This window comes from Scytonema hankhaensis NUACC26 (genome assembly GCF_045865695.1).
Classification (GTDB): domain Bacteria; phylum Cyanobacteriota; class Cyanobacteriia; order Cyanobacteriales; family Nostocaceae; genus Scytonema.
Genome location: NZ_BAACAP010000225.1, coordinates 57,672 through 101,854, shown reverse-complemented (window position 1 = coordinate 101,854; position 44,183 = coordinate 57,672). Strand labels below are relative to the sequence as shown.

Genomic DNA, 44,183 nt, shown 5'->3' with positions numbered 1-44,183 from the left:
ACTAAATTTCTCTTCTTTCCCCCCTTTACAAGGGGAGGGAACTAAATTTCTCTTCTTTCCCCCCTTTACAAGGGGAGGGAACTAAATTTCTCTTCTTTCCCCCCTTTACAAGGGGAGGGAACTAAATTTCTCTTCTTTCCCCCCTTTACAAGGGGAGACTAAGGGGGGTAATAATGTGATTCAAATGACAGCCAACTACTTTTCAAACATCCTCTTAGGGACTTCCAAATAAAAAAATATTCAACTTTCTCTTGTGGTACGGGCTTCTAGCCCGCACCACATTCTGGGGTCATTTATTTCTTGGAAGTCCCCCAATAAAGTAGGGTTGGTAATGCCCACCCTACGCCTGATTTAATTTCTCACTGCATAGGGAATTTTCACTATGGATTTACAAGCAGTACTTTTAGATATCGATGGTACTCTCGTTTTAAGCAATGATGCTCATGCCCAAGCTTGGGTTGATGTATTTAAAGAATTTGGATACGACGTGCCATTTGAGCAGGTTCGACCACTGATAGGAATGGGAGGCGATCGAATCATACCCAAAATGGTGCCGGGACTTACAAAAGACGAAGGAGAAGGAAAAGCGATCGCTTCCAGACGTAAGGAGATATTTATAAACGACTATGTGCATACACTAAAACCTGCCCCTGGATCGAGGGAATTGATAATACGTATGAAAGATGCTGGATTGCGACTTATTGTTGCTACCTCAGCTTCAAATGAAGAACTTTCAGCGTTGCTCAAAGTAGCCCGAGTAGACGATTTGCTGGATGAAGCAACAACATCTAACGATGCTGAAACTTCTAAACCCTCACCAGATATTGTGGAAGCAGCACTGGACAAACTGAATATGAGACCGAATAGAGTCTTGATGCTTGGTGATGCACCCTACGATATTCAATCTGCAAATGCAGTAGGAGTGGGTCTCGTCGCAGTACGTTGCGGTGGTTTTGATGATGCTTCCCTAAAGGATGCTCTGGCAATTTACAACGATCCATCTGATTTGTTAGCTCATTACGACAATTCGCCTTTTGGAAAATCTTCTTTTGTCAATAAATAACGGAAGTGCAAACAATAATAGCTGCATATTATTTTTACCCCACCCTAACCCTCCCCGATGTATTGGGGAGGGAACTAGATTTCTCTTATTTCCCCCCTTTATAAGGGGGGATCAAGGGGGGTAAGGAGAGATACCACAGATGGTAGAGTTTTTTCTATGCATCTTCATCTGAAAACGGTATTAAAAAGGGGGACTTTTAGAGTATTTTCCCCCCCTTTTGAAGGGGGGCTAGGGAGGATCTTGATATAATGGTAGACTTTACAAACATCCTCTAAATAGCGGGCAGGATGCCCGCACTACAAGAAATTTGTAGGATGCCCGCACTACAAGAAATTTGTAGGATGCCCGCACTACAAGAAATTTGTAGGATGCCCGCACCACAAAAAATTTTGGCAGATTTTATATTTGGAAGTTCCTAACTTAAAGGTTGTGGACTAGTAGCAGGCAAAAATTCATTCTTGATAACTTTTAGAGCAGCTTCTGCTATGACTTGATGAGCCAGCGTTGTTGGATGAATGCCATCCCAAAACAAATACTTGTTTGGATTATCGCAAATAGCAAGATTATTGGAACAAGCATTCATCACATTCGTTAAACCAAAACGGGTAGGATGTTTCGTAGCTTCTTGATATAAAGAATAAACATCAAGAATCGCGATTTGAGTATCAGAACCTAATTCCTGTTTAAGTTCCTCAACAGACTTCGCTAAAATCTGATTGTGAGCGGTTGTAAACGAAGTGAGGGTATTAGAATTTGCACTGGTGCGTGTTGCAGGAACTTTTCCTAAATCTGGTAAATTGACAACCAGGATTTTTTTAGCACCCATCTTTAAGAGAGACGCGATCGCTTTCAATATATTACTAACAGTCAATGTAGGATTGGCACCACCATACAAATAATCATTTGCACCAGCCCATAGAACGTAAAGAGCATTTGGATTGACCTCTTGATGCACTTTTGTAAAAGCTTGAACTTGTGCTAACAAACCTGGGATCCCGTTAACGCTGCCATTTCCTGTAGTTGCGCCTCCATAAGCAAAGTTGGAATTTTGTTCTGGAGTTATTGCTAGTTTGGAAGAAAGATATTCAATCCAGACGGAACCATTAGAATAACGTCCTTCAAAGTAAGGAGGATTAGGGGGATAAATTTTTCCCGATGCATGATATACATTACCAACATCTGAAAGGCTATCGCCAAACACGTATAGTCTATTAATTTGATGAGAAACCTGTATCATATTAGAGCTTTGTATTGAATCAGAAAGTGCTACTACGATAATTGAAGAAAAAAGAGCAAGTACTGCTGCAATAAATAGTCGTCTCACTGAAAAAAACCTTTCAACTCAAAGCCCTCCTCCCTACCAAGGAAGAGAGCTTTTACTACGCGCATATGTCAAATTTTATTTTTTGTTTTGCCAATCGGGCATTGTTGATTGAGTTACTTTCTCAATGTAACAAATTATTTTATCAGTAGAGTGTGAAAAACCGAATCGTAGACAAATGATTATTCGCGTACAGGACGCTCCGCAGTCGCCAGACCCCCCTTCGAGTATGGTGCAAGGTACACGCTGCGCTTCGGTCGTATCTCCTATGTCCTGCAAAGCACACGCTACGCGAACGGACACGCTTCGCGAACGGCGATAGCCGTGGTGTCATATCAGGCATAGGCTATGCCCGCAAGGGCTATACGCCAGGGGCGCGGCGGAGGGAAACCCAGAGCAGCGCCCCTGTCTCACCGCACGGCGCTGCTCTGGGTCTCACAAGATGGATAATTTATTTCTTGGAAATCACTTTCAAAAGGAAGGTTTCACCAGTTGCTGTTCTTTTCGACTTTTAACAACCCGTGCTGGCACGCCCACAGCTACTGAGTAAGGGGGAATATCTTTAGTAACTACGGCTCCTGCACCGATAACACTGCCTTCACCAATAGTGACTCCATCCAATACAGTTACTGCATGACCCAACCAACAATCATCTCCAATGATAATTCCCTGACGAGTGACGCCTTGCTCAGAAATGTTTTGTGTAGGATCGTTAAAAACGTGATTGTTAGCAAATATTCCCGTGTGTGCTGCAATTAAGCACTTTTTACCAATTTTGATGTTGCCAGGACCTGCTAAACAAACATAAGGACCAATATATGTACTTTCATCAATGTAGATAGAAGTGTCACTCATTGCCCTAATGTCAACACCGTTCTCAAGGCTAACTCTATCTTTAAGAATAAATTTGTTATTTGGATGCCCCGATGCATTTATGCGAACACCTTGTAAAATAAGCACTCCACTTCCTAGTTGTATTACAGCCGTATTTACAAACGTAACTCCAGGCTGGATATTAACAGATTTACCCATATGAGCAAAAATGGGGCTGTACAGTAAATTACGTAAATTGCCTCCGATGAAGTTTGTAGGGATATTGCCTAACAAGTTAGTTAAAACACTTTGCAGTAAGCGATTCCAAATAAGTGAGGATGGATTGTAATTCATAATGAACAAATACGGTATACAAAGACACAGCTAAAATCACAATTGGACAAGGTTACAACTTTCTGCCTTCTACTCTCTAGCTTCTAGCCTGTTGCAGAAGTTGCTTTGTTGCTCGGTACTTGATAACCCGTGCTGGTACGCCTACAGCTACGGAGTCAGGAGGAATATCTTCTGTCACAACGGCTCCAGCACCAATCACACTTCCTTTACCAATGGTGACTCCATCCAATACAGTCACTGCATGCCCGATCCAACAATCATCCTCGATCGCAATTCCCTTACGAGAGATGCCATGATATTTAATTGGTTCTATGGGATCTGAAAATTTATGGTTATTAGCATAGATTCCTGTATTTGCGGCTATCAAACATCGCTTACCAATTGTGATATTTCCGGGTCCCGCAATGCAAACTCCAGGACCGAGAAAAGTTTTTTGTCCAATATGTATAACTGTATCTTCCAAGCAACCGATATTGACATTACGCTCGATCGCAACTCCGTCTGCTAAAAAAAGTTTATTATTCTGGTGTTTTCCACCATCAAGACAAACACCTTTAAAAATATGCACTCCATTACCTATTTCAATTGCAGAAGCACCAATAAATTCTACCCCTTCTTGAATATATACTGAAGAACCTACGCGGGAAAAAATTGAACGGTAGAAGAGATTTCGCCATTTCGATCCCAAGGTAATCGATGGTAACTCTCCAAGTAAGGTCGTAATAAAAACTTCTTTTACACGCTGTAATTTTGGAAGAGATAGATTATGACTCATAATGAACAACCCTTTGTAATCTTTTAAAGGACTAGAAAATATTTAGACGGCAAATACACTAAATCCCTCAAGAGGATACACAATAGGAGTTCTAAACTTCACAAGTAAGGTTAATTTGCTTTTAAGGTAATTCCCCTAAAACCACCAATCATGACTTATCCGCCTTGAGGGAATTTCCAGCTATGTAACATCGACTTTTAATAGGAATACAAAAACACCAAACGATTTTACCAAAGCTACACTTTGCATAAGTGAGTTGGGGAAAATCTAAAATTCTTTATTTTGATGAAAATGCAATCCTTGTCGAACTCTTAGCAGTTTTATCCCATTCCTGTAACGCTAAGGCGGAGTATCTCCAACTTCTGCCATTATATTGAAGTCAACCATTGGTGCAAACAAATAGGCACTTCCCCGATTGCTATAACGGCTTAATTGCAGCCAGTTTTCAGAGTACGCCACTGTTACCATGTTGCACGCAAATGATTGACTTACTATTTAGTCTACTTTATCAATAGAGACCGACTATCTATATAGTAGACAAAACACACAAAATCGGCAAGACATAACGTCTGCCGAAAGACATAGATTTATATTTGGGTAATGACCAATAGAATTTACCCCCCTTAGAAAGCCAATCCATTGGGGAGGGTTAGGGTGGGTTAAATTGGACTGTGTGGCTCAACCTAGCGAAGTAAATTCAACACCTGTATTACACCTCAATTTTCTGACGGCGGGACAATTGGTACTCCTTTCTCCAGCTTTGAGGTGGGGTTCCATGATGTTGACGGAATTGTCGGGAAAAATGGCATGCGTTTTGATAACCAAGAGCAGATGCTATTTGTTCAATGGTTTGGTCTGTCTCTTGCAGTAAAGAACGTGCTGCAGCCATCCGGCGTTTGACAATCCAACCGTTTACGGTTTCTCCAGTGATTTTTGCTACCCTATTTGTTAAGTAAGCTGAAGAATAACCCACGGCTTCAGCAACATCGCATAGAGTAATTCCGCGATCGAAATTAGCTTCTATATATTCAAAAACCTCTTTAAGTTGAGGAACTGAGGGAAAAATTGATGTAGGCGATTGTGACGAACCGCCATCGACAGCTGGCTGTGAAAGCTTTTCGTAGCACGCAGCATACCAGTACTGCATGAGTTTTGCTTGCTTTTCTAATCTGGTAGTAATGGCTTTTAATAATTGGTTAACTGTACAAGGCTTGGTAATGTAATCATCAGCGCCTAGTTCCATGCCTTTACGGAGAGACGCTTTGGTATCGCTACCAGTCAAAAAGATGAAGGGAACAATGGATGTAACTGGATCTTGTCGCAACGCAGCCAAGACACTAAAGCCATCCATATCTGGCATCATAATATCGCAAATCACCAGGTCGGGTAAATTCTCCTGTGCTTTTTGAATACCAATACTGCCATTTTCAGCATCTATTGTCTCAAAACCTTCAGCTTGAAGACCGTCCAAGAAGATACGGCGAGTCATTGCATCATCTTCAACAATCAAAATCTTTTTTGACATTTCCTGCATCATGTTTAATTACCACAATATTTGGTAGCCTATGGTTACTGAATTCAAAAGCCAAGTTACGGGAAACACACATACTAAGGAATGATTTCTTGTTTAGATGTGCTGTTGACAGCGTTGGTTTGCTGACAAATAAGTTATGGCACTACTTGTAAGCATCATCTCTGATATACGTTGTTGGTAATTTGACAGTGAAAGTTGTACCAACTCCAACAACACTTTTTACAGAAATTTCACCAGTATGTAAGTCAACAAGAGTTTTGACAATCGAAAGACCCAATCCCGTTCCAGGTATATTATCAACATTGCTTCCTCGATAAAAAGGCTCGAATATTTGTTGCCGATCTACATCTGGAATTCCAATACCAAGGTCTTCGATCTGAAACACGGCTTCTTGACTTTGACAATGAAGTTTAAAGCTCACGGTACTTCCGGGAGACGAATATTTAATAGCATTTGAGAGTAAGTTATTTAAAATATGCTGTAACAGCTTTGGGTCTAAGTGGACGCTATAACACTTACCGTGGCTCACAAAGTTGATTGACTTTTGATTACCACTAGCTAACTCCATTTGTGCAACTATATCAACACAAAACCTATCTAAGTCGATCTCTCTAGACTCGCGCACCAACTTTCCTGATTCTGCTTGCCTGTAGAGTAAGATCTCATCAAGTAGTTCGCCAAGTTGTTGAACAGCGCCTTGAATGATATCTAGATACGAACGGTTTTTTTCTTCCGTCCAATGATGAAGATGCCGTTTGAGTAAATCGGTAGAGAAAGAAACAACGTTCAAAGGGGTACGGAATTCATGACTGAGTATAGAGACAAAGCGTTCTCTAAGTTCGCTGAATCGTTTTGTCTGCTCGAGAGCTTGACGCACTTCTGATTCAGCTTGTTTATAATCGGTGATATCAATTGCTGTCACTAATTTGACTGGCTTACTCGAAAAATCAAGTACTCCATTAAGTAATCCTACAGTACAAGCCAACCACCGATAAGAGCCATTCTTAGCGATAATTTCCATTTCTTGATATTCACTACAGGTAGATCCATCCTGTTTGCGAACTTGTCTGAGTTTTTTGTCTTTAATCAGTCTTTTAATATCAAAATTATTGAGTAATTCCTCTTTTGAATAGCCAGTGAGAATTTCTGTTGCTGGATTTACATAACAAATACGTTCGTTATGAATTAGAAAAATACTAGCTTCTGTTACTTCCGCTAAAGCCCGAAATCGGCTTTCATTTAACTTGAGCGCTTCCTCAGTTCGCTTGAATTCAGTAACATCCCAGATGCTCCAAACTCTACCAATGATTTGGTTTCTCAAGCGTTGTGGTTTGGAGTAGTGGGCAAATATCCTACCATCTTTGAGTTCTACTAAATCGTAGCTTTCTAGCTCCGAGCGGCTTAGCTTGTCCCAAACGACGGTACGAAAAAATTTTACATCCTTAACTTTACTCTCAAAAAAGGCTTTCGCTCGATCGCAGTCCATGGAAAGATGAATTGACGATGGAACGCCCCACATTTCTAGCAATTTTTGGTTATAGCAAAGAATGTTTCCTTCACGACTTAACGCAAGTATACCTATAGCAGTTGATTCTAAGGTGGAACAAGCCAGAGACAGAGAATATCCCAACTCCGTTTCTGTGTTTTGATAGTCCATCGCTTCAGGCTGCAACTCCCGTTGTACCTCAGAAGCTTTGTTTGCGTATTGCCTTATACTTAACTCTACTAGTTCTTCAGTGCGATCGCAAGCCACTGCACAACCTAATTCTTTGCCTTGGGTTTCTACATAATTTAGCGTGACTCGTACTAGGAATATTTTCCCTGCTTTCGTCCGATATCGAGATTTAAAGGTGAGGGAAGTTTGTTGCTTCAATGCCGACCATTGCTCCGACCATTTTTGCAACTCAAAATCCAAGTCAATATTCTGCAGTTTCATTGAGAGCATTTCCTCGCGGGAATACCCCATCATTTGACAAAAAGCAGTATTGACATAGATAATTTGCGCCTTTACATCAATGCAAAAAGTTGCATCTACAACTCTATTGATTAGATTTTGTATAATTTGCAACTCTTCTTCTGGTTTTAGCACCGACTGAGAATTAGATTCAGATAACATAACGTAATGGTCGCTAAAGTAAACCGCCCCTCCAGTTTTCTCGCAGCAATCATCTCTTTGCGCGATCTACAGGTTGCCATGTAAACTTCCTAACTTTCCGGGGTCGTTTCACCCGCAAAATTAACCTATCAAACTTTTTAACAAACTCAATATAACTTTACAAAATCTTTAAATATAGAAAAAAACAGTATTTATACTTGGTCTCTGATGCTTTGCCAACGTAGCTACTCAATGCAATTGAACCAACAGCAAGCTGTGAGAAACTACCTCAAAGAGGTAGAAATTACGGTTAACAACTCCATCCAAGGTTTCCTAGCATATCTTTGCGTAAAAGCAACAGGCAGTATTTCCCGGTGTTTGTGGAAAAATATCCATATTTGCTTCTCATGCTAGCATGGCTAGTCTTGTGCAAGCTACAAAAACTGTAAATTTACCGATAGTTAATCAACAATTATTCCTACGAAAAATTTCTAGATGTGAGATCGACTTCCTTTACTTAACTCTTCCATGAATTCAACTACAAAATTATTTACAGAATCATCCACCTGTAGAAATAGAACGAACTTCCACCGTGTATTATGTATTTTTCGGCATCTATCATTTGGTATAGCTTTTGTAAACATTATATGTAATATTGGTAACACTAACTTGATTTGTAGGTATGAGCTACGAATAGCAGTGTTATGACATCTATCATTAGAAGAATAATCTATAATATTAAATTTTTATTAAAAATATATTGTTTTGACTTTTTTGTTTGCTCTGCCTACCTCATTCTCTTTATTATTCTTTTTATGTAACTTAATATCTCAAAAAAATTAGCATGAATTTTTTTGAGTGTGAAAGCTAAAATTTATTTTGCTTTGTCATCCACCGTTAGGTAGAGACGCAAGTAGGTAGGGCTAAAGCCCACCCTACATATATGTCAAAAATCGAATAGAAATCCGGTAATTTTTTTGAGTGTGAAAGCTAAAATTTAGTTTGCTCTGTCATCCACCGTTAGGTAGAGACGTAAGTTAAATAGGGTAGAGAAAACTGTTGAAACACCCGATTCTAGGCGTTAAAATACGCACGATCGCAGAGCAAAAAAATTGATAACCCGATCAAAAGATTCTTCATTGCCGCAAGGTCTTGAGCTTCTGTAGTCTTGTTTCCATAAGCACCGCCTTGATTGTTTACCTTGAACGTAAAGATTTATTTACTATCAAGAAAACGGTAACAAATCGTGCTCGCTATTCGCCTAACTGGGTGAATCGTTTGAAAGAAAAAGCAGACTTTGGCATGACACATACTTGAGGCTGCGAGTGAAAGCGCAGTCTAAGCAAGCTAACTGGCACCCTCTCCATGATTCAGGGAGTACGTAGAAGAAATGAGCCAAAATTATACACAAACAACCTCTAGTAACGGCACTCAGCCATACGAGGTATATGACCCGAATTGTAGCAAGTCTGAAACCAGAGAACTTGCACTAGAGCTATCTAAAACCATTACGATTGTGGAACAATCACAACGATCGCTAACGGTAGCAGATGCGATCGCCAGAATGATGGAAGCATTAGGAATTACCCATGCTTATGGAGTAGCTGGAGGTGCAATGGCAACTCTTTGGGGTTCCTTATCCAACAGCCTTCTTCAAGTCTTAAACGTCCGTCACGAATCAGGTGCTGCTTTTGCAGCAACGGAAGCTTACTTTGCCACAGGTCGTCCGGCTGTAGTCTTCACAACAGCAGGACCGGGTATTACTAATTCCCTGACTGGCTTGTTTGCTGCCCGTGGTGAAGGAGCAAAAGTTATTTTACTCTCAGCTTGCACCTCAGCACCACAGCGTGGAAAATGGGCAATTCAAGAAACCAGTAACGAAACATTACCCACCGAGGGAATTTTTACATCCGGAACGTTGTTCAACTATGCAACGACAGTAGAAAACGCTGCACAACTTCCACAGATTTTCCGCAAATTGGCTTTGGGTTTGTCGCAACCAGGAGGTTTCGTCGCTCATTTGAGCATCCCCACTGCCGTACAAACATCTCCACTCGATGAGATACCAACCTATCAAGGAGTTTACCCGTCTAAACTAACACCTAGTAAAGAAACTATTTTGAGAGCAATAGACCTGTTATCAGAAGGACCCTTTGCGATTTGGTTAGGTTTCGGTGCTCGTCACGCTGCAGAAGAAGTTCGTCAACTTGCTGAAATCACAGGGGCTGCAGTTATGTGCTCTCCTCGTGGCAAAGGTATTTTAAGCGAAGATCATCCCCAATTTGTAGGTGTTACAGGTTTAGGCGGTCATGGTTCTGTGTTTACCTATATGCAACAGCAGACGCCTTTCCGCACTCTTGTGTTAGGCTCGCGTCTGAGCGAACCAACCTCTTTCTGGAATCAAGCATTGGTTCCTCCTGGAGGTTTTATACACGTAGACATCGATCCTACAGTTCCTGGCGTAGCCTACTCAAAGGCTGAAACCTTTGCTATCCAGTCTGATATTAAAACTTTCTTACAAGCACTCTTACAACACGAACACCTTATAGCTAGTGCGGGTATAGGAGCTTTTCAATTACCACGTCCCGAAACACAAGTACTCGAGCCAAGCACCGACTCTCCAGTGAGACCAGAAGCGCTGATGCAAGCAATTCAAAAAGTCATCGTCGAGGGTAGCGATGCGGTCGTTTTGGCTGAGTGCGGTAACTCCTTCACCTGGGCTACCCACTTCTTGCGATTTGGTCAACCCAATCGTTACCGTGTCAGCACTGGAGTTGGAGCGATGGGTCACGCTGTGACCGGAGTTATCGGAGCGGCTCTTACAACTAACACCAAGTCTGTAGCTATTGTAGGTGATGGTGCAATGCTAATGAATAATGAAATTAGCACTGCTGTAAAATATCAAATTCCTGCCGTATGGATTGTCCTCAATGATGCCCGATACAATATGTGCCATCAAGGCATGGCAATGCTAGGGCTGACAGGAGCAGATCCATTGATGCCAGAGACAGATTTTGTAACAGTGGCTCGCGGGATGGGTGCAGAAGGAATTCGTGTCAACCAAGAATCAGATCTTGAAACTGCACTAGAGAAAGCAATGGCTTTCCCCGGTCCATTCGTTATTGATGTAATTATCGACCCAGATCGACGCGCACCCTCCAAAGGACGTAACGCTGGTCTAGCAGCACAAGGCGTTAAATCAACCCCTGTTGAAAAGACAGCAGTTTCATTTCCAAATGTTTCATTTCCAAATGTTTAATGGCGACTGGGGAATGGGGACTAGGGACTGGGAACAAAGAATTCCCAATCCCCAATCCCTAAGCCCCGATCCCCATTCCCTAGTCGTGAGGAGACTTAATGTGAACTTATTTGATACAGTGACGGAGATGGGGCACGAACAAGTGCTCTTTTGTAACGGCAAAGACCCAGAAATCAAAGCAATTATTGCTATTCACGATACGAGTTTGGGACCTGCAATGGGCGCGACAAGACTGTTGCCCTACCCCAATGAAGAAGCTGCACTGAAAGATGCTTTACGTTTAAGCCGTGGTATGACTTACAAAGCGGCTTGTGCTGGTATTCCAGTTGGTGGTGGTAAAGCAGTTATTATTGCTAATCCTGAAAACAAGACAGAAGATTTATTTAGAGCTTACGGAAGGTTTGTTGAAAGGCTCAACGGACGTTTTATCACGGGACAAGATGTGAATCTGACTCCCAATGATGTCAGAACAATTAGCAGAGAAACTAGATACGTGGTAGGAGTAGAAGAAAGGTCCGGCGGACCGGCTCCTGTAACAGCGTGGGGAGTTTTTCTAGGATTGAAAGCTGCAGTTGAGTTCCGTTTACAAACAAATGACTTAAAAGGGCTGAAAGTTGCAGTTCAAGGTTTGGGAAATGTAGGTAGCAAACTTTGCCATCACTTGCACGAGCATGGAGCACAACTATTTGTGACTGATATCAGTAAAGAAAAAACTGAGGAACTCAAGCGTCTTTATGGTGCAACAATTGTAGAGCCAGACGCAATTTACTCCTTAGATGTAGATGTGTTATCTCCTTGTGCTTTAGGAGGAATTCTTAACAGCGAAACGATTCCTCAAATTAAAGCATCGGTTATTGCAGGTGCTGCTAATAACCAGCTGGGATTGGAGCAAATCCACGGTCCGATGCTATCAGCAAAAGGAATTCTTTATGCTCCAGATTATGTGATTAATGCCGGGGGGCTAATCAACGTTTATAACGAAATGATTGGCTATGACGAAGATAGAGCATTCCAACAAGTGCGTAATATTTACGACACGCTGTTAGAAATTTTTGAGAGAGCGAAAAAGCAGGACATCACAACTAATGATGCATCCAAGCAATTAGCAGATGACAGAATCAACCGTGCAAGACATATCAAAGCTATGGCTGTGGTGTAAAGGAGACACAAATGGTTACTGAAAGAAATACATTTGCAACGTCTGCATATATTGCGACAACGCCAGAAACTGCTTATGAGTACCTCTGTAGTCTAAAAAACTTGGACGAGTGGACTCTCTACAGCCGGATGCAAGAGCAAATTGATGAAGATACTTGGGCTGGAACTGCATCTGGATACCAAAAAAAGCTCTACTATCACGTTAAGAAATTAGACCACCCGTATTTTCATGGTATTGAATGGCATTGCGGGTTGGAGTATCAGAAATACTATCAGGTTTACCCCGTCTTACTATTTTCTCCCGATTACATCGAGCCGGGAACTGATGAGAAAGGTGTCTACTTGCATTGGATTAGCTTCGTCGATCCAAAACGGCGATCGCCATTAATCATGGAGGGAATTCACACGGTACATACTTCCGAGTGCCGTTCTCTCAAAGGTAACTTAGAGCGCAAAACTGGTCTTACCTCTGCCGCTCAAGGACGCTATTATATCGACACCGATACTATTTATGTTAACGCCCCTATAGAAATGGGAATTGAGTTCTTATCAGACCTCAAGAACATGGATGATTGGGCACACTTGTTGCATTTAGATGGTGAGATTGTTGGTTCTTCAGGCGAGTTTCGCGATGAGTACAACCAAAAAGTAAAAGTAACCCAGCGACTGCAACCTGTCAGCAAATGGTATTTGCTAGAGCATGAATTTTATTATCCAGACTACGGATTTTCTCAACGCTCTCCCGTGTTGTTGATTCCAACTTCCTATGCTTTTGGCGATCCTAATGCTCCAGGTTTTATCCAACACCGGATTACATTTTGGAAAGTAGGCGAGCAACTACCTCACGGTAAACTCCAAATTGAAGATTTTGGCTCTGAAAGTTTAAATATTAAACGTCTTTTGGAAGCTAAAGCAGGTAATTTGGATACTTTGGCTCAAGGTTTGAGTTATATGCCAAATAGTCAGTGACCACCTGACCAGTGACCAGCGATCGGTGACCACCTGACCAGTGACCACCTGACCAGTAGCCACTGACAAATCACTACTAACCATTTACAACAAAGATGAAACTCAAGCACATCATCACAACACTTTTTTCTTTTTGCGTTGTCAGTCTTGGTGGAGTAAAAACAGTAGAAGCTGCATCGTTTACAGTCGTTGCTGATGGTCTTGACAACGTACAAGGTTTAGGCATCGGTCCTGACGGTAGTGTTTATGCTGTGGAAGCCGGGAAAGGCGGAAGCGGTCCTTGTGTTCCACCTCCAAGCGGTCAAGGTGACAATCTGTGTTACGGAGCGACTGGTGCAGTTACAAGAGTTAAGGATGGGAAGCAAGAGCGAGTTCTTACAGGGCTTCCTTCCATCAGCGTATCTAGTGGCGCTCAAGCGGCTGGACCTCGCAATATACTATTTGATTCAACTGGAAAACCATATGTTGTTACGGGTTTGGGTGCTAATCCAAGCTTTCGTAATGATATATTGGGTGATATCGATCTGGGAAAAATTATTGCTCCTGACTTTAATACAAATACTTGGACTAGCGTTTCTGATATAGCTAGTTATGAATTAGCTAACAATCCAGATGGAGAAAATGTAAGTAGCAGCCCGATATCTTTCTTGCTCGATGGTAATAATTTTGTGGTTGTGGATTCGAGTGCAAATGACTTATTGAGTGTTGGCACTGATGGCAGTAATTTGAGAGCGATCGCAGCGATCCCCAAACAAACCATCGTGAATCCTGTTTTCCCACCATCTAACACTCCATCAGTTGAACCATCGGAAGTTCCAGATTCTTCAGAACCACCACCAGTCGTCGAGTTTTCCACTCAAGCAGTTCCTACAGGTATTGCTAAAGGTCCAGATGGGGCATACTATATAAGTATATTTACTGGCTTTCCTTTTCCAAAAGAAGGTGCTAAAATATACAAAATAGGAGATGATGGACAACCTACAGTTTATGCAGAAGGTTTTACACAACTGCGCGATCTAGCATTTGATACTGAGGGCAATTTATATGCTTTGCAGTATGCTAATGAACCATCTTGGACAGGGAATTTAAATGGTTCTGTTATAAAAGTAACACCCGATGGTACTCGTACTACTCTTATCAGTGGTAACGGAGTCGAAGGACCCAGTGGTCTAGCGATCGGTTCCGATGGTGCTGTCTATATAGCAAATCGAAGCGGTGTTCCGGGAAAAGGACAAGTTTTAAGAGTTAACAGCTCAAAATCTGTTCCTGAACCCACATCTACTTTAAGCATTTTAGGATTCGGTGCTTTAAGCATTTATAAGTTACGCAAAGGTAAGCGAAAAGCACTAAAAGTTCCAACTTAACCAAACTAGCTATCAGTTACTAATTACCAATTACTAGTTCTCACTGGTTACTGGTCACTGGTCACTGGTCACTGGTCACTGTAAAACGTTCCACAAACTACTAACAATAGAGTTCAGCAGATATGAAATTCAAGTCTTTTACCCTTGCATTATTTACGTTTTGTGCTGCTGCCGCTAGCGGAATGAATGCCGCACAAGCTGTAACTTTTAAGACAGTGGCTTCCGGTTATGATAACGTCAATCATGCGACTTTCGGTCCCGATGGTTATCTTTACATATCAGAAGGTGGTGTAGGAGGCGATGGCGATGGTGGAAAAAGATGTACGCCATCCCCAAGTACTCAATACGTTCCTATTTGTACTGGTGATACCGGTGCGATTACCAAACTTGATGTGACCACTGGTCAATCAGAGCGTATTATTAGTAACCTTCCTTCTCTAGCACAACAACCATTACAAGACCAAGGTGCTGGTCCAGCAGATATTCAATTTTATAAAGGCAAGGCTTATCTCGTATATGGTATGGCTGGCGATCCCAGAAATCGCGACAGCGTTTTAGACTCTCCTACTCTCGCACAGTTTTACGAAATAGACCTGAAAACAGGTGAGAAGAAGAGCCTTGCCGATTTTGCGAAGTACGAGACCGAATTCAATCCTGATGGTACGGACTTAATTGTTAACCCATACAGCTTAGCAATCAAAGATGATTATGCATACATCACTGATGGGGGTGCAAACGTCATATACAAAGTGGGATTGAATGGCGAAGGTATTGTAAAAGTTAATGCATTCCCCAGACAAAACGTACCTGTTGACGAGCTTAAATTCCCTAAACCTGAAGATTTGGGTCTAGGACCAGAGCAATCTATTGCTTTCCAACCAACAGAGCAATCAGTACCCACGGGTATTAAAGTCGGTCCAGATGGATCTCTCTATGCAACTGAATACACTTTCTTCCCTTATCCAGAAGGTAAGTCGAGAGTTTGGAAAATCAGTGATGATTTGGAGCAATTTACAACTGTTGCTGAGGGCTTTACACAACTCACAGACCTAGCTTTCGATAAACAAGGCTCTTTATATTTGTTGCAACACTACAATACTCCAGAATGGGAAGCCCTGGCACCGAATGGAGATAAGAGTGGTTCTATCATTAAAGTTGCGGCTGATGGAACTCGCGAAACTGTATATAGCGGTCCAGAACTTGGTGCAGCTAGCGTTTTAGATTTTGGTCCTGACGGTAAATTATACGCAGTATCTGGTAGCCGATTTGCGAAACAAGGAACAGTTCTCGCCTTCGATCTTGAAGAAGGTGAAGATGGAGCGAAGAAAGTACCCGAACCTGCGGCTGTAGTTGGTCTAGTAGCAGTTGCTGGATTTGCAGGTAAAATGCTCAAGCGCAAGCGCCAAGAAGAGTTACTCGCTAAGGTAGAAACTCTCTAATCCTTATATCTTGGCAAATTTCCAAGAATGACTGAGAAAAAAGCTGCTGCCTAAAAAGTTCGCTAGAAAGGCAGCAACTCAAACCCAAAGTTCCCAGACTAGAGCGGGGAACATAAACCCAAAACAAGTATAACTCATAACACTGAGAAGTCATCATGGGATTAGTAAAGAATTTATCAATTACCTTAGTCAGTGCTAGCGTTATGGTAACGGCAGCAGCAGCCCAAGCTATGGCTGTTACCTTAACATACGACAAGACTATTAGCAGTCCCGGCTTAGCCCCCGGACAACTCTTTGTACCTCAAGGTATAGGAGTACAAGACTCGACTAACCAGGTGTTTGTCAGTAATGGTCGCGGTCTCAACCCAGACGGTTCTTTCAACCCAAACGTCGGTAACCGAGTTGACGTATTTGACCAAGAAGGTAATTATCTCAAAGCAATTGGTACAGGTCGCCAAGGACGTGGAGAAGGATTTGACGAACCTGCAGACCTAAAATTTGACCCCACAACTGGTAACCTACACGTAGGTGATGTTTTCAACAGTGAAATCGATGTATACAATCCTAACACTGGTGAATACGTCAGATCCTATGGTTCCTTTGGCGGACCCGTACAAGGTAGACTGTTCTTTGGACCTGGTGGTATGTCTTTTGATAAAAAAGGCAACGTCTGGATTACCGATTTCAGTGCTGACGTAGTTAAGGTATACAATGCCAACAGCGGCGAACTCGTTAAAACTGTTGGTAGCAATGGTAGCGAGTTGGGGCAGTACCTTGGACCCGCAGGTATAACCGTTTCTCCAAATACTGGAAGAATCTATGTAGGCGATCAATACAACGGTCGCATCCAAGTTTTAGATTCAGAAGGTAACGCTTTGTTTGCTTTTGGTTCTCGTGGTTCTGAACCCGGACAACTCAGAGAGCCAATTGGTGTAGAAGTTGACGAGTACGAGAATATTTACGTAGCTGATTCTCAAAACAGCCGCGTCCAAGTATTTGATAAGGACGGTAAATTCCTGACTGCATTTGGCGAACCTGCTCGTAACGCTGACGGTGAAATCGTACCACCTCCCGACCAAAGCGGTCCTCCTTTTGGTAATCCTCTCGTCGCCGAACCTGGTGTCTTCAACTGGACTGCTGGTTTACACTACGACAGAGGCAAACTGTATGTAGGGGACTTCTTCCAAGGTCGCGTCCAAGTGTTAAATGTAGACAATAAACCTGCCGGTGCTAAAGTACCCGAACCCGCATCAGTATTAGGTTTAGGATTGCTTGGCTTTGGCGCTGTTGTCTCCAAACTGCGGAAAAATCACCAGAAAAATTCATCCGCGAGTGTAGAGGGATAAATTTAGCTAAGTCTCTCGTAAAGTTTGTCATGAGAACTAAAGCGAAATTTCTCTCTTACTAACAAACAAAAACAACACGTAGGGTGGGCATTGCCCACCACTTAGATACTTAGTGGTGGGTATTGCCCACCCTACTAGTTTCTGAGAGAAATGGCATCAACAAAAATGTTTTTATACTATGGCTTCCACAATTTCTTTAGAAAAAGTTAATGTTAATATAACCGACTTACTGTATGAGTGGCTCAAACAGTGCCTAACTCAAGAAAGTCTTGACTGGTTAAATACTAAAAAAGCGCAAATAGAAAATAGTGCTAATGCGCGAGTGTTTTTCACTACTTTTAGTGCTGTACCTCGCTACACGGGCAAAAGTGACTTAAATTTATCCTCACAAGAGTTAGAAACTGCTTGTGCAATAAGGAAAAATTGGGTTCCTTCTCATTGGAGTGTAGACCAAGCAGCCCGCACACTTTTAGTGCTGTCTTTACCTCAAAGCGACTCAGACAAGTACTTGCAAACCTTAGAGCAATTATTTGCAGCTGCTGATGTGGGAGAACTAGTTGCTCTTTACCAAGCTTTACCACTGCTACCTTATCCAGAAAAGCTTCGCGCCCGTGCTGCAGAAGGAGTTCGCAGCAACATGACAGCAGTATTTAATGCCGTTGCTTTGCGAAATCCCTATCCATCAGAATATCTCGATGACATTGCTTGGAATCAAATAGTTCTCAAAGCTTTGTTTGTCGGTAGCCCCCTACATTTAATCCAAGATCTCGATCGCCGTGCAAATCCAGAACTCGCCAGAATGCTTGTTGACTACGCCAACGAACGCAAGGCTGCCAATCGCACGGTATCGCCGGAAATTTGGCCTTTGATATCAGTGACCAGTGACCAGTGACCAGTGACCAGTGACCAGTGGTCAATCCCCATTGCCCCTTATCCCCAGAGGGGGCCCCGAGTTCCCCAATCCCCAATCGCCATATGTTTATAGATCCTCACATTCACATGAGTTCCCGCACGACCGACGATTACCAGATGATGCGTCAAGCTGGAATTGTGGCAGTTATTGAGCCAGCATTTTGGTTTGGACAACCCCGGACTAGTGTTGGTTCTTATCAAGATTACTTTAGCAGCTTGGTTGGATGGGAACGATTTCGTGCAGCACAGTTTGGTATAAGACATTACTGTACAATTGGCTTGAATTCTAAAGAAGCTAACAACGAACCCCTCGCAGAGCAAGTTATGGAGTTGTTACCTCTGTATGCTTGTAAAGAAGGTGTCGTTGCTATTGGTGAAATTGGCTACGATGATATGACTCCTGCAGAGGACAAATACTTCCGCTTGCAGTTGGATCTGGCAAAAGAATTAGATATGTTGGTGATGATTCATACACCTCATCGCGATAAAAAAGCAGGAACCAGTCGTAGTATGGATGTTTGCTTAGAGCATGGGTTGAAACCATCACAAGTAGTTGTGGATCACAACAACGAAGAAACCGTACAAGAAGTTTTAGATCGCGGTTTTTGGGCTGCTTTTACAATTTACCCAAACACCAAAATGGGTAACGCTCGCATGGTAGAAATTGTTCGTCAATACGGATGCGATCGCATTATTGTAGACAGCAGTGCTGATTGGGGAGTGAGCGATCCGCTAGCAGTACCCAAAACAGCCCAACTGATGCTTGATAGAGGAATTCCAGAAGCACACGTGCGAGCCGTTTGTTATGAAAACGCACTTCTTGCTTACAGCCAAAGCGGTCAGATGAAAGAATCAGACTGGCTGAATCCATCACCTATAGATCAACGCCAATTATTTAATGGGAACTCCGTACTACGGGGACAAAAACCTGTTGTAGAAACTCCCGTTCGCGAATATGCACTGATTGAGTAATATGAACACAGCAATAACAACACCACGATCGCGGGCATATTTTCAGTTGATGAGACCTGCCAACATTGTCACTGCATGGGCAGATATTCTAGCAGGATTAGCAGCATCAGGGAGTATTGCTCTTGCAAACCAAGCTGTCATTGAGGGGTCAACGCCAGATAATTTAATATCATCAATAGCATGGCTGTTACTATCAACGACTGGTTTATACGGTGGCGGTGTTATCTTTAATGATGTATTCGATGCCGAAATAGACGCTATAGAACGACCTGAAAGACCTATCCCTAGTGGAAGGGTATCTCGAAAAGAAGCAGTTTCTATAGGAAGCTTGTTTTTATGTGTAGGTATTTTAGCAGCGTTGCAAGTGAGTTGGCTCAGTGCAGCATTAGCTTGTAGTATTGCTGCTGCTGCTCTTTTGTATGATGCTTGGGGAAAGCACCATCCCGTTTTTGGTCCTTTTAACATGGGGCTTTGTCGCGGTTGTAACTTACTGCTTGGACTGAGTGCAATCTCATCTGCGATCGCTGAATACTGGCTGCTTGCTTTAATTCCCATTGTTTACATTGCTGCTATCACAACCTTAAGCCGAGGTGAAGTACACGGAGGGAAAGCCAGTACTGGTATTATTGCGCTACTACTTATTAGCACGGTTATTGCTGGGCTACTAGGTTTGAGTTTGTTAAATAATTATCACCTGCTTGCGGCACTACCATTCGTTATATTGCTAGCAGTGCGAGTCTTGCTACCTTTCATAAAAGCTGTTAGCAAACCAAGCCCAGAAAACATTCGTATAGCTGTACGAGCGGGTATTTTATCATTAATTGTATTAGACGCTACAGTAGCATCTGGCTTCGCGGGCTTGCCATACGGGTTCATCGTCCTGTTATTACTACCCGTTTCGATAGCACTGTCAAAAATCTTTGCCGTTACTTGATACCAATTGGTTACTGTATTGTTGGGTTTCGTTCCTCAACCCAACCTACAGTTTGGTCACTGGTCACTGTTTACTGTTTACTGGTCACTGTTAAATGAGAATTCTGATTTACTCCTACAACTATCATCCAGAACCAATTGGTATTGCTCCTCTCATGACTGAACTAGCAGAAGGACTAGTAAAGCAAGGACACCAAGTGAGAGTGATAACAGGAATGCCAAACTATCCGCAACGCGAAATATACGAGGAGTATAAAGGCAAGTGGTTTGTCACAGAATTTAAAAATGGCGTTACTATCCAGAGAAGTTATTTGCGAATTAAAGCTAAGCCCAACCTAATAGATAGACTGTTACTAGAGTTGAGTTTTGTATTTACGAGCTTGCCACAAGCCGTTAACGGATGGCAACCAGATGTCATTCTTTTAACAGTACCACCATTATTGATATCACTTCCTGCTATTTTGTTGGGTTGGATATATAACTGCCCAGTCATTCTAAACGTACAAGATATTTTACCAGAAGCCGCTATACGTGTTGGATTAATAAAAAATAAATTGATGATTCGCGCCTTAACAGCTCTGGAAAAATTTGCTTACCATCACAGTCATAGTATTAGTGTTATTGCAGATGGGTTTAGAGAAAATTTGATAAACAAAGGAGTTCCATCACAAAAAATTTTTTGCATACCCAATTGGGTAAATGTTAATTTTATCCGTCCCTTGCCAAAGCAAAGAAACGTTTTTCGAGCAGCCCATCAATTAGACGATAAATTTGTTGTGCTGTACTCGGGTAATATCGCTCTCACTCAAGGTTTAGAGACAGTTATAGAGGCAGCAGTTTCCTTACGCCACATTCCAGAAATTGTCTTTGTTATTGCAGGTGAATCAAGAGCGTTGCAAAGATTAAGGAAATACTGCCAAAGTTGCGGGGCGGATAATGTTTTACTCATACCGCTTGTAGCAAGAGAAAAACTTTCTGAATTGTTAGCAGCAGCAGATTTAGGATTGGTTGTGCAAAAACGCAATGTTATTTCCTTCAATATGCCTTCCAAAATTCCATTGCTACTAGCTTCTGGTCGTCCGATTGTGGCGTCGGTTCCTGCATCTGGAACAGCAGCACGTGCTGTTAGAAAAAGTGGTGGTGGCATAGTTGTTACTCCTGAATCACCATACGCTATGGCATCTACAGTGTTAGAACTCTATAAACATCCAGAAAAAGTAGCAAAACTTGGTAAGCAAGGAAGGCAGTTTGCTGTTGAGCATTATTCTTTTGAGCAAGCACTAGCGACTTATGAAGCACTTTTTGCTGAAGTTGTTACCAGTTCAACATCTACATCACCTTCTTTGGACGTCCTACCAAAACTAACTTCTAGTAATTAGTTAGTAGGGTGGGCAATGCCCACCCTACTAACTACTAACCTCTCTTACAAATTATGATTCCAGAAAAGTTCAAACAAACAAGCCAAAATGTAAGCAATTTCTCACGAGATCGCCTATCGAATTCAGAAACATCAAAAGTTTCCGATCTTGAAGAACAAATTGCATATGCAATCTCTTTACTTGCCGAAGCTGGGGTTCCCGAATCATTTTGGACAAGTATAGTGCAAAGTTGTTACGCTAAGCGATCGCAAAATCTTTCCACTTCTATTAATAATGTCGCCCCTCAAAAAATTACCATAATTGGAGGGCGTGGCAGGATGGGAAGATTTTTTACGCATCAATTTGCGATCGCAGGTCACATAGTCAGTGTTTTGGAAAACGAAGATTGGGAGCGAGCGGATGAACTACTTGGTTCAGCAGATCTGGTTATGGTTAGCGTTCCTATTGAATGCACAACAGAAGCGATCGAACGAGCCGCCCAATATCTTACACCAACTACCGCACTATGTGATATTACGAGTCTAAAAGTCAAGCCGGTCCAAGCAATGCTAGACCACCATAGCGGTCCAGTGATGGGATTGCACCCCATGTTTGGTCCCAATGTCAAGTCTTTTGCCGATCACAAAGTTGTCGTATGTCCGGGTCGAGATGAAGAATCATTTCAATGGCTATTGGAACTCGTGCAAGACAGAGGAGGCGAAGTTATTGTTAGCACGCCTGAAGAACACGATCTCATGATGGTCATTATTCAAGCAACCCGTCACTTTTCCAGATTTAGCTTTGGAGTTTTCTTAGCGCAAGAGAAAGTAGACATAGAACGTAGCTTGTTAATGTCTAGCCCTAGCTACCGCCAAGAGATTGAAATCATCAAAAGATTGTTTACCCAAAATCCAAACTTGTGTGTAGACATTATGTTGGCAACTCCAGAAAGATGTCAAGCAATAGCTCGATTGGCTGATACATATAATCGCATAGCGATGCTATTAGCGCGAAAAGATCGAGAGGGATTAATTAAAGAATTTGAGACTAACCAAAGCTTTTTTACTCAAGAAACAACTTCTTCCAATCAAACCAATTTTTCTTCTAAAAAACATCGAGAAAATACATCTTTTTTAAAACTAGGAACAAAAAATATCCCAAGACCGTTGACAATTGACGGTTAATTGTTACACAATTTAGTAACACAAGCTATGCTAATCGATATCTTTCACGATACAGTATGTCCCTGGTGCCGAATTGGTAACAAGCATCTGTTTGATGCCTTAGCACAAAGACAAGAAAAAGCGGTTAAGATTCGGTGGCATCCATTCCTTCTGGATTCAAAAATTCCTACTAGAGGATACGATTTTAAAACCTACTTACAACAAAGGAAAGGTATCGATTCCCAAAGGCTTCAGCAGCTTTTTGAGTTTACAACGCAAGCAGGAGAAGCTTCAGGAGTCAAGCTCAATTTTGATAAGATTCGTTTGGCAGTCAATACTATCATTTCTCACCAACTCATTACTTTAGCACCGGATAGTATCAAAAACGATGTAGTAGAAGCAATTTACAAAGCTTATTTTGAAGATGGCTTAAATACTGGAAATCTTGATGTCATTGTTGCCATAGGTACAGCAGTAGGTATGGATTCCACAAAGTTACGGCATCAATTAAGCTCCTATGCTGGATTTGATACAGTTCTAACAGAATCCACATTTGCTCGTCTCAATGGCATTATTAGTATTCCACTATACATCATTAACGCTCGAGTTAGGGTAGACGGTTCCCACTCAGTAGAGGTGTTCCATCAAGCTCTAGATCGTGCGGCGCTTATCGAAATATCGGCAAAAATATGGTAACGCAAATCAGGCAGAAAACGGCAGTAGACAATTTACCAGCAATCCAACAAAGTGTGACTGTAACTTTCCACTATGCAGTGCATTTTACCACTGGATTGTTTGACATCAAAAACCCTTTGTTAGCGCAAACGATCGCATCCGATGGAGAAGCAGGTCCCAAAAAAGTATTGGTCGTGGTGGACTCAGGATTCTTGCAATCCCGCCCCATGCTAGCCAAACAATTGGCACTTTATTGCGATTTCTATAGTGATGCGTTCGCACTTGTTGCAGACCCAATAATTATTCCAGGTGGGGAAGAAGCAAAAAACCATCCTAAGTTGTTAGAACAAATCCATACTGCAATTGATGCAGTCGGGCTTTGTCGTCACTCCTACTTATTAGGGATTGGTGGTGGCGCTGCACTAGATTTAATCGGATATGCAGCCGCAACAGCACATCGAGGAGTTCGTCTGATTCGCGTTCCCACAACCGTACTCGCGCAAAATGATTCCGGTGTAGGGGTGAAGAATGGAATCAACGCCTTTGGGAAGAAGAACTTTCTTGGAACTTTTGCACCACCTTATGCAGTTTTAAATGATGTTTCTTTTTTGAGGACGCTAGACGATCGCGATTGGCGTTCTGGCATTGCAGAAGCTGTTAAAGTAGCACTCATCAAAGATGCTCAGTTCTTTGACTACATCCGCATGCAAGCAAATGCACTTGCTTGTCGCAATATGAAAGCCATGCAAAATGTCATTTACCAATGCGCTCAATTGCATATGAATCATATTGCAAGAGGTGGAGATCCTTTTGAAATGGGTTCATCTCGTCCTCTAGATTTTGGTCATTGGGCAGCACATAAACTAGAGCAGCTAACAGACTACAGCTTACGTCATGGAGAAGCAGTTGCGATCGGTATTGCTTTAGACAGCACTTATTCCTATCTTTTAGGATTGCTCTCTCGCTTGGAATGGCAGCAGATACTCAATACACTTGTAACACTGGGCTTTAACCTATACATACCAGAACTATCCAAAAATATGGAGCAACCAGAACACCCTGACTGTTTGTTCCGAGGACTAACCGAATTTCGAGAACACTTGGGCGGCGAACTGACAATTACACTTCTACAACGCATCGGTAAAGGTATTGAAGTCCACGAAGTAGACTTATCTTTATACCGACAAGCAATTTGGTTGCTGAGCGAGTTTTATAACTCCACATTACCAACCTCCGGCTGGGTTAGGGATTAGACGTTAAGGCGCATAAATGGAAATTCTAACGTTTCTGACCCCACCCTAACCCTCCCCTTGTAAAGGGGAGGGAACCGGAAATTCAATTTCCCCCCTTTCCAAGGGGGGATTAAGGGGGGTAAATCTACTTAAGTTAACAGAGGGTAAAAATTATGAAAATATCTACAAATAACAACTGTCATTTAACATACTGTACAAATATTCATCCAGGTGAAGAGTGGAATAAAGTCTTTAATAACCTAAAGCAGTACATACCATCTTTAAAAGCACAGCTAGTGAGTTCAAATCCTCGGCTTCTTGAAGCAGTGAGGAATGTGGATGGGCTGCAAAATCCATTTGGAATTGGATTGCGATTGGCGGATGTAGCAGCTAAGGAATTACTACAAGGAAACAATTTAACAGAATTTCAATCGTGGTTAAGCGATCGCAACCTATACGTATTTACCTTAAATGGCTTTCCATTTGGTGGATTTCATTGGCAAGTTGTTAAAGACCAAGTGTACGCACCCGATTGGTCAAAACAAGAGCGATTAGATTATACTATCAGACTAGTACACATACTCGCACAACTTTTACCTCCAGGAGTAGAAGGAAGTATTTCGACATTACCGCTATCCTACAAACCTTGGTTTAAAGACAATCAACTTTTTCAAACTTCTGTCACAAGTAGTGCGACTCTTCTTATAGCAGAATTAGTGGCAGAAATGGTAAAAATTAAACAAGAAACAGGAAAAAATATTCATTTAGATTTAGAACCAGAACCAGATGGACTGTTAGAAAATGCTGCTGAGGTAGTTGATTATTTCCAAACCTACTTATTACCTATTGGTGGAGATTATTTAGTCAAGCATTTAGGAATTTCTTTTGAAGCCGCAAAGCTTCATTTATTAAATCACGTCCGGGTTTGTTACGACACCTGTCATTTTGCCGTAGAGTATGAAGACCCCAAGACAGTCTTTGAGAAATTTCAATCAGCAGGAATTCAAGTTGGTAAAATCCAAATTAGTGCTGCACTACAAGTGACAATTCCTACAGATATTGAGCAGCGCCGTCTCATCAAAGAAAAATTATTGCCTTTTGCTGAATCTACATACTTACACCAAGTTATTGCAAGAGAGAGCCACGGTAAACTGCATCGCTATCGCGATTTAGAACAAGCTTTACCAGATTTAGAAAGTACGACAGCTTCTGAGTGGCGCATTCATTTTCACGTTCCAATTTTTATTAAAAATTACCAGCTATTTCAATCCACACAAGATGACATAACAACGGTATTAGAGTTGCTACAAGACGATCGTGCTTGCGACCATCTCGAAATAGAAACATACACTTGGGAAGTTTTGCCAAAGGAAATGAAATTGGATTTACTATTATCGCTTCAAAGGGAGTATGAATGGGTTTTGTCGAAGATGGCGGCAAATAGTAGCAATATATTGGTAGGTAGCTGTTAAGTTGTTCTTATCTATAACCCTTCTTTTTATTAGACGAGGGAGCAAGAATTTACAGCAATTTTCAAGTAAATAGACCACATTGTAGGGGCGCAAGGCATTGCGCCCCTACGGCATACTGTGGTTCAAATAGATGAAAAATGCTATTTATAAATTAGCTACAGCCTTGACACGCTTTATAATAGGCTTGGCAACCATTTGCATACCTTCTGATGGAACTAAAGTAAGACCGCGACGTACAGGACGTGCGGGACGCTTGTTAGCTGATGATAGCTGAAACTGCGATAAAACTGTCGCTAATACCAATTTCATTTCATACAAAGCAAATGCCATACCAATACAACGATGTGTACCACCACCAAATGGCAAATACTCATATGGAGAAAATTGTCTCTCTAAAAAGCGTTCGGGTTTGAATTGCTTGGATTGTGGATAAACTTCTTCTCGATGATGTGCTAGGTAAACGCTGGGGAAGATAATTGTTCCTACTGGCAAATTGTAACCCATAATTTCAATGGGCGATCGCACAATGCGAGGAGAAGCAGTAATTGCGACGGGATAAATCCGCAAAGTTTCTTGACAAACGGCTGTTAAATAGGGCAATTTAGCGATCGCACCTGAATCAAGATTGTCACCAAGGCTATCTAATTCCCTCTGCAATTTTTCACGGACTTCTGGTAAACGGTCAATCCAGTAAAAAGCCCATGTTAATGCTGCAGCCGTCGTTTCATGACCAGCGACTAACAGTGTCATTAACTCATCGCGTAACTCCTCATCTGTCATTGTTTCGCCATTGACATCACGCGCACACATCATCAAACTGAGGACATCTTCCCGATTTGGGTTAGATTCTGTTCTTCGTTCTCGAATTAGCCTATAGATCGTGTCATCAATTTGTTGCAACAAGTTCACAACCCGACCCCAGGGACTCCAAGCACCTAAATCCTTTTGTAAAAACTTTAAAAATAAAGCCGCAAACATTAAGGGAGAATCCATAGAATCGAGAAGTGAAGCCAGTAAACGTCTCATTTCTTCCAAACGAGACCCCTCATCAAAGCCAAACACGACCCGTAAAATGACGCGCAAGGTAATTTCTTGCATTGACACGTGAATGCTAAACGGTTTGCCATTTTCCCAAGTGTGGCTCACTTGTTCGGCAATTTCACTAATTGTTTTGCCGTAAGCTCGCATTCTTTCTCCATGAAAGGGAGGGGCTAATAGTTGGCGTTGGCGTTGATGAGAATTTCCATCCAGTAAAAGCAGCGAATTTGCACCAACCAAAAATTTTAAGATCGTGTTTCCCTTACCAGCTTCTAATTGACTGGAATCAGCCGTAAAAATTTGTTGTAATGCTTGAGGATGGCTGAAGTAAACTTTGTGAGAATTATCGCGACCCCAAATGGTAAAGTTGTCGCCATAGGTTTTAGCAAAATCTTCTACATACTCTAACGGCTGAAAAATAAATTTCATCCATCGTAGAATAACAGGCATTCTTGGACCGTCTGGCAAACTACTAGCTGCTTTCATAACTGGTTGGGATAGTATAGAGTGTTCGTAATGGGCTGCAAGCTCCCCCATCTCGTTCCCAGGCTCAGCCTGGGAATGCAGTCTGCGAGGCTCTCTCTGCCTCGCGTAGCTAACTGAATAATAGAGGCGGAGCCTGGGAACGAGGGGAAGAGACGGGCAAGATGCCCGTTCCACAAGAATTTTACTTGTAAAGACTAACCCCAGAACTTCAACTTGCGGGTGTATTTTCCTAACAAGAAACTCAAGCCAACAAATCCCATACTAATTAACCCAGCAGTTGCATTTGGTTCTGGAACAGCTTTGGGAGTTTGTATAGAAAACTTGAGTAGAGCTTTACCTTTAAAAGGTGCAGTCAAATCTGTACTGGTTAATTTGTCATTTTGGGTAAAAGTTATTGTGCCTACTGCATCCTTGAATATACCTTCACCACCAGTCAGAGTGATAGTTCCACCACCTTGTACTGTACCGTTCACAAAGTCAAATTTAGCTTGGTCGTTGGCGGTTCCATATAATTCATTGCTACCACCATAATAGCGATCGCCAAGAAGTGGCTGATTTTCTAAGCCGAAAGCAGATGCATCTGCATTAAAGTAAGAAATGTTTGTTGTTGGGTCAAAATTACCGTAAGTATTGCTGAGAAACTTACTCAATCCATATGGAGCCTCAGCACTTTCACCTGTAATCGTTGCTCTAGTAATATTTAGGTCTGGTCTAAAAGAAGGGTCAATTGTGACGACTGTATCGTAAGTAGCGCTGAATTCGTATTTTGTTTGCGCGTTAGCTTTTGTTGTATCCAACCCAAAACTAACCAAGGTAACAGCTACTGAAGCTAACCCTAAAGCGTATGAACGTGAAATCATAATTGTCCTTTTTTTACAAAATTTAGTACGTGGCAACAATAATAAAAAGCGCTATTCGCTAGCGAAGTCCACTTTTGTATAAACCTTTACTCTAAAACTATAAGATATGTAAAATTCAGGATAAATGAACAATTTTTTGATGTGTTTGTTGTATTTTTAGATATCCCAAAAATTACGTAAGCACTGAGAGGAAAATCCATGCTATTTTATGGTTTCCCGTATATTATGTAGCTAAATGTTAAAAAATATTAAACCAGTGAGTGCATGATGTATAAATGCTGCACCACACTTATCATCTTGTATCTTCAACAGTGTTTGGGCGTTCTTTAAGGAATTAACTTCTAGTCATGAATAAAACTGTTGTTCTTAATGTAGTTGGATTGTCACCCAGTTTGTTGGGAGAACACACACCATTCCTCTCGCAATGGGCAAAATCTGGAAAAACTGTTCCCATTTCTCCTGTGTTACCAGCTGTTACCTGTACGGCGCAAGCTACCTACCTTACCGGAAAAATGCCCGACGAGCATGGAATTGTTGCCAATGGTTGGTATTTTCACGACGATTGCGAGATTAAGTTTTGGCGACAATCTAATAAATTGGTTCAATCACCAAAAGTATGGGACATGGCGCGATCGCTCGATCCATCTTTTACCTGCGCTAATTTATTTTGGTGGTACAATATGTACTCTTCAGCAGATTATGCAGTTACTCCTCGACCAATGTATCTTGCTGACGGTAGAAAAATTCCTGACATTTACACTCATCCACAAGAATGGCGTTCGGAACTCCAAAATGAATTAGGTCAGTTCCCTCTCTTCAATTTCTGGGGTCCTAATACATCTATTGGGTGTAGTGAGTGGATAGCCTCTTCTGCTAAGTGGGTGGAACAAAAGTGTAACCCTACCCTCACGCTAATTTACTTACCTCATTTAGATTATTGCTTGCAAAAATTTGGACCGGAAGACAAACAAGTCGCAAAAGATTTACAAGAAATTGATGTTGTTTGTCGAGATCTTATTGAATTCTACGAAAATCGCGGTACACGAGTCATTGTTCTATCTGAATACGGTATTACGGCTGTATCCCAACCAGTTCACTTGAACCGAATGCTGCGAGAACAAGGATTGCTGAGTGTACGAGAAGAACTAGGACGAGAATTGCTCGATCCTGGAGCAAGTCAAGCATTTGCTGTCGCCGATCATCAAGTTGCTCACATTTATATTAAAGATCCATATTACATACCTAAAGTGCGATCGCTGTTAGAAGCAACAGACGGTGTTGCTCGAGTTCTAGGAGATGAAGAAAAGCCAGCATACCATCTCAATCATTCTAGATCCGGGGAGTTAGTTGCGATCGCTCAACCAAATGCCTGGTTTACTTACTACTACTGGTTAGATGACAATCGCGCTCCCGATTTTGCCAGAACAGTGGATATTCATCGCAAACCCGGTTACGATCCCGTCGAACTGTTTCTCGATCCTCAAATTAAACTTCCCAAACTGAAAATAGGCATAAAACTGCTAAAAAAACAACTAGGTTTTCGCTACTTAATGGATGTTATTCCTTTAGATGCATCTTTGGTACGCGGATCTCATGGGTCTACAAGCGTTGTTCCCGGAGAACAACCTTTATTTATAACCCAGCAAACTCATTTGCTATCGGCTGAATCAATAGAAGCAACGGATGTATGTCACCTCATACTGCGGCATCTTCAGTAAACCAGTGACCACCTGACCACCTGACCACCTGACCACCTGACCACCTGACCACCTGACCACCTGACCACCTGACCACCTGACCAGTAGGGTGGGCAATGCCCACCATTGAATGCTCGCTAGGTCTGCTCCCTAACCTCGTTCCCAGTCAGAGACTGGGAACGAGAAACGAGAGATGGTCAAGTGATGGGTTTACCTACAATGGAATATAATATAGTTTATACTTCAATTTTACGGTAAATACTTAGACTTATATTAGAGAGCGCATATATTCCTTTAGAAAGAAAGAATTTATAACTCAAGGTGGTGGGGATAACTGTCTTCATATAGCCCTTGGAGTTTTACTGAGACCCAAAAGTTAAAAGCAAAAAAAACGACACATCTAACAAAAAAATGTTCATGTATCATTCCTTAACATTTAGTAGGCTAAACACATACCAAGCAGTCGTCATAAACTGCACGCGCCCGGATGTATGAAAATGGGTAATAGGCAATGGACAATAGATTATTTCTTACTACGCCCAATGCTCGATTCCCGAAGCCTTGTTTTGAGGTCATGACTGGTTTGTCTGTGACTATTCTAAGAGTAGCAATAGTACATATACAGTAACAAGTTCAATTCTTCATACTTTGCTGCTAGAATGCGTGTTTCCCGTGAATTTTCCTTGAATTGTCGATCGCAGTTTATTCTCTGCGATCTACTGCGTATATACTATGCTTTAATGTCTAAATTATTTAATTAGCAACTAATCCAAGTTGCAATGTCTGCGAATTATTGCGGACTATCTAGACACGTAATTAAATATTCTCTCAACATCAAAGAGATTGCCCATGATTGTTGATTCTCACACTTACAAAACTCTTGGCGGCATAGGTGTATCTCGCTCCATCACGGAAGTGAAGTTAGTCACTGCCTTGGATGAAATTTCCTTTTATTTAAACTCCCAAAGAGGAGGGTTGCTCAAGAGCAGCTATGAATATCCAGGGCGTTACAAAAGATGGGCGATTGGATTTGTCAATCCACCACTAGAACTGACAACACGAGAGAGAGCTTTTACGCTCAGAGCGCTAAACAATCGAGGCAAGGTGCTTCTACCCATACTATTACAGCGTCTATCTGGACATTCCCAACTTCAGGAAGTCAAGCAAGATGGCGATTATATTACTGGATATGTAAAGCCCGCCTTGCAAGCGTTTGCAGAAGAAGAACGCAGTAAGCAACCTTCTGCATTCACAGTGGTTCGCGAAATTCTCCATATTTTTTCTAGCAATGAAGACGAGCATCTCGGATTGTATGGGGCGTTTGGCTATGACTTGTTATTTCAGTTTGAGCCAATTCCGATGCGTCTGGAACGTCCTACAGACCAAAGGGATATAGTACTTTATTTGCCTGATGAGTTAGTTGTTGTTGACTACTATTTGCAACGTGCATATCGAGTGCAGTATGAGTTTGAAACAACAGAAGGCAATACCCACAATCTACCACGGACGGGCGAATCCATCGATTACAGGGGTAAGCGTCTTGTTCCAGCACAAGCTTCCGACCATGCACCAGGAGAATATGCCAGCCAAGTAGAAGTAGCACTAGATTACTTCCGACGCGGGGATTTGTTTGAAGTGGTTCCTTCGCAAAGCTTTTTTGAGTCTTGCGAACAAGCACCTAGTCAACTTTTTGAAACTTTACAGCATATAAACCCCAGCCCCTATGGTTTTATCTTCAACCTTGGTGGAGAGTATATCATTGGTGCTTCTCCAGAAATGTTTGTGCGGGTTGAAGGTCGGCGAGTAGAAACTTGCCCAATTAGTGGTACCATTGCAAGGGGACAAGATGCCCTCGATGATGCCGAGCAAATTCGTCAACTCCTAAATTCGGGTAAGGAAGAAGCAGAGTTGACCATGTGTACTGATGTGGATCGCAATGATAAATCCCGGATTTGCGAACCAGGTTCGGTACAAGTCATCGGTCGCCGTCAAATAGAAATGTACAGCCACCTGATCCACACAGTGGATCACGTTGAAGGATTGCTGCGATCGCAATTTGATGCGTTGGACGCCTTTCTCACCCACACTTGGGCAGTGACAGTAACAGGCGCACCCAAGCGATCGGCAATGCAATTCCTCGAACAGCACGAACGTAGCGCTAGACGGTGGTATGGTGGAGCCGTTGGCTACCTCAACTTCAATGGTAATCTAAATACAGGATTGATTTTAAGAACCATTAGACTGCAAGATTCAATTGCTGAGGTCAGAGTAGGAGCAACAGTTCTCTATGATTCATTGCCATCAGCAGAAGAACAAGAGACAATGACAAAAGGTGCGGCGTTATTTGAAACAATTCGTCGTGCAAAGCAAGGAATCCCACCACAGGATTGCAAGCGAGAAAAATTGAGTGCTTGTGTTCCAGATGTCGAACCCGGTAAGCGTATTTTACTGATAGATTACGAAGACTCATTTGTTCACACACTAGCCAACTACATTCGTCAAACTGGAGCAACAGTTACCACATTACGTCACGGTTTCTCGGAATCCTTATTGGATACAGAGCGTCCGGACTTAGTGGTTTTATCTCCCGGTCCCGGTAAACCCAGTGATTTTAAAGTACCAGACATGGTTCGCAGTTGCGTGCGTCGCAACATACCCCTGTTTGGAGTGTGCTTGGGACTGCAAGGAATTGTTGAAGCATTTGGAGGAGAACTCGGAATTCTTCATTATCCCCAACACGGAAAATCCTCAAGGGTAATCGTGACTGAACCGGATTCAGTTTTATTCAATGCCTTACCCCAATCCTTCTCAGTTGGTAGATATCATTCTTTGTTTGCCCTACCACAACGCTTACCCGAACAATTAAAAGTAGCAGCTATCTCAGATGATGAAGTCATCATGGCAATTGAACATCAATCGCTTCCTATAGCAGCCGTACAGTTCCATCCAGAATCCATCATGACCCTATCAGGAGAAGTTGGTCTGGCAATTATCAAGAATGTAGTTCGTGCATATACTCAGACTAAATTAACAGTGACCAGTAACCAGTGACCAGTGACCAGTAACTAGTTAATCTCCTTGTTTAAAATTCTAGTTATTGAGCATTGGGTAAGAGTTATTCCCCCTACTCCCTACCCTCTCCCCCCTCTCCCCTCCCTCCTCTCCAATCATCTCTTGCATCATCATTATGAGTTATTCTGTTGCTACTGTTGGTGTTCGCCCGCGCCACATCCTTGAAGAAATTGTGTGGCACAAAAGGGAAGAAGTTGCACAGATGCGCCAAGAATTGCCTTTGGCTTCTTTGCAACAACAATTAAGTACGGCTCCTGCAGTTAGAAATTTCTTAAAGGCTTTGCAGGAAAATCCTTACGTCCCTAGTGTAATTGCGGAGGTAAAAAAAGCATCTCCAAGCCGTGGCGTGCTTCGTGCTGACTTCGATCCAGTCGCGATCGCACAAGCTTACGAGCGAGGTGGAGCAGCTTGTTTGTCCGTTCTGACAGATTCCAAGTTCTTTCAGGGTAGTTTTGATAACCTACGTAATATTAGGCAAAAAGTTACATTACCACTGTTGTGTAAAGAGTTTATTATTGATATTTATCAAATTTATTACGCACGTGTGGCAGGTGCTGATGCTGTATTGTTGATAGCAGCTATCCTGACAGATGAAGAAATTCAGGATTTTGCAAGAGTTATCCACGATTTGGGAATGAAAGCTCTAGTAGAAGTTCATACCCTAGCAGAACTCGATAGAGTTCTAAAATTAGAAAACATACGCTTAATAGGTATAAACAATCGCAACCTAGAAGATTTTACACTCGATATTAGAACAACACAGGAACTCTCAGAGCAGAGGCGATCGCAATTACAAAGCTACGGTATCACTCTTGTTAGTGAGTCTGGCTTATACACACCTGCCGATTTATCATTTGTCGCTCAAGTTGGCGCTCGTGCCGTGCTTGTAGGAGAATCCTTAGTCAAACAAGCTGATGTAGAGAAAGCTGTACGGACTATATTAGCAGTGACCAGTGACAAATGACTTTTTTGATGAAAGCATTGATGATAACAAACTTCGGAGGTCCGGAAGTTTTTGTACAAAATGAGGTAGAAAAACCAACACCTGGTAAAAACCAAGTCCTAGTGAAAGTTTGTGCATCCTCAGTGAATCCGGCTGACTGTGGGGTACGTCGAGGGCTGTTTCCACCCAAAAGAGAACTCCCTGCCATTATTGGATTTGACGTTTCCGGAGTCATTGAAGCAGTTGGTGAAAACGTTCAAGATTTTAAGGTAGGTGATGAAGTTTATTACGCCATAGGACATTTTGATAATAGTGGTGCTTATGCTGAGTATAATGTAGCAAATGAATCAATTATTGCCAGAAAACCTATGAATCTGTCGCATATACAAGCGGCTAGCGTACCTGTTGCAGGTGGTACTGCATGGACTGCACTGATTGATAAGGCTAATATCAAAGTAGGCGAAACTGTACTCATTCATGGCGGTGCAGGAGGAGTTGGCTCTTTTGCCATCCAAATCGCTAAAGCAGCAGGTGCTTATGTTTATACAACTTGCGGTAGATACGATTTTGACCTTGTTAAGTCTATAGGTGCAGACACAGCAATAGACTACCACTCCGAAAACTTTATTGACATTCTCATGAGGGAAACTCATGGTGAAGGCGTTGACGTTACCTTTTCTACTGTCGCAGGCGAACTTTTAGCCCAAAGTTTAGCGGTCATCAAATCTGATGGTCGGGCTGTAACAGTCACAGGCGTACATGGCGACCTGAACTATGCGATCGCCAAAAACATTACAATTCACTTCGTACACTTAGACAATCCTCGCCCCAAACTAGATGCTTTGAGAACCTTAATCGAGCGCGATCGAATCAAACCCGTTATCGGAATGACCTTTCCCCTCGATTATGTTGCACAAGCCCATCAAAAGTTTGAAGAAGGAGATAAAGATGTACGTGGCAAGATTGTTATTCAAGTTAGTGGTTAGCAGTATTTCTACTAACCACTAACCACTAACCACTAACCAAATTAGGTACAATGACTTCTATTTCTGAACGCTTTCAATCTTTGAGAAATCACAATCAGTGCGCTTTAATTCCTTTTGTGACAGCAGGAGATCCAGATCTGGAGACAACAAAAGAGGCTTTGCGCATACTAGATAGGAATGGTGCTGACTTTATTGAATTAGGTGTTCCCTATTCCGATCCCCTTGCGGACGGTCCGGTTATTCAAGCAGCAGCAACTCGCGCTTTGTCTAGAGGAACTACACTAGAACAAGTGCTAGAATTAGTGGCAGAAGTTAGCCCTACTTTGCAAGCTCCTATTATTTTATTTACCTATTACAATCCTATTTTAAATCGGGGTATTAGGTCATTTTTAGCAGAAATAGCAAATGTTGGAGCGAAGGGCTTAGTTGTTCCAGATTTACCTTTAGAAGAAGCAGAAGAGTTAATTAATACGGCTGCTGAATTTGGAGTAGAAGTGATTTTGCTTGTAGCTCCTACAAGTTCCAAAGAGAGAATTGATGCGCTCGCGCAATCTTCAAGAGGATTTATTTATCTTGTTAGTGTCACTGGTGTAACAGGTATACGTTCTCAAATTCAAGATCGCGTGAAGCCTTTGCTAACATCCATGCGGAGCGTCAGTGATAAGCCAATCGGCGTTGGGTTTGGTATTTCCGGCTCGGAACAAGCACGTCAAGTCAAAGAATGGGGTGCAGACGCCGTTATTGTTGGTAGCGCTTTTGTAAAACGTTTAGCAACAGGCACTCCAGAAGAAGGACTCCAAGCAATTGAAGAACTTTGTAAAGAATTAAAAACAGCGATCGCGCCTGAATTGCTAGTGACTAATCGCTAACGGGCTTCCAATAACAAAATCTCTCAAAATTTCTTGTGGTGCGGGCTTCTAGCACGCCAACAATATGTAACGGGCGAGGACGCCCGTACCACGGGTGAGGACGCCTGTACCACGTACCACAAAATACATAATTCATTTCTTGGAAATCCTGAATAGTGAATTGCCTACTAATTACTAACCGCTAACAACTAACCATTAACCAACAAGGAGTTTTTCACCAGTGGTAAGCATCTCAGATAAAAACATTGCAGCATCTGTAGTTCCTGACTCTTTAGGAAGATTTGGACGTTTCGGGGGCAAATATGTACCTGAAACACTCATGCCTGCTTTAAGTGAATTAGAAGCAGCAGCAGCACAGTATCGTAATGACCCAGCTTTTCAAGCAGAATTAAACGAGTTGCTGCGCGATTATGTGGGACGCCCTAGTCCTTTATATTTTGCCGAGCGTTTGACAGCAAATTATGCTAGACCTGATGGAACAGGGCCACAAATCTACTTAAAGCGGGAAGATTTAAACCATACAGGTGCTCATAAAATTAACAATGCTTTGGGTCAGGTGTTGCTGGCTAAGCGTATGGGCAAGCAAAGAATTATTGCTGAAACAGGAGCGGGGCAGCACGGAGTGGCAACTGCTACCGTATGCGCTCGTTTTGGGTTGCAGTGCGTCATTTACATGGGCATTCAGGATATGCAACGCCAAGCCCTTAACGTATTCCGGATGAAGTTGATGGGAGCAGAGGTGCGTTCCGTTGAAGCTGGTACTGGAACTCTCAAGGATGCGACCTCTGAAGCTATCCGGGACTGGGTAACAAATGTAGAAACAACTCACTACATTTTAGGTTCTGTTGCTGGTCCTCATCCCTATCCAATGCTGGTACGCGATTTTCACGCTATTATTGGTCAAGAGACTCGCGCTCAATGTTTGGAAAAATGGGGCGGTCTTCCAGACATCCTTTTGGCTTGCGTGGGCGGTGGTTCTAATGCGATCGGACTGTTTGCTGAGTTTGTAAATGACTCATCTGTCCGGATCGTGGGAGTTGAAGCAGCAGGTGAAGGTGTTAACACGGAGAAGCATGCAGCTACTTTAACGCGGGGTCGTATCGGCGTGTTACACGGTGCTATGAGCTATGTATTGCAAGATGGCGACGGTCAGGTTGTGGAAGCACATTCCATTAGTGCTGGTTTGGACTACCCTGGTGTCGGTCCAGAACACAGTTATCTTAAGGATCTCGGTCGTGCTGAATATTACAGCGTGACTGACTCTGACGCTTTAGCTGCTTTCCAACGTTTGTCTCAGCTAGAAGGAATTATTCCAGCTTTGGAAACTTCTCATGCCATCGCATATCTTGAAACTCTTTGCCCGCAATTAAGCGGTAGCCCCCGAATAGTGATTAATTGTTCTGGTAGAGGAGATAAGGACGTGCAAACAGTTGCTAAAGTGCTCAATCCGGCTTGATACTGATTTTAGATTTTGGATTTTGGATTTTGGATTGAGAAAAAATTTCATTCAAGATCGCAAAATTGAAATTCTTCTTCGCAACTGCATTCACCAAAAACCAGAATTAATATGGTAGTCTTAACACAAGCTGTCAGTGACAATATCACCGTCTCTCCCGAATCTCTCGATTTACCTGCTTTGCTCAAGCAACTACTCGATAGGCGATCGCTTTCAGTCGAGCAAGCCTCAGCACTCATGGAAGGTTGGCTAACAGATACTATTCCTCCAGTGTTATCTGGAGCAATATTAGCAGCAATTCAAGCCAAAGGAGTCTCCACAGAAGAGTTAGTGGGTATGGCTGGTGTCCTGCAATCCCAATCATTAGGAGGAACTGGAGAAGCTCATTCTTTCCAATCCCCAATCACCAATCCCCCATCGCTTCCTGTAATTGACACTTGTGGTACCGGAGGAGATGGAGCCTCAACCTTCAACATCTCCACAGCCGTTGCTTTTGTTGTTGCAGCAGCAGGAGTAAAAGTTGCAAAGCATGGTAATCGTTCGGCGTCCAGTAAAACTGGGTCGGCTGATGTGTTAGAGGCTTTAGGTATAAATCTTAGCGCCGACCCTCAGAAAGTTAAATCCGCAGTTGATGAGGTCGGCGTAACATTCTTATTTGCTGCTGGGTGGCATCCAGCACTAAAAGCAGTTGCCGCTATGCGGAAAACACTAAAAGTGCGAACTGTTTTTAACTTGCTTGGTCCTCTAGTCAATCCCATGCGACCAACAGGGCAAATAATTGGTGTGTGTGACCCAATGCTAGTAGAAACGATTGCGAAAGCTTTGTCAGAACTTGGAACTCGCCGTGCAATTGTCGTGTACGGACGGGAAAGGTTAGATGAAGCTGGGCTAGCAGATTTAAATGACTTGGCTGTACTCAAAGATCGAACTGTCATTCCGGCGGTGCTTAGTCCCGAAGAAGTGGGTTTAACTCCTGCACCAACTGAAGCATTACGAGGTGGAGAAGTCCAGGAAAACGCTGAAATTTTAAAGGCAGTTTTACAAGGAAAAGGGACACAAGCACAGCAAGATGTTGTTGCATTAAATGCTGCACTAGCACTTTATGTAGGTGAAGCAATTGATGATGGGGCAACTGATATTGTAACAGCTTGCACAAAAGGTATTGCTCTTGCCAAAGAAGTTCTGCACAGTGGAGAAGCTTGGAAAAAGCTAGAACAACTTGCGGAATTTTTACAGTGACCAGTGACCAGTGACCAGTGACCGGTGACCAGTGACCAGTGACCAATGACCATCGATCGCTGTAAGGGCGCAAGGCGTTGCGCCCCTACTAATCACCGATCGCTAACTACTATCAAATTTAGAGGATAAACAGTCATGATTGTAGTTATTAAGAATAATACACCAGTTGAGGAAATTACTCGCATTAGTCAAGAATTGAGCGAAACTTGGGGAGTTTCTGTAGAAAAAAGTGTCGGTCATCATAAAGTTGTTCTCGGAATGATTGGTGATACTGCAACCCTTGACCCATTGATTATTCAAAATAGCAGCCCTTGGATCGAGCAAGTTTTACGAGTTGAGAAACCTTTTAAGCGGGCGAGTCGGCAATTCCGTCACGGACAACCAAGTGAGGTTGTTGTTCCTACACCCAATGGTTCTATCTACATTGGGGAGCAACATCCTATTGTATTGGTTGCTGGACCTTGCTCTGTTGAAAATGAAGCCATGATTGTGGAGACAGCTAAGCGGGTGAAGGCAGCAGGAGCCCAGTTTTTACGTGGTGGTGCTTTCAAGCCTCGTACTTCTCCTTATGCTTTTCAAGGACATGGTGAGAGTGCTCTAGAGTTATTAGCAGCAGCTCGCGAAGCAACAGGCTTGGGTATCATTACAGAAGTTATGGATGCTGCTGATTTGTCTGCGATCGCTCGTGTCGCTGATGTGGTACAAGTTGGCGCTCGCAATATGCAAAACTTTTCTCTATTGAAGAAAGTAGGCGCTCAAGATAAGCCCGTACTGCTCAAGCGAGGAATGTCTTGCACAATTGATGAGTGGCTCATGGCTGCGGAATATATTCTGGCTTCTGGAAATCCAAATGTGATTCTTTGCGAGCGTGGAATCAGAACTTTTGATTCCAAATATGTTCGCAACACCTTAGATTTGTCCGTCATTCCAGTCTTGAGACAGCTTACACATCTGCCAATCATGATCGATCCCAGTCACGGTACTGGTCAGTCTGAGTATGTTGGTTCTATGGCGTTAGCAGCTATAGCAGCAGGTACAGATTCTTTAATGATTGAAGTTCACCCCAATCCTGCTAAAGCTCTTTCTGATGGACCTCAATCTCTCACTCCTGAAAAGTTCGATCGCTTGGTTCAGGAATTGTCAGTTATTGGTAAAGTCGTTGGTCGTTGGCCTAAAGAACAGACTTTCAAACCTTCTAGAAAAGAAGTAGGAGTGATGGTATAGGAGTTGAAAGTAGGTAGGGCTAAAGCCCACCACTTTTAGGTTTTGTGCGGCATAGCCCTACCTACTACGTACATTTCAAAAATTCAATAGGAGTTTTATAATTATTCAACCAAGGTTGGATATTATTTTTCCTTGAAAATAGAAACTGCGATTGCTACCTATAAGTTAGTTAAAGGTAGCGATCGCAGTTTCTATTTTGGATTTTACCTAATAAAAATATATCTAAAAATTTGATAGATCCATCAAAAGAAATTTTATTGAAAATTTTTAAGATTTTATTTAAATTTTATATAGATAGTAGCGTTGTTTACAGTTTGATTTAATTGGATATACATCATTTAAAAATTGGTGTGATTGCATTTTACTAGACAACGCTGGACACTTTGTTAAACCTCAAAGTTCATATTTATTTGAGCGATAAAAATAAGCAGAAACTAGTAAACAAGCAGACTATTTTTGTCTGTAACGATTCCCATTGCTTCTACAATCTTTAGTTTAGAGATAGGAGAATTATTTTCAATGGCAGATGAAAACACTTCTACCCAAAATACTTCTGGTTCTGGATTTTCACAATCTCCATTTGGTCGTTTAGGCGATGCTGTAGGGACTGAGAATTTACCAGGCTTTCCCGGCGGTGGCGGTACTGAATCTGGTGGTGAGGGAGGTAATTCATTTGCTGGTGGTGGTTCACCAGTGTCGCCTTTCGATCAAATCAGATATAACATTGACCAAGCAATTTATACCGCGTTTCCTCCTGGTGGCGGTACTCCTGACGCTAACACCAGTATTGACACCAGCACGCTAAACCCATTTAATCAACCACCAGGTGGTGGCAGCCAGTCTGGTGGTGGAAACCAGTTTGGCGGTGGCACTCAAACAGGCGATGGCACTCAAACAAGTAGCGGAGAAGATCCATCTTTTGGGGGTTATAATCCGTTCGATCCCGGTTTTGGTGGCAATGTAAGCAACCAAGCCATTCAGGCTAGCAGCGGATCTGAGGGCGGTAGCACAGGCGGTTTTGGTGGCGGTAGCACAGGCGGCTCTGAGGGCGGTAGTACAGGCGGCTCTGAGGGCGATAGCACAGGCGGCTTTGGCGGCGGTAGCACAGGCGGCTTTGGCGGCGGTAGCACAGGCGGCTTTGGCGGCGATAGCACAGGCGGCTTTGGTGGCGGTAGCACAGGCGGCTTTGGTGGCGGTAGCACAGGCGGCTTTGGCGGCGGTAGCACAGGCGGCTTTGGTGGCGGTAGCACAGGCGGCTTTGGTGGCGGTGACAGTAATCAAGCTGATAGCCCTTTTGCTTCCAATCCACAAGCAAATCAAATCGATGCAACTCGTGCCGACTTAAGTAACTTTGTGACTACACAAGTCAATGGTGGAGATACTGGACTGATTGAAGAGCAAATAGCCTCTACAGTTAGTGGATTAGTGACTTCTTTAACAGGTAGTACACCATCTTTAACAGTTGAAGAAACAGTTGAAGATGAACCAGTACTAGTTTCTGAAGTCGTTACTCCTGCTGAAGACAACATTGTTATTCCAACAGGTGAAGTTATAGTAGTCAGTAACACCACAAATCAATCAGATATCATCAATAGCGGCATTGATACTTCTTCTGTTGCGACCCTCAACGAATCTGTTGCTGGTAGCAGTGTGACTTCTAATTATCCAACTCAAGAAGAGTTTCTGGCAATTCTTAACGGTGGAGATTTAAATCTTCCTGACTATTTGTCTGATGATGCAAAAGCATACATCCAAGGTCAGGTTTCAACCATTGGTGGGAATATCGGACAGTACCAAGAAACATTTGCTAGTGGTAACTCCTCTACTGATGGAAGCAATCCATTTAGTGGCGCTGATACTACCTTTGGTGGCGGTACTAACCTATTTATCTAATACCGTTTTTAGATGAAGATGCTCCCGAAAAAACTCTACCATCTGTGGCATCTCTCCTTACCCCCCTTAATCCACGCCCTTACGGGTTCGCCACTCCTCTACGAAAGGAAACCTTTCTACAAGGGTGGACTCACCACTTGCTACAAGTCGCTTAACCCGCGATGGCGCAGTGGCTCCCCCTTATCAAGGGGGGAAACAGGAAATTTATTTTCCTCCCCTTTATAAGGGGAGGTTAGTCGGGGTAAAAATAATATGCAGCTTCATATTAAATTGGTATAAAGTGACAAATTGATACAAAAATGTTGGGTTCAACCTTTTACTGACGAACCCAACATTATTCCACAAGCTACTAGCCGTTAACTTGTCTCCATTGAAAAGACCGAAGAAGAAAGTCATAAACCCAGCTAGCATTATTCTCTCTAGTGCAGAAAAATCTTTGTTCTAACAATAGGAGGATTTTTGTTTATGACAACGGCTTCAAATGTTAACACCAACGCTAGTAGCAATAGTGTGTTCCCTCAACTATCCGGTGATGTTTTAAACCGGATTCAAAAAAACCTCTCAACCTTCACTGACATTGTTAACCGGTATAAAAGCGGTAATGCAGTGACTAACGGTGACTTGGCTTTAATAACACCTGTGGTTGAGTTTGTCAACTATTTAAACAGTACTGGTCGTGGAACTGCTAGTGGCAACACAGTGGTTAATGGTACTAGTGTACCTAGTACTAGCAGCCCAGTCACAAGCAGTGGCAGTGTTGTTCCTTTACAATCTCCTAATGATGTAATGAAGTTGATAGAGGCTGACATTACAAATTTTTACAACACTGTCAACCGGAATTCTGGTATTGGCGGTAACAATCAGCTTCCGCAATCTGCTGCTGATGTCTTCAAACTCTTACAGAATGACATTGCATACAGTAGCAACATCAATCAACTCCAAGCTACTAACAGCCCATTAGTTGGTGGTACAAATACTAACACAATTGTCTGATAAGGCTAGGGGATCTTGATACAACAGTAGACTTGACAAACATCCTCTAACACTCACGCTCTAAGGATAAAAGAAGAAAGTTGCTCATTGGGTTTGTTTTGAGACGTTATACAACAGTTATTCTGTTTGCGTCTGAGACAAACCTATTTTTCGATCGCGTTAGTATGTTGTATCTTGAATTACCCCTTCCCACCAGGAGATTACCCAAATATGTAGTAGGGTGGGCAGTGCCTACAAAGATCGGTAATTTTAGAGTGGAAAGGGAGTAAGAACATCAAAAAAATAGGCAATTTTACCGAAAAAAATATTCTTGTGTTTTTTGTATTGTTCTTTATTGGCATTTTTTACATTTAAATAAAAAAACAATAAAGATATCTAAAGAATAGGCAATCTTATCGAAAAATAACTTATTGCTGTTTGTCTTGTAAGTCCGTAGATTTTAATTAGCTAATGTTGACTGAAGTAAAAAAAACAAGTCACAATGTGCGTTACCGGTTGTATCTACCTTTACTCATAGTGTTTCTCTTGCGTGAATAATTATATGCTGAAGACTTACTATTCTCTAAGAAACTCAACAAAAAGTCTAGTCTCATTTGACTAAATTTTTAGCGATCGCAGCGCGTTTTTTATGTCTCATAACTTTGTACATTGATATTACACGAGCAGTCAATCTAGCAACAAGATTCTTGCGATTCGCATTCAAACAGTTCAAATTCTTAATTAATGCAGGAAATGCTGGGTTAAACCCATTGTAAGGGTCACCCAACAAGCTTTCAAGAGCTACTAGCCAATAATCCCTGCTCTCAAGAAACTCTCACAGCGAGCTTGATAAGCAGGATCGACTTTTTTATCTTTTATATTCTACGAGATTTTGGTTCCAAAAATTAGGAGGATTATTGTTAATGGCAACGTCTACTACTGATATTCTCACACCGGGTACTCCCTCAACTGATGTAACTTACAACACATCTTCGAGCACTTCTAGCGGTTCACTCCCTAGCACTTTTGGTTCTAGCGTTACTTTGTCTGGTGACAGCACTTGGAGTTCGAGTACTAGCAATAATTCTTTTGCTGGTGCTGAAAACAACCCATATGCTGGTGGTGGTGGCTCTGCTTATGCAAGTCTTGGCAACACGGTTGTTGGTGACAATCAGTGGATTATCGGTAAAGAAACCACACCAGAGAGATTTTCAAAAGTGATAAATTATACAACCGAAGAA

The 44,183-nt window shown here is 42.3% G+C and carries 36 protein-coding genes (1 of these 36 only partly in view); 27 read left to right on the top strand and 9 right to left on the bottom strand.

Annotation, left to right across the window (positions count from 1 at the left end; all coding sequences use genetic code 11):
* Positions 1 to 382: 382 nt before the first annotated feature.
* Entirely contained in the window at positions 383 to 1,063 is a 681-nt protein-coding gene (locus ACKTT2_RS32765) for an HAD family hydrolase (RefSeq protein ID WP_407894635.1), read from the top strand.
* A 415-nt stretch (positions 1,064 to 1,478) separates the two neighbouring features.
* Here the strand turns inward: ACKTT2_RS32765 and ACKTT2_RS32760 are convergent, their stop codons facing one another.
* From ACKTT2_RS32760 to ACKTT2_RS32735, 6 genes are all read right to left on the bottom strand, one after another.
* Positions 1,479 to 2,387, bottom strand: a complete 909-nt coding sequence (locus ACKTT2_RS32760) for an SGNH/GDSL hydrolase family protein (RefSeq protein WP_407894633.1) — start codon at positions 2,385 to 2,387, stop codon at positions 1,479 to 1,481.
* A 468-nt stretch (positions 2,388 to 2,855) separates the two neighbouring features.
* Entirely contained in the window at positions 2,856 to 3,551 is a 696-nt protein-coding gene (locus ACKTT2_RS32755; RefSeq protein WP_407894631.1) for an acyltransferase, read from the bottom strand.
* 76 nt (positions 3,552 to 3,627) lie between these two features.
* Positions 3,628 to 4,326 carry an acyltransferase gene (locus ACKTT2_RS32750; RefSeq protein ID WP_407894628.1) on the bottom strand — a complete coding sequence of 233 codons (699 nt, stop codon included), beginning with the start codon at positions 4,324 to 4,326 and terminating at the stop codon, positions 3,628 to 3,630.
* Between the two features lie 339 nt (positions 4,327 to 4,665).
* On the bottom strand, positions 4,666 to 4,794 hold the full coding sequence (locus tag ACKTT2_RS32745; RefSeq protein WP_407894626.1) for a hypothetical protein: 129 nt from the start codon (positions 4,792 to 4,794) through the stop codon (positions 4,666 to 4,668).
* Positions 4,795 to 5,035: 241 nt separating this feature from the next.
* Positions 5,036 to 5,863, bottom strand: coding sequence for a response regulator transcription factor (locus tag ACKTT2_RS32740; protein WP_407894624.1), 828 nt, complete (start codon positions 5,861 to 5,863; stop codon positions 5,036 to 5,038).
* 139 nt (positions 5,864 to 6,002) lie between these two features.
* Positions 6,003 to 7,976 (bottom strand): scytonemin biosynthesis sensor histidine kinase, encoded by a 1,974-nt coding sequence (locus ACKTT2_RS32735; RefSeq protein WP_407894622.1) that lies wholly within the window; start codon positions 7,974 to 7,976, stop codon positions 6,003 to 6,005.
* Between the two features lie 1,167 nt (positions 7,977 to 9,143).
* Here ACKTT2_RS32735 and ACKTT2_RS32730 point away from each other — a divergent pair.
* The 15 genes from ACKTT2_RS32730 to eboE all read left to right on the top strand — a co-directional run bounded on the left by ACKTT2_RS32730 (position 9,144) and on the right by eboE (position 26,207).
* Positions 9,144 to 9,272 carry a hypothetical protein gene (locus ACKTT2_RS32730; protein WP_407894620.1) on the top strand — a complete coding sequence of 43 codons (129 nt, stop codon included), beginning with the start codon at positions 9,144 to 9,146 and terminating at the stop codon, positions 9,270 to 9,272.
* Between the two features lie 73 nt (positions 9,273 to 9,345).
* Entirely contained in the window at positions 9,346 to 11,214 is a 1,869-nt protein-coding gene (gene scyA / locus ACKTT2_RS32725; RefSeq protein ID WP_407894618.1) for a scytonemin biosynthesis protein ScyA, read from the top strand.
* 100 nt (positions 11,215 to 11,314) lie between these two features.
* On the top strand, positions 11,315 to 12,373 hold the full coding sequence (gene scyB / locus ACKTT2_RS32720; protein WP_407894642.1) for a tryptophan dehydrogenase ScyB: 1,059 nt from the start codon (positions 11,315 to 11,317) through the stop codon (positions 12,371 to 12,373).
* A gap of 11 nt (positions 12,374 to 12,384) precedes the next feature.
* On the top strand, positions 12,385 to 13,341 hold the full coding sequence (gene scyC / locus ACKTT2_RS32715; protein ID WP_407894616.1) for a scytonemin biosynthesis cyclase/decarboxylase ScyC: 957 nt from the start codon (positions 12,385 to 12,387) through the stop codon (positions 13,339 to 13,341).
* Positions 13,342 to 13,436: 95 nt separating this feature from the next.
* Positions 13,437 to 14,705 carry a ScyD/ScyE family protein gene (locus tag ACKTT2_RS32710; protein ID WP_407894614.1) on the top strand — a complete coding sequence of 423 codons (1,269 nt, stop codon included), beginning with the start codon at positions 13,437 to 13,439 and terminating at the stop codon, positions 14,703 to 14,705.
* A gap of 122 nt (positions 14,706 to 14,827) precedes the next feature.
* Complete coding sequence (locus ACKTT2_RS32705; protein ID WP_407894612.1) at positions 14,828 to 16,144, top strand: ScyD/ScyE family protein; 1,317 nt, start codon at positions 14,828 to 14,830, stop codon at positions 16,142 to 16,144.
* Between the two features lie 155 nt (positions 16,145 to 16,299).
* Positions 16,300 to 17,490 (top strand): scytonemin biosynthesis PEP-CTERM protein ScyF, encoded by a 1,191-nt coding sequence (gene scyF / locus ACKTT2_RS32700; protein ID WP_407894610.1) that lies wholly within the window; start codon positions 16,300 to 16,302, stop codon positions 17,488 to 17,490.
* Between the two features lie 178 nt (positions 17,491 to 17,668).
* Positions 17,669 to 18,382: an EboA family metabolite traffic protein gene (locus ACKTT2_RS32695; RefSeq protein WP_407894608.1), complete on the top strand. Its 714-nt coding sequence runs from the start codon at positions 17,669 to 17,671 to the stop codon at positions 18,380 to 18,382.
* Positions 18,383 to 18,399: 17 nt separating this feature from the next.
* Positions 18,400 to 19,374, top strand: coding sequence for a TatD family hydrolase (locus ACKTT2_RS32690; RefSeq protein WP_407894606.1), 975 nt, complete (start codon positions 18,400 to 18,402; stop codon positions 19,372 to 19,374).
* Position 19,375: 1 nt separating this feature from the next.
* Positions 19,376 to 20,308: a UbiA-like protein EboC gene (eboC, locus tag ACKTT2_RS32685; protein ID WP_407894604.1), complete on the top strand. Its 933-nt coding sequence runs from the start codon at positions 19,376 to 19,378 to the stop codon at positions 20,306 to 20,308.
* Between the two features lie 94 nt (positions 20,309 to 20,402).
* Positions 20,403 to 21,686 (top strand): glycosyltransferase family 4 protein, encoded by a 1,284-nt coding sequence (locus ACKTT2_RS32680; RefSeq protein WP_407894602.1) that lies wholly within the window; start codon positions 20,403 to 20,405, stop codon positions 21,684 to 21,686.
* A 53-nt stretch (positions 21,687 to 21,739) separates the two neighbouring features.
* Positions 21,740 to 22,849 carry a bifunctional chorismate mutase/prephenate dehydrogenase gene (gene tyrA, locus ACKTT2_RS32675; protein ID WP_407894600.1) on the top strand — a complete coding sequence of 370 codons (1,110 nt, stop codon included), beginning with the start codon at positions 21,740 to 21,742 and terminating at the stop codon, positions 22,847 to 22,849.
* 27 nt (positions 22,850 to 22,876) lie between these two features.
* Positions 22,877 to 23,524 (top strand): DsbA family oxidoreductase, encoded by a 648-nt coding sequence (locus ACKTT2_RS32670; RefSeq protein ID WP_407894598.1) that lies wholly within the window; start codon positions 22,877 to 22,879, stop codon positions 23,522 to 23,524.
* A complete protein-coding gene (locus tag ACKTT2_RS32665; protein WP_407894596.1) occupies positions 23,518 to 24,756 on the top strand; it encodes a 3-dehydroquinate synthase in 1,239 nt (412 codons plus the stop codon). Before ACKTT2_RS32670 ends, ACKTT2_RS32665 begins: the two co-directional genes overlap by 7 nt.
* A 152-nt stretch (positions 24,757 to 24,908) precedes the next feature.
* Complete coding sequence (eboE, locus tag ACKTT2_RS32660; protein ID WP_407894594.1) at positions 24,909 to 26,207, top strand: metabolite traffic protein EboE; 1,299 nt, start codon at positions 24,909 to 24,911, stop codon at positions 26,205 to 26,207.
* Between the two features lie 144 nt (positions 26,208 to 26,351).
* On the opposite strand, the gene ACKTT2_RS32655 is transcribed toward eboE, so the two are convergent.
* Positions 26,352 to 27,731 (bottom strand): cytochrome P450, encoded by a 1,380-nt coding sequence (locus ACKTT2_RS32655; protein ID WP_407894592.1) that lies wholly within the window; start codon positions 27,729 to 27,731, stop codon positions 26,352 to 26,354.
* A 194-nt stretch (positions 27,732 to 27,925) separates the two neighbouring features.
* Positions 27,926 to 28,591 carry a hypothetical protein gene (locus tag ACKTT2_RS32650; RefSeq protein ID WP_407894590.1) on the bottom strand — a complete coding sequence of 222 codons (666 nt, stop codon included), beginning with the start codon at positions 28,589 to 28,591 and terminating at the stop codon, positions 27,926 to 27,928.
* 347 nt (positions 28,592 to 28,938) lie between these two features.
* On the opposite strand from ACKTT2_RS32650, the gene ACKTT2_RS32645 reads away from it, so the two are divergent.
* From ACKTT2_RS32645 to trpA, 5 genes are all read left to right on the top strand, one after another.
* The gene (locus tag ACKTT2_RS32645) at positions 28,939 to 30,309 is read left to right on the top strand and encodes an alkaline phosphatase family protein (protein WP_407894588.1); all 1,371 of its coding nucleotides are present in this window, start codon (positions 28,939 to 28,941) and stop codon (positions 30,307 to 30,309) included.
* Positions 30,310 to 31,137: 828 nt separating this feature from the next.
* On the top strand, positions 31,138 to 33,339 hold the full coding sequence (locus ACKTT2_RS32640; protein WP_407894586.1) for an anthranilate synthase: 2,202 nt from the start codon (positions 31,138 to 31,140) through the stop codon (positions 33,337 to 33,339).
* A gap of 136 nt (positions 33,340 to 33,475) precedes the next feature.
* Positions 33,476 to 34,324, top strand: coding sequence for an indole-3-glycerol phosphate synthase TrpC (gene trpC / locus ACKTT2_RS32635; protein ID WP_407894584.1), 849 nt, complete (start codon positions 33,476 to 33,478; stop codon positions 34,322 to 34,324).
* The gene (locus ACKTT2_RS32630) at positions 34,321 to 35,289 is read left to right on the top strand and encodes a zinc-dependent alcohol dehydrogenase family protein (protein WP_407894582.1); all 969 of its coding nucleotides are present in this window, start codon (positions 34,321 to 34,323) and stop codon (positions 35,287 to 35,289) included. The genes trpC and ACKTT2_RS32630 overlap by 4 nt, the downstream gene beginning before the upstream one ends.
* 50 nt (positions 35,290 to 35,339) lie before the next feature.
* Positions 35,340 to 36,158: a tryptophan synthase subunit alpha gene (gene trpA, locus ACKTT2_RS32625; RefSeq protein WP_407894579.1), complete on the top strand. Its 819-nt coding sequence runs from the start codon at positions 35,340 to 35,342 to the stop codon at positions 36,156 to 36,158.
* On the opposite strand, the gene ACKTT2_RS32620 is transcribed toward trpA, so the two are convergent.
* Complete coding sequence (locus ACKTT2_RS32620) at positions 36,148 to 36,294, bottom strand: hypothetical protein (protein ID WP_407894577.1); 147 nt, start codon at positions 36,292 to 36,294, stop codon at positions 36,148 to 36,150. The genes trpA and ACKTT2_RS32620 overlap by 11 nt on opposite strands.
* An 84-nt stretch (positions 36,295 to 36,378) precedes the next feature.
* Between ACKTT2_RS32620 and trpB the strand changes: the two genes are divergently transcribed.
* The 6 genes from trpB to ACKTT2_RS32590 all read left to right on the top strand — a co-directional run.
* Positions 36,379 to 37,614 carry a tryptophan synthase subunit beta gene (gene trpB, locus ACKTT2_RS32615; protein WP_407894575.1) on the top strand — a complete coding sequence of 412 codons (1,236 nt, stop codon included), beginning with the start codon at positions 36,379 to 36,381 and terminating at the stop codon, positions 37,612 to 37,614.
* 111 nt (positions 37,615 to 37,725) lie between these two features.
* The gene (trpD, locus tag ACKTT2_RS32610) at positions 37,726 to 38,853 is read left to right on the top strand and encodes an anthranilate phosphoribosyltransferase (RefSeq protein ID WP_407894573.1); all 1,128 of its coding nucleotides are present in this window, start codon (positions 37,726 to 37,728) and stop codon (positions 38,851 to 38,853) included.
* A 135-nt stretch (positions 38,854 to 38,988) separates the two neighbouring features.
* A complete protein-coding gene (gene aroF / locus ACKTT2_RS32605) occupies positions 38,989 to 40,077 on the top strand; it encodes a 3-deoxy-7-phosphoheptulonate synthase (protein WP_407894571.1) in 1,089 nt (362 codons plus the stop codon).
* Between the two features lie 456 nt (positions 40,078 to 40,533).
* Complete coding sequence (locus tag ACKTT2_RS32600) at positions 40,534 to 41,970, top strand: hypothetical protein (protein ID WP_407894569.1); 1,437 nt, start codon at positions 40,534 to 40,536, stop codon at positions 41,968 to 41,970.
* Between the two features lie 465 nt (positions 41,971 to 42,435).
* Entirely contained in the window at positions 42,436 to 42,963 is a 528-nt protein-coding gene (locus ACKTT2_RS32595) for a hypothetical protein (protein ID WP_407894567.1), read from the top strand.
* 902 nt (positions 42,964 to 43,865) lie between these two features.
* Positions 43,866 to 44,183: the 5' portion of a hypothetical protein gene (locus ACKTT2_RS32590; protein ID WP_407894565.1), read on the top strand. The gene runs 1,437 nt beyond the window's last position; the window shows 318 of its 1,755 coding nt (coding positions 1-318); the start codon lies at positions 43,866 to 43,868; its stop codon lies beyond the right edge, outside the window.

What these genes read in the sequence shown, in the direction of transcription:
- ACKTT2_RS32710 (WP_407894614.1), top strand. Translation starts at nt 13,437, where the DNA reads ATGAAACTCAAGCACATCATCACAACACTTTTTTCTTTTTGCGTTGTC.
- ACKTT2_RS32755 (WP_407894631.1), bottom strand. Translation starts at nt 3,551, where the DNA reads ATGAATTACAATCCATCCTCACTTATTTGGAATCGCTTACTGCAAAGT.
- ACKTT2_RS32620 (WP_407894577.1), bottom strand. Translation starts at nt 36,294, where the DNA reads ATGAATTATGTATTTTGTGGTACGTGGTACAGGCGTCCTCACCCGTGG.
- ACKTT2_RS32765 (WP_407894635.1), top strand. Translation starts at nt 383, where the DNA reads ATGGATTTACAAGCAGTACTTTTAGATATCGATGGTACTCTCGTTTTA.
- tyrA (WP_407894600.1), top strand. Translation starts at nt 21,740, where the DNA reads ATGATTCCAGAAAAGTTCAAACAAACAAGCCAAAATGTAAGCAATTTC.
- ACKTT2_RS32670 (WP_407894598.1), top strand. Translation starts at nt 22,877, where the DNA reads ATGCTAATCGATATCTTTCACGATACAGTATGTCCCTGGTGCCGAATT.
- ACKTT2_RS32630 (WP_407894582.1), top strand. Translation starts at nt 34,321, where the DNA reads ATGACTTTTTTGATGAAAGCATTGATGATAACAAACTTCGGAGGTCCG.
- ACKTT2_RS32735 (WP_407894622.1), bottom strand. Translation starts at nt 7,976, where the DNA reads ATGTTATCTGAATCTAATTCTCAGTCGGTGCTAAAACCAGAAGAAGAG.
- scyC (WP_407894616.1), top strand. Translation starts at nt 12,385, where the DNA reads ATGGTTACTGAAAGAAATACATTTGCAACGTCTGCATATATTGCGACA.
- ACKTT2_RS32645 (WP_407894588.1), top strand. Translation starts at nt 28,939, where the DNA reads ATGAATAAAACTGTTGTTCTTAATGTAGTTGGATTGTCACCCAGTTTG.
- ACKTT2_RS32740 (WP_407894624.1), bottom strand. Translation starts at nt 5,863, where the DNA reads ATGATGCAGGAAATGTCAAAAAAGATTTTGATTGTTGAAGATGATGCA.
- eboC (WP_407894604.1), top strand. Translation starts at nt 19,376, where the DNA reads ATGAACACAGCAATAACAACACCACGATCGCGGGCATATTTTCAGTTG.
- ACKTT2_RS32705 (WP_407894612.1), top strand. Translation starts at nt 14,828, where the DNA reads ATGAAATTCAAGTCTTTTACCCTTGCATTATTTACGTTTTGTGCTGCT.
- ACKTT2_RS32595 (WP_407894567.1), top strand. Translation starts at nt 42,436, where the DNA reads ATGACAACGGCTTCAAATGTTAACACCAACGCTAGTAGCAATAGTGTG.
- ACKTT2_RS32665 (WP_407894596.1), top strand. Translation starts at nt 23,518, where the DNA reads ATGGTAACGCAAATCAGGCAGAAAACGGCAGTAGACAATTTACCAGCA.
- ACKTT2_RS32680 (WP_407894602.1), top strand. Translation starts at nt 20,403, where the DNA reads ATGAGAATTCTGATTTACTCCTACAACTATCATCCAGAACCAATTGGT.
- trpC (WP_407894584.1), top strand. Translation starts at nt 33,476, where the DNA reads ATGAGTTATTCTGTTGCTACTGTTGGTGTTCGCCCGCGCCACATCCTT.
- ACKTT2_RS32655 (WP_407894592.1), bottom strand. Translation starts at nt 27,731, where the DNA reads ATGAAAGCAGCTAGTAGTTTGCCAGACGGTCCAAGAATGCCTGTTATT.
- ACKTT2_RS32750 (WP_407894628.1), bottom strand. Translation starts at nt 4,326, where the DNA reads ATGAGTCATAATCTATCTCTTCCAAAATTACAGCGTGTAAAAGAAGTT.
- ACKTT2_RS32745 (WP_407894626.1), bottom strand. Translation starts at nt 4,794, where the DNA reads ATGGTAACAGTGGCGTACTCTGAAAACTGGCTGCAATTAAGCCGTTAT.
- trpD (WP_407894573.1), top strand. Translation starts at nt 37,726, where the DNA reads ATGGTAGTCTTAACACAAGCTGTCAGTGACAATATCACCGTCTCTCCC.
- scyA (WP_407894618.1), top strand. Translation starts at nt 9,346, where the DNA reads ATGAGCCAAAATTATACACAAACAACCTCTAGTAACGGCACTCAGCCA.
- eboE (WP_407894594.1), top strand. Translation starts at nt 24,909, where the DNA reads ATGAAAATATCTACAAATAACAACTGTCATTTAACATACTGTACAAAT.
- ACKTT2_RS32650 (WP_407894590.1), bottom strand. Translation starts at nt 28,591, where the DNA reads ATGATTTCACGTTCATACGCTTTAGGGTTAGCTTCAGTAGCTGTTACC.
- trpA (WP_407894579.1), top strand. Translation starts at nt 35,340, where the DNA reads ATGACTTCTATTTCTGAACGCTTTCAATCTTTGAGAAATCACAATCAG.
- aroF (WP_407894571.1), top strand. Translation starts at nt 38,989, where the DNA reads ATGATTGTAGTTATTAAGAATAATACACCAGTTGAGGAAATTACTCGC.
- scyF (WP_407894610.1), top strand. Translation starts at nt 16,300, where the DNA reads ATGGGATTAGTAAAGAATTTATCAATTACCTTAGTCAGTGCTAGCGTT.
- ACKTT2_RS32695 (WP_407894608.1), top strand. Translation starts at nt 17,669, where the DNA reads ATGGCTTCCACAATTTCTTTAGAAAAAGTTAATGTTAATATAACCGAC.
- ACKTT2_RS32640 (WP_407894586.1), top strand. Translation starts at nt 31,138, where the DNA reads ATGATTGTTGATTCTCACACTTACAAAACTCTTGGCGGCATAGGTGTA.